Origin of the sequence: Mesorhizobium sp. ZC-5 (assembly GCF_025753855.1) — a bacterium.
Taxonomy (GTDB): domain Bacteria; phylum Pseudomonadota; class Alphaproteobacteria; order Rhizobiales; family Rhizobiaceae; genus Neomesorhizobium.
The window spans coordinates 1-57,050 of record NZ_JAOWPT010000004.1 but is presented as its reverse complement, the minus strand read 5'-3'; the positions used below and the strand labels follow the sequence as shown (position 1 = coordinate 57,050).

Annotated in this window: 55 protein-coding genes and 1 tRNA gene (1 of these 56 running past the window's edge); 37 read left to right on the top strand and 19 right to left on the bottom strand. The window is 61.7% G+C overall.

Translation table 11 applies throughout. The features are described 5' to 3' along the window. The 4 genes from OHD58_RS12485 to OHD58_RS12470 all read left to right on the top strand — a co-directional run. Window positions 1-1,067 carry the 3' portion of a sugar ABC transporter substrate-binding protein gene (locus OHD58_RS12485; RefSeq protein WP_263803674.1) on the top strand. 7 nt of this gene lie to the left of the window's left edge, so only the last 1,067 of its 1,074 coding nucleotides appear in the window; its start codon lies beyond the left edge, outside the window; the stop codon is at window positions 1,065-1,067. A gap of 84 nt (window positions 1,068-1,151) precedes the next feature. Continuing rightward, window positions 1,152-1,973 (top strand): ATP-binding cassette domain-containing protein, encoded by an 822-nt coding sequence (locus OHD58_RS12480; RefSeq protein ID WP_263803673.1) that lies wholly within the window; start codon window positions 1,152-1,154, stop codon window positions 1,971-1,973. Further along, complete coding sequence (locus OHD58_RS12475; RefSeq protein WP_263803672.1) at window positions 1,970-3,217, top strand: sugar ABC transporter permease; 1,248 nt, start codon at window positions 1,970-1,972, stop codon at window positions 3,215-3,217. Before OHD58_RS12480 ends, OHD58_RS12475 begins: the two co-directional genes overlap by 4 nt. 25 nt (window positions 3,218-3,242) lie before the next feature. After that, window positions 3,243-3,971: an SDR family oxidoreductase gene (locus tag OHD58_RS12470; protein WP_263803670.1), complete on the top strand. Its 729-nt coding sequence runs from the start codon at window positions 3,243-3,245 to the stop codon at window positions 3,969-3,971. A gap of 11 nt (window positions 3,972-3,982) precedes the next feature. Here OHD58_RS12470 and OHD58_RS12465 read toward each other — a convergent pair whose 3' ends face one another. Then, entirely contained in the window at window positions 3,983-4,528 is a 546-nt protein-coding gene (locus OHD58_RS12465; protein ID WP_263803669.1) for a nucleoside-diphosphate kinase, read from the bottom strand. A gap of 163 nt (window positions 4,529-4,691) precedes the next feature. Further along, the gene (gene rnk, locus OHD58_RS12460; protein WP_263803668.1) at window positions 4,692-5,156 is read right to left on the bottom strand and encodes a nucleoside diphosphate kinase regulator; all 465 of its coding nucleotides are present in this window, start codon (window positions 5,154-5,156) and stop codon (window positions 4,692-4,694) included. Window positions 5,157-5,644: 488 nt separating this feature from the next. Here rnk and OHD58_RS12455 point away from each other — a divergent pair, with 488 nt between their 5' ends. From OHD58_RS12455 to OHD58_RS12405, 11 genes are read left to right on the top strand one after another with little or no spacing between them, the layout of a single operon-like run. Further along, entirely contained in the window at window positions 5,645-7,381 is a 1,737-nt protein-coding gene (locus OHD58_RS12455) for a substrate-binding domain-containing protein (protein WP_263803667.1), read from the top strand. Window positions 7,382-7,413: 32 nt separating this feature from the next. After that, window positions 7,414-8,634: an ABC transporter substrate-binding protein gene (locus tag OHD58_RS12450; RefSeq protein WP_263803665.1), complete on the top strand. Its 1,221-nt coding sequence runs from the start codon at window positions 7,414-7,416 to the stop codon at window positions 8,632-8,634. 45 nt (window positions 8,635-8,679) lie between these two features. Then, window positions 8,680-9,564, top strand: a complete 885-nt coding sequence (locus tag OHD58_RS12445) for a carbohydrate ABC transporter permease (protein ID WP_263803664.1) — start codon at window positions 8,680-8,682, stop codon at window positions 9,562-9,564. Further along, the gene (locus OHD58_RS12440) at window positions 9,561-10,391 is read left to right on the top strand and encodes a carbohydrate ABC transporter permease (protein ID WP_263803663.1); all 831 of its coding nucleotides are present in this window, start codon (window positions 9,561-9,563) and stop codon (window positions 10,389-10,391) included. Before OHD58_RS12445 ends, OHD58_RS12440 begins: the two co-directional genes overlap by 4 nt. A 5-nt stretch (window positions 10,392-10,396) precedes the next feature. Next, window positions 10,397-11,182, top strand: coding sequence for an enoyl-CoA hydratase/isomerase family protein (locus tag OHD58_RS12435; protein WP_263803662.1), 786 nt, complete (start codon window positions 10,397-10,399; stop codon window positions 11,180-11,182). Between the two features lie 2 nt (window positions 11,183-11,184). Continuing rightward, window positions 11,185-11,961 (top strand): SDR family NAD(P)-dependent oxidoreductase, encoded by a 777-nt coding sequence (locus OHD58_RS12430; RefSeq protein ID WP_263803661.1) that lies wholly within the window; start codon window positions 11,185-11,187, stop codon window positions 11,959-11,961. Between the two features lies 1 nt (window position 11,962). After that, window positions 11,963-13,069 carry a hypothetical protein gene (locus OHD58_RS12425; RefSeq protein WP_263803660.1) on the top strand — a complete coding sequence of 369 codons (1,107 nt, stop codon included), beginning with the start codon at window positions 11,963-11,965 and terminating at the stop codon, window positions 13,067-13,069. A gap of 2 nt (window positions 13,070-13,071) precedes the next feature. Then, window positions 13,072-14,130 carry an ABC transporter ATP-binding protein gene (locus OHD58_RS12420; RefSeq protein WP_263803659.1) on the top strand — a complete coding sequence of 353 codons (1,059 nt, stop codon included), beginning with the start codon at window positions 13,072-13,074 and terminating at the stop codon, window positions 14,128-14,130. Continuing rightward, a complete protein-coding gene (locus OHD58_RS12415; protein WP_263803658.1) occupies window positions 14,127-14,981 on the top strand; it encodes an SMP-30/gluconolactonase/LRE family protein in 855 nt (284 codons plus the stop codon). Before OHD58_RS12420 ends, OHD58_RS12415 begins: the two co-directional genes overlap by 4 nt. Beyond that, window positions 14,978-16,117: an extracellular solute-binding protein gene (locus tag OHD58_RS12410; protein WP_263803657.1), complete on the top strand. Its 1,140-nt coding sequence runs from the start codon at window positions 14,978-14,980 to the stop codon at window positions 16,115-16,117. Before OHD58_RS12415 ends, OHD58_RS12410 begins: the two co-directional genes overlap by 4 nt. Continuing rightward, on the top strand, window positions 16,114-17,322 hold the full coding sequence (locus tag OHD58_RS12405; RefSeq protein ID WP_263803656.1) for a CaiB/BaiF CoA transferase family protein: 1,209 nt from the start codon (window positions 16,114-16,116) through the stop codon (window positions 17,320-17,322). Before OHD58_RS12410 ends, OHD58_RS12405 begins: the two co-directional genes overlap by 4 nt. On the opposite strand, the gene OHD58_RS12400 is transcribed toward OHD58_RS12405, so the two are convergent. From OHD58_RS12400 to OHD58_RS12390, 3 genes are read right to left on the bottom strand one after another with little or no spacing between them, the layout of a single operon-like run. Beyond that, a complete protein-coding gene (locus OHD58_RS12400) occupies window positions 17,319-18,251 on the bottom strand; it encodes a dihydrodipicolinate synthase family protein (RefSeq protein WP_263803655.1) in 933 nt (310 codons plus the stop codon). The two genes, OHD58_RS12405 and OHD58_RS12400, sit on opposite strands and share 4 nt — an antisense overlap. A 24-nt stretch (window positions 18,252-18,275) precedes the next feature. After that, entirely contained in the window at window positions 18,276-19,271 is a 996-nt protein-coding gene (locus OHD58_RS12395) for a Gfo/Idh/MocA family protein (RefSeq protein WP_263803654.1), read from the bottom strand. After that, the gene (locus OHD58_RS12390) at window positions 19,268-20,242 is read right to left on the bottom strand and encodes a Gfo/Idh/MocA family protein (protein ID WP_263803653.1); all 975 of its coding nucleotides are present in this window, start codon (window positions 20,240-20,242) and stop codon (window positions 19,268-19,270) included. The genes OHD58_RS12395 and OHD58_RS12390 overlap by 4 nt, the downstream gene beginning before the upstream one ends. 114 nt (window positions 20,243-20,356) lie before the next feature. Here OHD58_RS12390 and OHD58_RS12385 point away from each other — a divergent pair, with 114 nt between their 5' ends. The 7 genes from OHD58_RS12385 to OHD58_RS12355 all read left to right on the top strand — a co-directional run bounded on the left by OHD58_RS12385 (window position 20,357) and on the right by OHD58_RS12355 (window position 27,511). Next, complete coding sequence (locus tag OHD58_RS12385) at window positions 20,357-21,070, top strand: FadR/GntR family transcriptional regulator (protein ID WP_263803652.1); 714 nt, start codon at window positions 20,357-20,359, stop codon at window positions 21,068-21,070. A gap of 21 nt (window positions 21,071-21,091) precedes the next feature. Then, entirely contained in the window at window positions 21,092-22,666 is a 1,575-nt protein-coding gene (locus OHD58_RS12380) for an ABC transporter substrate-binding protein (RefSeq protein ID WP_263803651.1), read from the top strand. An 82-nt stretch (window positions 22,667-22,748) separates the two neighbouring features. Continuing rightward, window positions 22,749-23,708 carry an ABC transporter permease gene (locus OHD58_RS12375; protein ID WP_263803650.1) on the top strand — a complete coding sequence of 320 codons (960 nt, stop codon included), beginning with the start codon at window positions 22,749-22,751 and terminating at the stop codon, window positions 23,706-23,708. Then, a complete protein-coding gene (locus OHD58_RS12370; protein WP_263803649.1) occupies window positions 23,708-24,601 on the top strand; it encodes an ABC transporter permease in 894 nt (297 codons plus the stop codon). The genes OHD58_RS12375 and OHD58_RS12370 overlap by 1 nt, the downstream gene beginning before the upstream one ends. 11 nt (window positions 24,602-24,612) lie before the next feature. Next, entirely contained in the window at window positions 24,613-25,530 is a 918-nt protein-coding gene (locus tag OHD58_RS12365) for a dihydrodipicolinate synthase family protein (protein ID WP_263803648.1), read from the top strand. 2 nt (window positions 25,531-25,532) lie between these two features. Further along, window positions 25,533-26,540: an ABC transporter ATP-binding protein gene (locus tag OHD58_RS12360; protein ID WP_263803647.1), complete on the top strand. Its 1,008-nt coding sequence runs from the start codon at window positions 25,533-25,535 to the stop codon at window positions 26,538-26,540. Window positions 26,541-26,542: 2 nt separating this feature from the next. Beyond that, window positions 26,543-27,511 carry an ABC transporter ATP-binding protein gene (locus tag OHD58_RS12355; protein WP_263803646.1) on the top strand — a complete coding sequence of 323 codons (969 nt, stop codon included), beginning with the start codon at window positions 26,543-26,545 and terminating at the stop codon, window positions 27,509-27,511. Window positions 27,512-27,654: 143 nt separating this feature from the next. Here OHD58_RS12355 and ftsZ read toward each other — a convergent pair whose 3' ends face one another. After that, complete coding sequence (gene ftsZ, locus OHD58_RS12350) at window positions 27,655-28,662, bottom strand: cell division protein FtsZ (protein WP_263803645.1); 1,008 nt, start codon at window positions 28,660-28,662, stop codon at window positions 27,655-27,657. A gap of 468 nt (window positions 28,663-29,130) precedes the next feature. Between ftsZ and galE the strand changes: the two genes are divergently transcribed. After that, on the top strand, window positions 29,131-30,204 hold the full coding sequence (gene galE / locus OHD58_RS12345) for a UDP-glucose 4-epimerase GalE (protein ID WP_263803644.1): 1,074 nt from the start codon (window positions 29,131-29,133) through the stop codon (window positions 30,202-30,204). Between the two features lie 27 nt (window positions 30,205-30,231). On the opposite strand, the gene OHD58_RS12340 is transcribed toward galE, so the two are convergent. The 5 genes from OHD58_RS12340 to OHD58_RS12320 form a co-directional block, all read right to left on the bottom strand. Continuing rightward, window positions 30,232-32,406 carry a hypothetical protein gene (locus OHD58_RS12340; RefSeq protein ID WP_263803643.1) on the bottom strand — a complete coding sequence of 725 codons (2,175 nt, stop codon included), beginning with the start codon at window positions 32,404-32,406 and terminating at the stop codon, window positions 30,232-30,234. A gap of 19 nt (window positions 32,407-32,425) precedes the next feature. After that, window positions 32,426-34,918 (bottom strand): phosphotransferase, encoded by a 2,493-nt coding sequence (locus OHD58_RS12335; protein WP_263803642.1) that lies wholly within the window; start codon window positions 34,916-34,918, stop codon window positions 32,426-32,428. Further along, complete coding sequence (locus OHD58_RS12330; RefSeq protein ID WP_263803640.1) at window positions 34,915-35,754, bottom strand: glycoside hydrolase family 16 protein; 840 nt, start codon at window positions 35,752-35,754, stop codon at window positions 34,915-34,917. The genes OHD58_RS12335 and OHD58_RS12330 overlap by 4 nt, the downstream gene beginning before the upstream one ends. After that, entirely contained in the window at window positions 35,747-36,847 is a 1,101-nt protein-coding gene (locus tag OHD58_RS12325) for a GNAT family N-acetyltransferase (RefSeq protein WP_263804208.1), read from the bottom strand. Before OHD58_RS12325 ends, OHD58_RS12330 begins: the two co-directional genes overlap by 8 nt. 521 nt (window positions 36,848-37,368) lie before the next feature. Further along, window positions 37,369-37,442, bottom strand: a tRNA-Gly gene (locus OHD58_RS12320). Between the two features lie 340 nt (window positions 37,443-37,782). On the opposite strand from OHD58_RS12320, the gene OHD58_RS12315 reads away from it, so the two are divergent. Then, a complete protein-coding gene (locus OHD58_RS12315; protein WP_263803639.1) occupies window positions 37,783-37,953 on the top strand; it encodes a hypothetical protein in 171 nt (56 codons plus the stop codon). Between the two features lie 503 nt (window positions 37,954-38,456). On the opposite strand, the gene OHD58_RS12310 is transcribed toward OHD58_RS12315, so the two are convergent. From OHD58_RS12310 to OHD58_RS12280, 7 genes are all read right to left on the bottom strand, one after another. Further along, on the bottom strand, window positions 38,457-39,089 hold the full coding sequence (locus OHD58_RS12310) for a response regulator (protein WP_263803638.1): 633 nt from the start codon (window positions 39,087-39,089) through the stop codon (window positions 38,457-38,459). A gap of 8 nt (window positions 39,090-39,097) precedes the next feature. Then, complete coding sequence (locus OHD58_RS12305) at window positions 39,098-40,747, bottom strand: sensor histidine kinase (RefSeq protein WP_263803637.1); 1,650 nt, start codon at window positions 40,745-40,747, stop codon at window positions 39,098-39,100. A 390-nt stretch (window positions 40,748-41,137) separates the two neighbouring features. Next, window positions 41,138-41,659: a prepilin peptidase gene (locus OHD58_RS12300; protein ID WP_263803636.1), complete on the bottom strand. Its 522-nt coding sequence runs from the start codon at window positions 41,657-41,659 to the stop codon at window positions 41,138-41,140. Next, a complete protein-coding gene (locus OHD58_RS12295) occupies window positions 41,659-42,210 on the bottom strand; it encodes a tetratricopeptide repeat protein (RefSeq protein WP_263803635.1) in 552 nt (183 codons plus the stop codon). The genes OHD58_RS12300 and OHD58_RS12295 overlap by 1 nt, the downstream gene beginning before the upstream one ends. A 56-nt stretch (window positions 42,211-42,266) precedes the next feature. Continuing rightward, a complete protein-coding gene (locus OHD58_RS12290) occupies window positions 42,267-43,226 on the bottom strand; it encodes a type II secretion system F family protein (RefSeq protein ID WP_263803634.1) in 960 nt (319 codons plus the stop codon). A gap of 10 nt (window positions 43,227-43,236) precedes the next feature. Continuing rightward, window positions 43,237-44,208, bottom strand: a complete 972-nt coding sequence (locus OHD58_RS12285) for a type II secretion system F family protein (RefSeq protein ID WP_412177207.1) — start codon at window positions 44,206-44,208, stop codon at window positions 43,237-43,239. Then, window positions 44,205-45,608, bottom strand: a complete 1,404-nt coding sequence (locus OHD58_RS12280) for a CpaF family protein (RefSeq protein ID WP_263803632.1) — start codon at window positions 45,606-45,608, stop codon at window positions 44,205-44,207. The genes OHD58_RS12285 and OHD58_RS12280 overlap by 4 nt, the downstream gene beginning before the upstream one ends. Window positions 45,609-46,246: 638 nt before the next feature. On the opposite strand from OHD58_RS12280, the gene OHD58_RS12275 reads away from it, so the two are divergent. The 11 genes from OHD58_RS12275 to OHD58_RS12225 all read left to right on the top strand — a co-directional run bounded on the left by OHD58_RS12275 (window position 46,247) and on the right by OHD58_RS12225 (window position 55,148). Then, window positions 46,247-46,465, top strand: coding sequence for a Flp family type IVb pilin (locus tag OHD58_RS12275; RefSeq protein ID WP_263803631.1), 219 nt, complete (start codon window positions 46,247-46,249; stop codon window positions 46,463-46,465). Between the two features lie 88 nt (window positions 46,466-46,553). After that, window positions 46,554-47,642, top strand: coding sequence for a Flp pilus assembly protein CpaB (cpaB, locus tag OHD58_RS12270; protein ID WP_263803630.1), 1,089 nt, complete (start codon window positions 46,554-46,556; stop codon window positions 47,640-47,642). Window positions 47,643-47,758: 116 nt separating this feature from the next. Then, window positions 47,759-49,150, top strand: a complete 1,392-nt coding sequence (locus tag OHD58_RS12265) for a type II and III secretion system protein family protein (protein WP_263803629.1) — start codon at window positions 47,759-47,761, stop codon at window positions 49,148-49,150. Then, entirely contained in the window at window positions 49,137-49,427 is a 291-nt protein-coding gene (locus OHD58_RS12260) for a hypothetical protein (protein ID WP_263803628.1), read from the top strand. Before OHD58_RS12265 ends, OHD58_RS12260 begins: the two co-directional genes overlap by 14 nt. A 40-nt stretch (window positions 49,428-49,467) precedes the next feature. Further along, entirely contained in the window at window positions 49,468-51,009 is a 1,542-nt protein-coding gene (locus tag OHD58_RS12255) for a TadE/TadG family type IV pilus assembly protein (protein ID WP_263803627.1), read from the top strand. 4 nt (window positions 51,010-51,013) lie between these two features. Next, a complete protein-coding gene (locus tag OHD58_RS12250) occupies window positions 51,014-51,544 on the top strand; it encodes a TadE/TadG family type IV pilus assembly protein (RefSeq protein ID WP_263803626.1) in 531 nt (176 codons plus the stop codon). Window positions 51,545-51,547: 3 nt separating this feature from the next. Further along, window positions 51,548-52,174, top strand: a complete 627-nt coding sequence (locus OHD58_RS12245) for a TadE/TadG family type IV pilus assembly protein (RefSeq protein ID WP_263803625.1) — start codon at window positions 51,548-51,550, stop codon at window positions 52,172-52,174. Window positions 52,175-52,403: 229 nt separating this feature from the next. After that, on the top strand, window positions 52,404-53,564 hold the full coding sequence (locus tag OHD58_RS12240) for an AAA family ATPase (RefSeq protein ID WP_263803624.1): 1,161 nt from the start codon (window positions 52,404-52,406) through the stop codon (window positions 53,562-53,564). 64 nt (window positions 53,565-53,628) lie between these two features. Continuing rightward, window positions 53,629-54,141, top strand: coding sequence for a L,D-transpeptidase (locus OHD58_RS12235; protein ID WP_263804207.1), 513 nt, complete (start codon window positions 53,629-53,631; stop codon window positions 54,139-54,141). Then, window positions 54,063-54,710, top strand: a complete 648-nt coding sequence (locus tag OHD58_RS12230; RefSeq protein ID WP_263803623.1) for a hypothetical protein — start codon at window positions 54,063-54,065, stop codon at window positions 54,708-54,710. The genes OHD58_RS12235 and OHD58_RS12230 overlap by 79 nt, the downstream gene beginning before the upstream one ends. A 120-nt stretch (window positions 54,711-54,830) precedes the next feature. Next, complete coding sequence (locus tag OHD58_RS12225) at window positions 54,831-55,148, top strand: hypothetical protein (protein WP_263803622.1); 318 nt, start codon at window positions 54,831-54,833, stop codon at window positions 55,146-55,148. 6 nt (window positions 55,149-55,154) lie between these two features. On the opposite strand, the gene OHD58_RS12220 is transcribed toward OHD58_RS12225, so the two are convergent. Then, complete coding sequence (locus tag OHD58_RS12220; protein WP_263803620.1) at window positions 55,155-55,445, bottom strand: ArsR/SmtB family transcription factor; 291 nt, start codon at window positions 55,443-55,445, stop codon at window positions 55,155-55,157. Between the two features lie 335 nt (window positions 55,446-55,780). Between OHD58_RS12220 and OHD58_RS12215 the strand changes: the two genes are divergently transcribed. Then, window positions 55,781-56,017, top strand: coding sequence for a DUF6894 family protein (locus OHD58_RS12215; RefSeq protein ID WP_263803618.1), 237 nt, complete (start codon window positions 55,781-55,783; stop codon window positions 56,015-56,017). Window positions 56,018-56,931: 914 nt separating this feature from the next. After that, the coding region (locus tag OHD58_RS12210) for a GTP-binding protein (RefSeq protein WP_263804206.1) at window positions 56,932-57,050 on the top strand (119 nt) is incomplete at its 3' end.

Here is a 57,050-nt window from a genome sequence, read left to right as displayed (position 1 = left end):
AATTCTCGACATTTTCTTGGAAGTCGGCCGGCCTTGCCTTGCTGGCCGCCACAATGTTCGGCGGTGCCGCGCTCGCCCAGTCGGCGGACAACGCAACCGTCGCCTTCCTGATGCCGGACCAGGCTTCGACACGTTATGAGGAGCACGATGCACCGGGCTTCATCGCCGAGATGAAGAAGCTCTGCGAATCCTGCAAGGTGATCTACCAGAATGCCGATGCCGACGTGTCGCGCCAGCAGCAGCAGTTCAACTCGGCGATCTCGCAGGGCGCCAAGGTGATCGTGCTCGACCCGGTCGATTCCACTGCCGCGGCCTCGCTGGTCAAAATGGCACAGAGCCAGGGCGTCAAGGTGATCGCCTATGACCGTCCGATCCCGACCGCGCCGGCCGACTTCTACGTGTCGTTCAACAACGAAGGCATCGGCAAGGCGATCGCCGACTCCCTCGTCGAGCGCCTGAAGAAGAACAATGTCGAAGTCACCGACGGTGCAGGCGTGCTGCAGATCAACGGCTCGCCGACCGACGCGGCGGCAGGCCTCATCAAGAAGGGCATCCACGCCGGGCTCGACAACAGCGGCTACCCGATCCTTGCCGAATTCGACACGCCGGAATGGGCGCCGCCGAAGGCGCAGCAGTGGGCCAGCGGACAGATCACGCGCTTCGGCAAGAAGATCCTCGGCGTCGTGGCCGCCAACGACGGCACCGGCGGTGGCACCGTTGCGGCATTCAAGGCCGCCGGCGTCGACCCGGTTCCGCCGGTCACCGGCAATGACGCGACGATCGCCGCGCTGCAGTTGATCATCGCAGGCGACCAGTACAACACAATCTCGAAGCCGAGCGAGATCGTGGCGGCTGCGGCTGCCAATGTCGCCATCCAGCTGCTCAAGGGCGAAACCCCGAAAGCCGAGATGACCTTGTACGAGACGCCCTCGCAACTGTTCACGCCGGCGGTGGTCACCGCCGACAATCTCAAGGCGGAGATCATCGACAAGAAGATCAACACCGCCGAAGAGCTGTGCACTGGCCGCTATGAAGAGGGTTGCAAGAAGCTCGGCATCATCAACTGAAGCCGGTTGCAGTTGTCCGGCCGCTTGCTTCCCGGCGGCCGGACAGCTTTTCTGAAGGGGTGATCAAGTTCCATGGAGACCTCTATGTCAGACATCGCCGACGAACCCGCGCCGATGCGCGAGCCGGTGCTCAGCCTGCGGGGCATCTCCAAGCATTTCGGCGCTGTTTCGGCGCTTACCGACATAGATCTCGATGTTCATGCCGGTGAGGTCGTGGCGCTGGTCGGCGACAATGGCGCTGGCAAGTCCACGCTGGTGAAGATACTGGCGGGTGCGCACCAGCCGAGTTCCGGCACGATCGCCTTCCAGGGCAGGCAGGTGACGCTTCCCGACCCGAGTGCTGCTCTGCGGCTTGGCATTGCCACCGTCTTCCAGGATCTGGCGCTTTGCGAGAACCTCGACGTTGTCGCCAACATTTTTCTCGGCCGGGAATTGAGCCCCGTCCGGCTCGACGAAGTCTCCATGGAGATACGTGCCTGGACCCTGCTCAATGAGCTTTCGGCGCGGATTCCGAGTGTGCGCGAGCCGGTGGCCTCGCTTTCCGGTGGCCAGCGCCAGACCGTCGCGATCGCACGTTCGCTGCTGCTCGAGCCACAGGTGATCCTGCTCGACGAGCCGACCGCGGCGCTCGGCGTGGCGCAGACTGCTGAAGTGCTGAACCTGATCGAGCGGGTGCGTGATCGTGGGCTCGGGGTCGTGATGATCAGCCACAACATGGAGGACGTGCGCGCGGTGGCCGACCGGATCGTGGTTCTGCGCCTTGGCCGCAACAACGGCATCTTCACGCCTGACGCGTCGAACCAGGAACTGGTGAGCGCGATCACCGGTGCTTCCGACAATTCCGTTTCCCGACGCGCCGGACGCCGTTCGGCTGTGGCCGGACGCAACCCGGAGGCGCATCCATGACGGCTGGAGACAAGCAGGCGCCGCTGCTCGATCGCCGGGACGAGCGGGTCAAGCACGAAAGCGGAATCGGCGGCACGATCCGTGCCTTCTTCGATCGCGTGCGTGCCGGCGATCTCGGCTCGCTCCCGGTGGTGGTGGGGCTCGCGATCATCTGGACGGTGTTCCAGACGCTCAATCCGATCTTCCTGTCGCCCAACAACCTTGTGAACCTGCTGTTCGACTGTTCGACAGTCGGTGTCATCGCGCTCGGCATCGTCTGCATCCTGATGGTCGGCGAGATCGACCTCTCCGTCGGCTCGGTCAGCGGCTTCGCGTCGGCATTGGTCGGCGTGCTCTGGGTCAACAATGGCTGGCCGGTGGTGCCTGCCATCCTTGCGGCAATCGCGGTCGGCGGAGCGATCGGCTTCCTCTATGCGGTTCTGTTCAATCGCTTCGGCATGCCGAGCTTCGTGTCGACGCTTGCGGGATTACTCGCAGTCCTGGGCCTGCAGCTCTACATCCTCGGCTCGACCGGTTCCATCAACCTGCCTTACGGGTCGCCGGTGGTGAATTTCGGCCAGATGCTGGTGATGCCGGATTTCGTGTCCTACGGACTTGCCGCGCTGGCGGGGATCGTGACGTTCGCAGCCGGCTACCGTACGGCCAGGCGTCGTGAAGCGGCCGGCCTTTCGTCGCGCTCGCTGGGCGGGCTCCTGTTCCAGGCCGTCGTCATCACCGCGGTGCTCGAAGCCGTCGTTTTCTATCTCAACCAGGATCGCGGCGTGCCGTGGATGTTCGGCCTGTTCGTTGGCCTCGTCGTCGCCATGAATTACGCGCTAAAGCGTACCAAGTGGGGCCGTTCGATGACTGCGGTCGGCGGCAACCGCGAGGCCGCCCGGCGCGCCGGCATCAACGTCCGCTTCATCTACACAAGTGCTTTCATGTTGTGCTCGATGCTGGCGGCTGCGGGCGGCGTTCTTGCCGCTGCGCGCCTTGCCTCGGCCAGTCAGCAGGCAGGCACCGGCGACGTCAATCTCAACGCCATCGCGGCGGCCGTGATCGGCGGGACAAGCCTGTTCGGCGGGCGTGGCAGCGCCTATTCGGCGTTGCTCGGCATCATCGTCATCCAGTCGATCGCCAGCGGGCTGACCTTGCTCGATCTGTCATCGTCGCTTCGCTACATGATCACCGGCGGCGTCCTGGCGATCGCCGTCATCGTCGACTCGCTCGCCCGCCGCTCGCGCGTATCCCATGGCCGCGCCTGAGCGCGACCGACAGCAGAGGACGAAAATGAATCAGGATCTTTCAGGAAAAGTCGCGGCGGTCACCGGCGCGGCGTCGGGTATAGGGTTGGAGTGCGCCAAGGCCATGCTGGAGGCGGGTGCGCGCGTCGCCTTCGTCGATCAGGCGCAGGACAGGCTGAAGGAACTCTGTGACGGGCTTGGATCCCGGGCAATCCCCGTGGTGGTCAATCTCACCGACCCGAGAAGTGTCGCCGGGATGCTGCCGCAGATCCTGGAAAGGACAGGGCAGCTCGACATTTTCCATGCCAATGCCGGTTCCTATATCGGCGGCGAGATTGTCGACGGCGATCCTGATGCCTGGGACCGCATGCTCAACCTCAACATCAACGCCGCGTTCCGCTCGGTGCACGCCGTGCTGCCGCATATGGTCGAACGCAAGACCGGCGACATCATCATGACGAGTTCGATCGCCGGCCTGGTGCCGGTCGTCTGGGAGCCGATCTACACGGCGTCGAAATTCGCAGTGCAGGCGTTCGTCCATACAGTCCGGCGGCAGGTCGCCAAGCATGGCATCCGGGTCGGCGCCGTGGCGCCCGGTCCGGTGGTGACCGCGCTGCTCAGCGATTGGCCAAAAGCGAAGATGGACGAGGCGCTGGCCTCGGGGAGCCTGATGGAGCCGACGGAAGTGGCGGCCGCCGTGATGTTCATGCTGACGCGGCCGCGCAACGTGACCATCCGCGACCTCGTCATCCTGCCGCAGAGCGTGGACCTCTAACGTTCGCAGTTTCACGCGGCTGATGGCCCGGGGTCGTCGAAGCCGCCTTCGACAGTTGCCATGACTTTCTTCGCCGGTCTGTCCGGCAACCCATCGGAACTGTGGACGACCCGCAAAATGGGTCCGGCTGGACGCGGCTTGGTCCCATGCGCCAGCCGCAGCCGTTCCCGTCTTGCCGCCTCCGGCTGGTAGACTACGTCCTGGACGGTCAGTGTTTCAGGTTTGCCGTCGGGATTCGGGATGGTCATCGACTGGCCTTCGGCAAGACCAAGCAGGGCCAGGCCGCGCGGCGTGGTGATCGGCAACAACATGCCGACCAGGCCGCGCATATCGTCGTGGGCGACGATGCGGGTTTCGGCCGGGCCATCGTTCACCCGGTACGCTACGCGGCTGCTGAGTGTCACGACGTTTGGCGGGATGTCGTCGCCGAACATCACGAGAGCTCGTGAAACTTTGCGCTGAAGGATCGCCGACATAGCTGCGTCGCGGCCCTGATAGCGCTCTCTCATCACTTCCAGAATTGTGAAGTCCTTTGTCGTCAGTTGGCAGGCGGACATGGCGTGTCTCCAGCCGCTCCGCTCGAGGGGAGCCGGCACCAGGCATTGATCGGATGTGGAAGTTTGCCCCTGTACCGAACCCGGATGGCCGGCGCAGGGGTCAGACTCCTACGATCAGACTGCCCGCATGATGGAGGAGACGACGGACGGCGGCTCTCACGGCTTACGCGCCCGCCGGAATTGCCGAAAAGACCGGCTTGCGATCACCAGTTCCGTCGCCGTCCGGCGCGGGCTGGCTGACCGTAACCACCGACAGTTCATGGCGGTGCCCGTCGCGCGTGGTCCACAGGATCGATTGCCCGGTGGAAAGGCCGATCAGCGCGGTTCCGATCGGCGTGAGGATCGAGACCTTGCCTTCCGAAATATCGGCTATGCCGGGGAATACCAGCGTGACGGTTTTCGCCTCGCCGGTGTCGGGCTTGAATGTTACCGTCGAGCCCATCTGGATGATGTCGTTGGAGACCGATCCGTCGGCGACGATGCGCGCCCGGTCGAGTTCGGCCAGAAGTTCGTCGGCTGCATCCGGATTGCGCGCTGCGACCGCGCTCGCCAGCGCTGACAGGCGGTCATGGTCCGTCTTCGATATCCGGATGTTCGGCTTGCGCCGGGTTTTTGTGTTGTCCTGCATTTCAAAAAACTCGTGTTCCGACCGCCCGATGCCGCTGGCATCGAATGCGGTTGCCGATCTGGCGAAAAGTTGTTGGGGAGTGCGCCGGTGCCGCAGGCGATCCTGCGGAGATGTCACATGTGAGTTTACATGCTCGCCCCTCGGCCCGGGGCGCGCATGGCAGCCGAGCCGGGGGTTAGTATCCCGCGATGGGACAAACCCGGAAAAGAAAATCGCGACGGATTTTGGTTGCGCTGCTCATGGCATCATAGTTGGTGAAGCGATCCGGGAAGTCAAGGCAACCGGTCCGATCGCGCTACGGACGTATCGGGCCGCCTGATCGCGGCGAGCGTCAGCCTGGACCGATTCCCGCGTAAATCCTCCCGCCCAGTCTTCCACCACAGTTTGGCTCAATCGATCAAAATGATCATTTTAGCAATCATTGCATCGCAAGATTGATCTTCGGCGAGCTATTTGGTGTACTTTGCGCATAAAATGGCGCAGAGAAAATGATCAATTCGATCAAATCAGATCGGCAAGGCAGGATCCTGTCCTTGCTAAGCGAGAGCGAGTTGCTGTCGATCCAGGAGGTCGCGCGCCGCCTCGGCCGCGTGTCGGCGGTCACCGTGCGTCGCGACGTCGCCGAGATGGCGGAAAGGGGATTGCTTGTCCGCCGGCATGGTTCGGTATCGCGCCTCGGGGCCGGTCTGGCGGAGAGCCCGACGACCCGTCATCCGATCGAAGGACAGATCGGCGATGTCGATGCGATCGTGCTGCCGCCGATCGAAGGGCGCGGCGCTGACACGCTGCGCAGCATGGTCCGCCGCCGGCGCATTCCGTTCCTGGCGGAGTCGTCCGAGCAGGAGGGCGGCGTCTATATCGGTCCCGACAATTTCGCCGTCGGGCGCGAACTCGGCAATCGCGCCGGCCGGCTGCTCTCCGGCCAACTGAAGTCGGCGCGTGTGCTGCTGGTCTCGCTGGACCGGTTGCCGAACACGCGCAGCCGGTGCGATGGCTTCCTGAAGGGCTTCTCGGAAACCTTCAAGGGCAAGGTCGAGAGCTGGCGGGTCGACGGCCGTGGGCGGTTTCGCGATGCACTCAATGTGAGCCTCGATGCTTGCGCGGTCCATCCCGGCATCAATGTCGCCTTCGGCGTGAACGACCATTCGATCCTGGCAGCGCTCGAGGCGTCCGACAGGGCAGGGCTGTCCAGTATTTCCGGCTTCTGCGTCGGCGGCGAGGGCGGCGCGCTTTTCGAAGCCTTGAGCGTTGGGCGCAAGCTGCGTGCGTGCGCGGCGCTGTTTCCGGAAATCGTCGGCAAGATGTCGATCGACGCGCTGGCTGCCGCGCTGGATGGCGAAGAACTGCCAAAAAGCATCCGCACCCCGCATGCGATACTGACGAATGAGACGCTGGGTGAGTTTTACCAGCGGCGGACGGATGGCTGGGCGTTGCGCGACGAGGCGGCTGATCGGCTGTCGCCGCCCTCGGCTGCTGCTGTGCCCACGACCGGCAAGCGCGTCATCGGCTTCGTGCCGCACTATCCGGCGCACGACTGGTACCGCAACATGATGCGCGCCATGCGGAGCCGGGCGGACGCGCTCGGCATGGAATTGCGCGTCGCCGCCCCGCAGGCAGGCATCGCGCGCGAAATCGGCGAACTCCGGCGCTTGATCGTGCAAACCGCGGTCCGCAAGGTGAAGCCGGGCGAGACGATTGCCATCAATGCCGGCGAGATCGGCCTCATGCTGGCCAGGGAACTGGCCAGCGCGTCCGACGTCACTGTCGTCACCAACTCCCTCGAGATCATGGAATTTCTGGCCGGCAATCCGGGGGTGAAAGTCATCCTCACCAGCGGCGAATACTATCCGAAGTACCGCTGCCTCGTCGGCCCGAGCCTCGGGGCCTTGTTCGAGACTTTGCGCGTCGACCGCGTGTTTCTGTCGGTCGATGGGTTGACCGCACGGTTCGGGCCTTCCTCTGCCGACGAGAGAATGGCGCTCGCCGCGCGCCGCTTTGCCGAAGCGGGGCGCGAGATCTGCGTTCTCGCCGATCATTCGATCGTCGCCGTCGATGCCAATAATCGCATCGTGCCGCTTCGCGCCGTTGCCGAGGTAATCACCGACACCGGCTCCCTGCCAGCCGACCGCCTCGCATTGGCCGCGGCGGGCGTGGCGCTGACCATCGCCGACGAAGCGGCGGCAACGACACCCCAAACCGCGTCGGTGGAGGCCGACGCAGCCTGACCAAAAGCAAAACCATAACCGGGAGGAATAAAATGAAACTGACGACATTGCTTGCCGCTACCGCCCTGACCTCGTTGACGTTTTCAGCGACGGCGCAGGAGAAGATCACGCTCAAGTTCTGGGACAACCAGCAGACCGAATCCGGCCTCAGCCAGTTCCAGCAGGAGGCGGTGAAACGCTTCGAGGCCGAGAACCCGAACATCAAGGTCGAGGTCACGACCATTCCGTATCCGGAATACCAGCAGCGGCTGCTGACCGCCGTGCAGGGCGGCAATGCGCCCGACGTTTCGACGCTCGACCAGATCTGGGTCGGCGCTTTCGCCGCCGCCGGCGCCGTCATGCCGCTCGACGAGCAGGCCAAGGCATCCGGTCTCAGCGCCGACGCGTTCTTCAAGGGCGCATGGGAATCGGCCAACTATGACGGCAAGCTCTGGGGCATCCCCTTCAACGTCGACGTGTGGTCCTTCTCTTTCGTCAATAACGCGCTGTTCAAGGAAGCCGGCATCGATCCGGCCTCGATCGCGACGTTCGAAGGCCTGAAGGCGGCCGCCGAGAAACTTACCGACGAGTCCAAGGGCCGCTACGGCATCGGCCTGTTCGGCCACAAGGGCGAGGACACCGTCGTCGTCATGAACTCCTTCATCTTCTCGAACGGCGGCAAGGTGCTCGATGATGCCGGCAAATGCGCGCTGACCAGCAGCGAGGCCGTCGGTGCGCTGTCCTATCTGCAATCGCTCGTGCCCTACGCGCCGAAAGGCATCATGAACGCCGATTCCGGCGCCATGCGCGAGTTGTTCCTCAACGGATCGCTGGCGCTCGAGTTCTGGCCGGCGCTGGAACAGCCTACCCTACAGAAGTCCAAACTCGACTGGGACTTTGTCGTCGGCCACGCGCCGGAAGGCAAGACACCGATCGGCACTTACGGCGGCTGGAACCTGGCGATCTACGAATCCTCGCCCAACAAGGAGGCTGCCTGGAAGTTCGTCCAGTTCATGACCCGCGAGGACGTCAACGGCGCTGTCGTCGACCTCATCCCGGCAAATGTGAAGGCGGCCAAGACGTTCCTCGAAGCCAACCGCAAGGGTGCCGACCGCATCATGACACATCTGGAAAATGCAGCGCCCCGGCCGCTCTCGCCCCGCTACCTCGAAGTTTCCGACATCGAGGTGACGCTGGCGCAGGACGTCTATGGCGGCACGGATCCGAAGCAGGCTGCCGAAAAGGCCTGCGCCGCAATCGACGCGCTGAACTAGGAATGGCACTGGGTCGGCGACCCGGTGCCCCCTTCTGGACTTACAATGACACAACGCGAAACCTGGCTCGCATGGCTGTTTGCGGCACCGGCACTGCTGCTGGTTGCCGTGTTCATGTACTACCCTATGGTCGGCACGTTCATCGAAAGCCTCTATTCGACATCGTTCATCAGCCCCGTACCGAAATTGGAGGGCCTGGCGGCCTACCGTCGGATTCTCGCCGACCCGGCTTTCGCGACCATCGTATGGAATTCGCTCGTCTGGACGGTCGGGGTGGTCGTCCTGCAGAACCTCGCGGGATTCGGCGCGGCATTGCTGCTCAACCAGAAGCTGCCCGGCCAGGGCATCATGCGCTCGCTGGTGCTGTTGCCCTGGGTGCTGCCCGGTGTCGTCGCTGCCATCCTCTGGCGTTTCATGTACGACCCGCAGCTCGGCCTGATCAATTCGGTGCTGATCAGCCTCGGCCTGAGCGACCATGGCGTCGCTTGGCTTGCGGAACCGCAGACGGCGATGGCAAGCGCCATCGTCGCGGCGGTGTGGAAAGGCTTTCCGTTCTCCTGCATCGTCTATCTGGCGGCGCTGCAGACGGTTGACCAGGAGCAGGTCGAGGCGGCGACCATCGATGGCGCGGGGCCGGTGCGCAGGCTTTTCGATGTCGTGCTGCCCGGCATGCGCGACGTTATCGTCATCAACTTCATTCTGACGACGATATTGACCTTCAATTATTTCGACATGATCTGGGTGCTGACGCGCGGCGGCCCGCAGAACGCCACGCACATCTTCCCAACCCGCATCTACGAGCTTGGCTTCGGCCAGTTCCGCTTCGGCGAGGCGGCGGTCTACGGCGTCTTCTCGATCCTGGTGCTGGCGCTGATGATCACCCTCTACTTCATCGTCCAGCGCAGGGCGTTGCGGAGGAAGCCGGCATGAACCAGTCCTTCAACGCACGGCGAGCCGGATTGCTGGCGCTCAACATCGTGCTCGGGCTCGTCATCCTGGCGCCGTTCTTCTGGATGGTCTCGGTTTCCCTGAAACCGGCCGCAGAACCGTTCGCCATACCCGCGCGGCTATGGCCGCAGGATCCGACGCTGGACAATTACATCAACGCATTCCGCCCCGAGTTCCGCACCTATTTCGTCAATTCGGTGATCGTTTCGCTGCTGACGGTGGTCATCACGGTCTCGCTCGCGCTGTTTGCGGCATATGCCTTCACGCGGTCGCAGTTCAGATTGCTGACCGTCGCCATGACCCTTGTCATCGTGGCGCAGATGTTCCCCGCCAGCGCAATCATCATTCCGATCTACAAGCTGATGCGCTCGGCCGACCTGCTCAACACCTATACCTCGCTGGTGCTTGCCTACGTCACCGTCACGCTGCCCGTGGCGATCTGGATGCTGCGCGGCTTCATGGCCAATCTGCCGCTCACGCTCGAAGAGGCTGCGGCGATCGACGGGGCAGGGCCGCTGCGCACCTTCATCGAGATCATCGTGCCGCTCTGTCGCCCCGGCATCGTCGCCACCAGCGTCTTTGTCCTGATCGTCACCTGGCAGGAGTTTCTGTTCGCACTGTCCTTCACCTCAACCAAGGATATGCGAACCCTTCCGGTCGGCATGAACGATTTCATCGGGCAGTACGGCATCCGCTATGGCGAGCTGATGGCGAGTTCGGTGCTGATCTCGCTGCCCGTCATCGTCATCTTCTTCCTGCTTCAGCGGCAGTTCGTCGCCGGGCTTACAGCAGGCGCAGTGAAAGGCTAGGCCGAATGACCGACCAACCGCTTCTTCGCAATCTTGTCGAGCCGGGCATCGTCCGGCTGACCTTCAACCGGCCGGACAAGCTGAACGCGCTTTCCACGCCAGCGATTCGCGCGCTGGAGCATGAGCTCGACGCGATCGCCGTCGACCCCGCTGTGCGCGTCGTCATCCTGACCGGTGCCGGCGACAGGGCTTTCGTCGCCGGCGCCGACATTGCCGAATACCGCGGCAACCGGACGGAGGCCTTCGCGGCCTATCAGTTCGAGAGCCGGCGTGTCTTCGACAAGCTGGAGGCCTTGCCGCAACCGACCATTGCCGCGATCCGCGGTTATGCGCTGGGCGGCGGCTTCGAACTGGCGCTGTGCTGCGACTTGATCGTTTGCGCAACCTCGGCGCGCCTTGGCCTGCCGGAGGGCCAGCTCGGTCTGTCACCGGGCGGCGGCGGCACGCAGCGCCTGACCCGCGCGGTCGGCAAGATCGTCGCTTCCGACATCATGCTGGGCGCCCGCCGCATCACCGGCGAACGCGCGTTTCAGCTTGGACTGGCGGTCGAGGTGACCGCCGACGAAGCGCTGACTGAGACAGCACTCGCCCGCGCCCGCGCCATGCTGAAGATCGCGCCGCGCGCCCAGACCGAGATGAAGCGGCTGATCCGGCAGGGCTTTGATGCGCCGTTGCCGGTGGCCCAGTCCTTCGAGCAGGAGGTGCTTTTGCGGCTCTACTCGACAGAGGACGGCCAGGAAGGCATCGAAGCTTTCCTCGACAAGCGGCAACCGGAATTCAAGGGCAAGTGACAATGAACGCAGGTGAATTCGAAGGCAAGGTTGCGATCGTCACGGGAGCTGCGATGGGCATCGGCAAGGCTTGCGCCGAGGCCTTCGCCAAGGGTGGCGCATCGGTGGTTGTCGCCGATATCGACGAGACGGAAGGAGACGCGACCGTGGCGGCGATTACAGCTGCGGGCGGCAAGGTACTTTTCGTCAGGACCGACGTTTCGCTGATGGCCGACATGCAGGCGATGGCCGCTGCCGCGATCGAGAAATTCGGCGGTATCGACATTCTCGTCAACAACGCAGCGCGTGCTCTCGGCGGGCGTGTCGACCAGATCGAGGAAAGCGATTGGAACACCGTCATCAACACCAATCTGACCAGCGTCTGGCGCGGCATGAAGGTGGTGGTGCCGGAGATGATCAAACGCGGCGCGGGCGCCATCGTAAACATGTCTTCGGCTCAGGCACTTACCGGCTTCAAGGGCTGGGCGGCGTATGCGGCGGCCAAGGGCGGCATCAACGCGTTGACACAGCAGACGGCGATCGACCTCGCGCCGCTCGGGATACGGGTCAATGCGGTAGCGCCGGGCACGATCATGACGCCGCTCAACCAGCGCATCTTTGAAACGATCGACGATCCGCAGGCGCTGATCGACACCTGGAACAACGCCCACCCGATCGGCCGTTTCGGCGAGGCTCACGAGGTGGCCGACGCGGTCACTTTCCTGGCGAGCAGCAGGGCGTCGTTCATAACCGGCGAGATCCTGCGCGTCGATGGTGGTCTTGTGGTGCGGGGCGAATAAGGTGGCCGACAACATCGAAATCACCGCACGCGGCATTCGCGTAGCCGTCGACCTGACCGTCGGCATGCTGGCACGGATCGAGGTCGAGCGCGATGGGCGTATGGTTGCGCCGTTCCACAGTGCGCCATGGGCGGCCGATCCGCTGCCGGTTGCCGGAGCCGAGGATGCGCCGCATCTGGCGCGGCTGGCCGGCGACTTCTTCTGCGCGCCGTTTGCCGCTGCCGATGTGGAGCCGGCGCCGGCGCATGGCTGGACCGCCAACTCGCCTTGGGACGTGGCCAAGATCGAGCAATTCACCGGAGGCGTCACGGCTAGTCTCGTGCTTGGCCGCCAGGTCATGGGTGCGCGCGTCGTGAAGCGGCTGACACTCCGCGACGACCATCCCTTCATCTATCAAAGTCACGTGTTTGGAGGCGGTAGCGGCGACATTCCGGTTGCCAACCACGCGATGGTTAGCCTCCCACAGGTCGGTCGCCTCTCGGTTTCGCCGAAGCGATTTGCCGAGACGCCGCCGCAGCCGCTGGAAGATTCGCCCTCGCGTGGCCGTTCGATCCTTGCCTATCCGTCGCGCACTAATGCGCTTGACGCTTTTCCGATGGCCGACGGCAGCTCCGTGGATCTCGGCGTCTACCCAATCGGCGAAGATCACGAGGATTTCGTCATGCTGGTTGAGGCCGAAGCATCGAAGCTCGGCTGGTCGAGCGTGGTGCGGACCGGTGAACGCGACGTCGCGCTGATGCTCAAGGACCCGGCAATCCTGCCGATGACCATGTTGTGGTTCTCGAACGGCGGCCGCAGCTACGCGCCATGGAACGGGCGCCACCGCAATGTGCTCGGCGTCGAGGATGCCTGCGCCTATTCGGTGCTTGGCCACCGTGCCTCGATCGAGCCCAACCCCATGAATCAGGTGGGCATTCCAACTGCCATTCGTCTTGATCCGCATGGCCGCGTCGACATTCGCCACGTCATCGGCGCAGCCCCGTTGGCTGACGATGTCGATGCGGTGACCGCCATTCACGTCGAAGATCAGGCACTGGTGCTCGACACCGGCAATGGCCGTTCGCTTACACTTCCCTTCGATCCTCATTTCCTGACTGGAGGCCGCTGATCGTGGCTACCGTATCGCTCCACCATGTCGCCAAGATCTTCGGCGCCTTCAATGCCGTGCAGGATCTGTCGCTCGAAATCGCCGATTGCGAATTTCTCGTCCTGCTCGGACCTTCCGGATGCGGTAAGACGACAACGATGCGCATGATCGCGGGGCTGGAGGATCCCACCGCCGGTGACATCCTGATCGACGGCGCACGCGTCAACGACCGCCCCGCTCGCGACCGTGATCTCGCGATGGTGTTCCAGAATTACGGCCTCTACCCCCATATGACGGTGGCCCAGAACATCGGCTATCCGCTCAAGGTCCGTGGTCTGCCAAGAGCCGAGCGCGAGACGCGGGTCAAGGCGGCTGCGGCGCGCGTCGAGCTTTCGAGCCTGCTCGACCGCCGTCCGGCCGAGCTGTCGGGCGGTCAGCGCCAGCGCGTGGCGCTGGCGCGCGCCGTCGTGCGCACGCCGCGGCTGTTCCTCATGGACGAACCGCTGAGCAATCTCGACGCCAAGCTGCGCACGTCGATGCGCGCGCAGCTGAAGCATCTCCAACGCGACCTTGCCACCACCACCATCTATGTCACCCACGACCAGACCGAAGCGATGACGCTGGCGGATCGTATCGTGGTCATGAAGGACGGTCGCATCCAGCAGTCCGGCACGCCGGCCGAGATCTATGCGCGTCCGGGCAATATCTTCGTCGCGGGCTTCGTCGGTTCGCCGCCGATGAACCTGTTGGCAGGCACCGTTTCGGATGGCCGCTTCAGCCATGATGCGGGTTCCATGGTACTTGCCGGCCACAGCGGGCCTGTGGTGCTCGGCGTGCGCCCGGAGGATGTCAGCGTGGTAGGCGCGGATGAAGGCGACCTGCGCGGGCGTGTCTACTCCTCCGAATTGCTCGGCGACAGCGTCCTTCTCGGTATCACCGTCGGTAATGACCTGGTCAATGTGAAGGTCGGGCCGGAAGGCGGGCGCGCAATCGGCTCAGAGATCGCGATCCGCCTCAACCCGGCAAAACTGCATGTATTTCACCATGACACCGGTCTACGGCTGGCGGAGGCGGGGCAATGAATGCGATGCTCCCACTGTCACGCGCCAGGGTGCTCTTCGACGGCGTGTTATCGACGCCCCGCCTGCAGCATCCCGAGGGTGTTGCTGTCGGGCCAGACAGATATGTCTGGTGTGGCAGCGAGAACGGCCAGATTCTGCGCATTTCCCCCGATGGCTCGGCAATCGAGGAAGTGGCGTCGACCGGCGGCTTCGTGCTCGGCCTGGCCTTCGATGGCGACCGTTCGCTGTTTGTCTGCGACCTGAAGCACGCGGCCGTGTTCCGCCTGGATCTCGCGACGCGAAGGCTCGAACGTTTCACCAGGCCTGGCATTCGTGTCCCGAACTACCCGGTCGTCGATCGCGCCCGTGGTAGGCTCTATGTTTCCAACAGCCATGACCAGCAGGAAGCTGGGCCGGGTGTCTGGGCCTATGATCTGGAGAGCGGCGAAGGCGATGTCTGGCATGCCGGGCCATTCCTGTTTGCCAACGGCATGGCGCTTCGCGATGACGCGCTTTTCGTCTGCGAAACCTTTGCCCGCGGTGTCACGCGTATCGCCATTACCGAAGACGGCAAGGCTGGTTGGTCGGAGGTCTATGCCAGCGATCTTCCCGGCCTGCCCGACGGCATCGCCTTCGATGCCCAGGGTGCTCTGTTCGTCGGCTGCTACGAGCCGTCGCGCATATTGCGCATTCCGCCGGGCGGGGGTGTGGCACAAATCTACATCGAGGACGAGACGGCGCATCTCTTCGCGCATCCGACCAACATAGCCTTCGACGGAGCGGCGCTCTACACTGCAAATCTCGGGCGCTGGCATATCACGCGCGTCGAAACCGACACATCCGCACCGGCCTTGTACGAGGCCTCGCGATGAGCGGCTTTCATGGTCTGACCTGGGATCATCCGCGCGGCTATCGCGCACTGGAGGCGGCAGCGGAAAAGAGCGACGGCCTGCTGCGCTGGTCGCGCCAGCCGCTCGAGGGTTTCGAGAGCCACCCGATCGCCGACCTTGCCGCCCGCTTCGATCTTCTCGTGCTCGACCATCCGCATATCGGCGAGGCGGTGGCGCACGACTGCCTGCAGCCGTTGGAGGCCCATTTCGACGCCGGCGAGATCGCAGCGTGCGGCCGGGGGAGCATCGGCGCCGCACTGGCCAGCTATCGCTGGGAGGGAAGCCACTATGCGCTGCCGCTGGATATCGCCATGCAGGTCATGGCGCGCGATCCGGATACTGTGGTTGCCGCACCCGACAGCTGGGACGAGGTGATGGCTGTTTCCGAGCGGTCGCCGGTCGCCATCTCGGTCGCCGGGCCGCATGCCGTGCTGACGTTCCTGTCGCTCTGCATCTCGCTCGGAGAAGACCCGGGCGGAGAGGAGCTTATCGGCAATGCGGCCGGCTGCGAGGCGCTCGAGCGTCTGCGCCGGTTGGCCGCCAGGGCGCCGGCCGGCAGTGAAACGATGAACCCCATCGCCTTGCTCGAAGCGATCTCCCGCCGCGCCGGCATCACGCTGGTGCCGCTGGTGTTCGGTTACGTGAATTATGCGGTGGCGAGTGGCGACCGCAGCCGCGTCGCCTTCTCCAACGCCCCGCGTCTCGGTGGGCGACGAGGCAGTGTGCTCGGCGGCACTGGAATCGGCATCACCAGCGGCACGCAACCCGACAAGCCGCTACTCGACCATCTGCGCTGGCTGATGTCGGAAGGCGCCCAGCAGGGGTTCATCCCGGACCATGACGGCCAACCTTCGTCGCGCGCCGCCTGGACGAGCGGGAGCGTCAACGCCGCTTGGGGGAATTTCTATCGCGACACGCAGGAGACTGCCGAGCAGGCGTGGGTGAGGCCGCGCTTCGACGGCTACATCGCATTCCAGACGGCCGCCGCCGCGTTGATCCGCGAGGCGCTCGGCGACGCCACCCCAGCTTCCGCCATCATCGGCCGGCTGCACGATCTCTGGCAGGCGGCCAGAGCCGCAGCCCGCAGGCCCCTCCGAATCCGAAAAGGCAAAGCATGACCGACAAAGCTCTTTCCGACGTCACCATCCTCGATTTCAGCCATCTGCTGCAGGGGCCGTTCTGCACGCAACTTTTGGCCGACATGGGCGCCAACGTGATCAAGGTCGAACGGCCGGGGCAGGGCGACATGTTCCGCACGCTGACCTTCAACAATCAATGGGTGGGCGGGACCGAAAGCCCCAACTTCCTAGCCTGGAACCGGAACAAGCGGTCGCTGGCACTGGATCTCAAGGCACCGGACGCGAAGGCCATGCTCTACAAGATCGCGGAAACGGCTGACGTCGTGGTCCAGAATTTCCGTCCAGGCGTTATGGCCAAGCTGGGCTTCGGCTACGAGGATTTTCGCAGGATCAATCCGCGCATCATCTACTGCTCGGGCTCGGGCTACGGCGAGAGCGGGCCATATCTGAGCCGGCCGGGTCAGGACATGCTGCTGCAGGGACTGACCGGCATCGCTGCCGCGACCGGACGCGGCGATGGTCCGCCGGTGCCGGTGGGTTCGGGCTTTTCGGACCAGATCGGCGCGATGAACATGGTCTACGGCATCCTGACGGCCCTCTACTGGCGCGAGCGCTCCGGCAAGGGTCAGCAGGTCAAGGTCGATCTGCTCTCCGGCATGCTGGCGCATCAGGGTCAGGAGATGCTGACCGCGATGAACTTCGAGCGCGACTTCAAGCGTCCCAATTCGGGCATCGGACATCCCGGCATGGATGCGCCGTTCGGCGTCTACCCGACGTCGGACGGCTATGTGACCATCGCCATGAGCCCGTACAAGAAGCTTGTCGGCGTCCTCGGCGATGAGTCGCTGCTGGCTTATGACGACCCCAGGACGCTGTTCGAGAAGCGCGACGAGGTGTGGGCCAGGCTCGCGGCGCTGACGCGAAACTGGACCACCGCCGATCTTCTGGATGCCATGCTCGCCGTCGACATCTGGTGCGGCGAGGTGAAGACGCATCTGCAGGCCGAGCAGGACCCGCAGGTGAAGCACATGGGCATGATATCGTCCTACACCCACCCGACGGCGGGCGAAGTGAAGGTTGTTGCCCCGGCGGTCAAATTGTCGGAGACGCCGGCGGCGATCGAACGTCCCGCACCGCTGGTCGGCGAGCACACCCGCGAGATCCTGGCCGAGTACGGTTATGCCGCGCCGGCGATTGACGACGCGCTGGCAAAGGGCTTCGCCGGAGAGCCGAAGCGCGCCTAGAACCACTCCGGGAAGCTGCGCCGCGCGGCATTGGCGAGGATCGGAATCTCCTCATCCGGCACCGACGTGTAGGGCCACAGAAGGCGAGGGCCGAGCGGCGCCCAGCCGCCGGCAGCGGCCAGCGACTTGTCCAGGGCGGCGTCGCTGACGTTGTAGCGCGTCCGGAAAGGGATGACGTGATCCATCATGAACGACTGGATGCGCGTTTGCAGTTCGGTCGCCGCAGGGTCGCCGGCCTGGATCTGGCTCCACCAGGCAACGGCGCCGGTGGGGCTGAGACACGCGACGTTGGAGTAGCTGCCATGCGCGCCCTGCGCATAGCCGGAAGCCAGCGTGTGGCCAGGCACGAAGACCGACAAACCCGGCAGTTCACGCCGCATCTCGGTGAACCATTCCTCGCCGCCGCCCGGCAGTTTTGCCCCGATGATCGACGGGACAACGGCGCGGAGGGCCACGATCCCGGCGATCGTCAGCCGCCGCTTTGCGTGCGGCGGGTTGTAGAGGATCAGCGGCACGTCCGGTGCGGCTTCGGCGAGCCCCGAAGCGAAGCGCACCACCTCGTCGTCACTCGGCGGCCACCAGTCCGGCAAGGTGAATTGCAGGCCGGATGAACCAAGCTGCTGGACACGCGCCGCCCTGTCGCGGGCGACGCGCGGATTGGACTGGCTGATCCCGATCTGGAACGGAACGCCTGCGCGGCTGGCGACGGCGGCGACGAGGCCGCTCAGGCGCTCGAACTCGGTCTCGGTCTGGCAGTGGAACTCGCAGGCGGTGCCATTGGAATAGATGCCATCGACGCCCGAAGCAGCCAGGCGGCCAATCGTTTCCTCGGTGGCGTTCCAGTCAATCCGGCCGTTGCTATCGATTGCCAGCATGACGGCACCCCAGGTGCCGCGCGGTGCGTTGGCGGGCAACTCGGCGATGCTCATAGTCGATCCCGCTCAATGTGAAGGTCATTTCGCATTGGCGATGGGTTCCTCGCGGCGTGACTTGTCCGAGGCGTAAGCCGCCTCGATAATGCCGATGATCTGGCGGCCGTAGCTGCCCGTAACCGGAATTGGCTTGCCGTCGACGATGGCGTCGCGCAGCGCCGCCCATTCGCGCTTCACCGCATTGTGCATCCAGGCGGGTTCGAAGGAGTCCGGCACGTCCTGCCACTTGGCGTCGCGGCCGATCTTCGTCCCACTGTCCATGTCGATGCGCAGCGTGCCGTGTTCGCAGACGAGGTCCATCTCGAAGGTGACGCCGCCATTGCGATATCCGACGCTCTGCACCTGGCCGAGCCCCCCGTTCTTGAAGCGGAGACCGATCATGGACGTATCGTCGGCTTCCTGCTGGTGGAACTTCGCGCCGATCATGGCGCTGACCGAAGTGACGTCGTCGTCCATCAGCCATACCAGGCGGTCGAGCGCATGAATGCCTGCCGTCATCAGCATGCCGCCGCCTGTGCCGTAGCGCAGGTGCCAGCCGCGGCGGTTGTGCTCCATCCAGAGCTTAATCATCCAGCTCGACGCAATCAGTGGCCGGCCGATCGTCCCTTCCTCGATAATCTTCTTCGCGGCCATGCAGGGCTTGGAGAAGTGCATGAGGTGAGCGACCATCAGCCTGACGCCACTTTTTGCCACGGCGGCGTTGATGGCGTCACAGGCAGCAACCGTCGGCGCCATCGGCTTCTCGAGCAGGATATGCTTTCTGGCCTGCGCGGCGCCGATCGCCATTTCAGCATGGAGTGCATGCGGCGTGGCGATGACGACGGCATCGACCTGCGGATCATCGAGCAGCTTGCGCCAATCCGTGTAGGCGCTGCCGCCATATTCCTTGGTAAATGCGCCGAGGGCAGCCTGGTTCTCGCGGCATGCGGCCACCACGCGTATCCCATCGACTTCCCTGATTGCGCGTGCATGTGCTGCGCCGAAGTCGCCCGCGCCGATAATTCCTATTCCGATCATCTTCCTGCCTTCAGATATGCTGCGTCGATCATGGACATGGCCGCCGCGTAGTCGTCGATTGAGATGGCCGGCGGCGTGTTGGTGGCGAGCCGCCGAAAAGTGTCGTGCATGCATAGCCGGTAGCGCGTCGCGGGGAGTTCAACCGGAAGGTCGACCTTCGCCTTGTCATCAAGCGTCCAGCAGGTCGCCGTGTCGCCGCGGTCGATGAGCGTCGCGTTGGCACTGACGATGCGCCACTCGAAGTCGCCGCCAGGCAGCATCGAGGCAAAGGTGTATCCCGCCTCGACCGTGAATACGGCGCCGCTCTCGTCCTCGAGGATCAACAGGGCATAGTCCTCGACAGGCGAGGAGGCGTGGATGCGATTGCCGATGCTTGCCGACTTCAGCGAGAGTTTGCCGGTGGCTAGGCTCAGCGCGGCATCGACGCCATGGATGCCGAGATTGCGGAGCGCGCCACCACCGCCGATAGCCGGATCGGTGACCCACGAGACGCCGTCTTCCGCGTAGCGTTCAGGCGGGCCGTTGACGACGCGAAAATGCCCATGCGCTATTTTACCGGCACGGTTTTCGGAGCGCAGGCGCTCGAACGCGGTCACGGCCGGACCGAAGCGATTGGGCAGCGGCACGGCGACGAACGCGCGGTTTTCATGCGCTAGATATTGCATTTCCGCGAGTGGCGCGGCTGCCGGGGCGGCGGGTTTTTCCAGGATGAGGGGAATGCCTGCCTCGATGATCGAGCGGGCGCGGGCGGGCACCTGATGAGGGTGCCCCATCAGCAAAATGACGTCGGGCCGCCTGTGCAATACTTCGTCGAAGCTTTCGATTGCAACGACCGCATTGCGAAGCGCGAAGCCGCGCGCGTGCCCGGCGCTTTCGTCCCATACCCCGACGATTTCGGCGCCACACCAGCGGGCGGCATCAAGGTGCATTGCGGCATGCCAGTGGCTCGTGCCGGCGAGCAGAATCTTCATGGTGCGGGCATTTCCTCTAATAACTTGCAGGATATCCTACAAGTCGCTATACGACAAGTCGCTAACCTCGAGCGATGGTGCCAAAGACCGAGGGAGCGGAGCAGGATTTGCGAAATGCCGGTAGTGAAATCGATCGAACCGCTAAGCCGCCCGCCGTTGCTGCACGTCTCGGTGCAGGAGAGCCTGCGCAACTACATAGAGACCAACAGCCTGAAGGCCGGCGACCCGCTGCCGCCCGAGACGTTTCTTGCACAACAGCTTGGAGTCGGCCGAAATTCCGTGCGCGAAGCAATCAAGGCGCTGGAATCGATCGGCATCCTTGAGACCCGGCGCGGCATCGGGGTGTTCGTCAAGGAATTCTCCTTCAAACCGCTGCTCGATAATCTGGCTTACGGACTCCAGGACTCGCTACGCGACGTCGAGGAATTGCGCGAAATCCGCCGCGTGCTCGAAACCGGCCTGATCGCCAAGACCGTCGAAATGATCAGCGCCGAGGACATCGTTGAGCTTCGCCGGCTGACCGAAAGCATGCGCCAGCGGGCGGATCGCAACGAGAGTTTTGCTGAAGAGGACCAGCAATTTCACCAGATGCTGTTCCGCTGCCAGAACAACCACATGTTGAGCGCTCTCATCGACATCTTCTGGGTGGCTTTCAACAAGGCCTCGGACTTCACCAATCTCGACAATCCGACGCCGCTCGCCACCTGGCGCGATCATCACGAGATCGTCGAGGCAATAGCAGCCAAGGATGTCGACCGGGCACGTCACCGGCTCGACGATCACTACAGAGGAATTCAGCAAGTCATCGCCAAAAACCGCACCATCTGACACTGCCAAGGGAGGAATAGAATGCGTATCAGATCACTCGCCATCGCAGCCGCGCTGCTGATTGGCACCGGCTTGCCCACAATCGTGCAGGCACAGAGCCCGAAGACCATTGCCGGCGGCTTCGACGTCGGACCGGGCGGTCTGCCCAAGAATTTCAACCCGCTCATTTCGACCGGCGGCTTTACCTGGCTCAGCACCTACTACGAGCCGCTGCTGCTATGGAACGCCGGGCTGACCGAGCTCGAAGGCGCGCTCGCCAAGGACTACAAGGTCAGCGACGACAAGCTCACCTACACGTTCAATCTCGCCGAGGAGACTTGGCACGACGGCAAGCCCTTCACCTCCAAGGACGTAAAGTTCACTTTCGAGCTCGCCAAGAACAAGGCGTCGGGCAGTCTCTTTGCCGCCCGCCTTGGCGACATCGCCTCGGTCGAGGCGCCGGACGACCGCACTGTCATGATCAAGCTATCGAAGCCGAACGGCTCGTTCCTGTCGATCATCTCGCAGGTGCTGATCCTGCCCGAGCATGCGCTGGCGAGCATTGCGCCAGAGTCCCTCGCAAACAGCACCTGGTGGTCGACGACGCCGGTCGGCACCGGTCCGTTCAAGTTCAACAGATACGTCACCGACCAGTATGTCGAACTGGCAGCCGACGACGACTATCGGGGTGGCAAGCCGAAGGTCGACGTGCTGATCAACCGCTATTTCGAAAACCCGGCCGCTGCGGTTGCCGCGTTGCGCGCCGGCGAAATCCAGTTCACCTATGTCGAGCCGGACGATGCGGCCTCTTTCAAGACCGACGCCAATTTCTCGGTTATCGAGGGCGATTCCTACGTCGTGAACTACATCGGCCTCAACCAGAAGGTCGAGCTGTTCAAGGATCTTAAGGTGCGTCAGGCGATCATGTATGCGATCGACCGCAACGCGATCATCGAGAGCCTGTATGGAGGTGCCGCGAAGCCGGCCAATTGCGGCTATGTCGCGCCGCATCTGATTCCCGAGGGACTCGATGCCTACGCCTACGATCCGGCAAAAGCTAAAGCGCTTCTCGACGAGGCGGGGTGGGCGAACATAAACGGCGACAAGCCGATTACCTTGCTGACTTACTATGGCTCGCCGCAGGCCGCCAACGTGATGGCTGCGGTGCAGTCGATGTTGGCGCAGGTCGGCATCAACGTCGTGCCGCGTGTCGTCGATACGCCGACCTACAACGGCATCGTCTACAAGGAAGGCACGCCGGACTGGAACGAGTTTGCGATGGTCTATGCAGGCTTGCAGAATGGCCCGAATCCGGCTGGCCTCAATCCAGGCCTGAACAAGTCACAGATCCCGCCGGACGGCTTCAACACCATGCGGATCGAGTTCGACGGCCTCAGTGCCGCGTTCGACAAGGCGCTCGGCGAAACCGACGCTTCGAAGCTCGATGCCGCGTGGCAGGACGTCTGCAAGGCGATGAACGCGGAACTGCCCTGGGCAACTTTGTGGGTAGCCAACCGCTACGGCATCGCCTCCACCAGGCTGAAGGACTTCGTCTGGACACCGGCACCGGCTGGCGGGCCTTACGCCGCCCACCCCGAACGCTGGGACATCCAGTAAGCCAAAACCTGGCGGGGTCTCCCTCCCGCCGGTGGGGTCGGCTCTTTCCAGGGCCGGCCCCGCTCCCATCCACGGAAAGCCGATGCTGAATTTCATCGCCCGCCGCTGCGCCACTGGATTGCTGATGCTGGTCGCCTTGAGCGTCCTCATCTTCATCCTGCTGCGCCTCGCGCCAGGCGATCCCATCGACGCCTACATCAATCCTTCGGTGCCAATGTCGACATCCGATCTCGAAACGCTGCGGGATCGCCTCGGCCTCGACCAGCCGCTGCCGCTCCAATATCTCGCCTGGTTGCTCGCTGCCGCGACCGGCGATTTCGGATACTCCATCCAGCGCAGCGGCGTGCTAGTCCTCCCGCTGGTGATGGAGCGCATCGGACCGACCGCGTTGCTGATGGGGGCGGGGCTCGTCATCGCCATCATCGTCGGTATCGCAACGGGCATCTACAGCGCCGTCCGCCGCAATGCCTGGCCCGACATTGCAATGTCGGTGCTGTCCTTCGTCGGCATATCGAGCCCGGCATTCCTGACCGCGCTGCTTGGCCTCTATTTCTTTTCGGTATTGCTGCGCTGGGCGCCGTCCGGCGGCATGCAGACCGCGGGTGCGCCTTTCTCGGCCGCCGATGTGCTTGCACATTTGATCCTGCCTGCCTGCCTGCTGTCGATCGGACACGCGGCGCTGATCATGCGCTACATGCGCGCCTCGCTGCTCGAAGTCCTCAACCAGGATTACGTCCGCACCGCACGCGCCAAGGGCGTTCGCGAGTTCTGGGTCATCATCAAGCATGCCACCCGCAACGCGCTCCTGCCGGTCATCACGTTGATCGGCTCCACGATCGGCATCGCGGTCGGCGGCGCGATCTTCCTCGAAAGCGTCTTCAACTGGCCGGGCATGGGGCTGCTGCTGGTCAACGCCGTCGGCACGCGCGACTACCCGGTCATCATGGGTGCGACGCTGGTCATCGGCGCCTGCGTCATCCTCGTCAACATCCTGACCGATGTGGCCTACGCCTTCGTCGATCCACGCATCCAGGTGTCTTGATGACAGTGGCCGGAATCAATACCGCCGAGCCGGTGCACAAGACCAAGGGGCCGCTGCGCCGCGCCCTGGACCGTTTCTTCGAGAACCGGGCGGCGCGGGCCGGCCTGATCATCCTGGTGCCGGTACTGATCGCCGTCTCGACCTATCATCTCTGGTGGCCGTACGGCCCCAATGCGATCGACCTGAAAGCGATGAACAAGGGGCCGTCGGCGGCGCATTGGCTGGGCAGCGACGGCGTCGGCCGCGACGTGTTCGCGCGCCTCATGCAGGGCGGACGGATTTCGATGCTGGTCGCCGTCTGCTCGGTGGCGATCTCGACCGTGATCGGCTTCTTCGTCGGCGCCGCCTCGAGCTTCGGCGGCCGTGTGGTCGATGCAACCGCGATGCGTTTCGTCGATCTTGCCATGACCTTGCCGCCGGTAATCTTCCTGCTGGTGCTGGCCTCGATCGCCGGAACCGGCATCGCCCCAACGATCCTCGTCATTTCGCTGCTTTCCTGGCCTGTGCTTTCGCGCATGATCCGCGCTCGCCTGATGGAACTGCGGGAGCGCGATTTCGTCATCGCGGCGCGTGGTATGGGGGCAGGGCTGCCGCATCTCCTGTTCCGCCACGGCCTGCCCAACACCATCGATATCCTGGTCGTCTACGCGACCTTGCAGATCGCCAACGCGATCCTGCTGGAAGCCGGCCTGTCGTTCCTCGGTCTCGGCATCGCCCCGCCCGAAGCCAGTTGGGGCAACATGCTCAACCTTGCCCGTTCCACCGTCGTCCTCGAGCAATATCCCTGGCAATGGATGTTCCCGGGCGCCGCCCTTGTCCTCACGGTCCTTGCCATCAACTTCGTGGGCGACGGATTCCGGGACGCTTTCGATCCTCGCTCAGATCTCAATTGAAGGTACTCAAAATGCCCCTTTTTACCGGCGTCGTGCCGCCCGTCGTTACCCCGCTCAACGCCGATTTCACAGTCGACTCTCCATCGTTCACCAGGACGCTGGAGAACCTCATCGAAGGGGGCGTGCACGGGTTGTTCGTCCTCGGCTCGACGAGCGAGGTGGTCTTCCATGACGAGGCGGGCCGCAAGGCCATCATCGAGCATGCGGTGAAGGTCAACAACGGACGCGTGCCGATCTTCGCCGGCGTGATCGACCCGACCACCGACCGCGTCATCACCCATTCGAAGATCGCCAAGGCGGCCGGGGCGGACGCGATCGTGGTGACGGCGCCGTTCTACACCCGCACCAGCCAGCCGGAGATCATCGATCACTTCCGCTACATCAAGGATGCGGTCGACATTCCGATCATCGCCTACGATATCCCGGTATGCGTGCATGTGAAACTCGAGCGCAAGACCACGGTGACGCTCGCCAGGGACGGCGTGATCGCCGGCCTCAAGGACTCGAGCGGCGACGACGGCAATTTGCGCTATGTGCTGAAGGACATGGCCGCCGACGCCGGCTTCTTCGGCATGACCGGCTCCGAAATCATGGTCGATACCGCACTCTCCATGGGCGCGCATGGCGTCGTGCCGGGCATCGCCAACGTCGATCCGCATGGCTATGTGCGCCTGTGGAACCTCGTCCAGGCCGGTAAACACGAAGAAGCCCGCAAGGAGCAGGAGCGCCTGTTGAAGCTGTTCGAGATCGTCTGGATTTCGCTCGGCCGGACCAGCGCCGGTTCGGCTGGCGTCGGCGCATTCAAGACCGCCATGCGCAGCCTCGGCATCATCACCAACAACACGATGGCGCGGCCGCAGCGCAGCCTCAACCAGGAAGAAACGGCAAAGGTTGACGCTATCCTGCGCGACGTCGGACTGCTTCGCTGACCGTGGACGCTCCCATCCTCCAGATTTCCGGCCTGCGCGCGGTGTTCCGCATAGCGGGACGCGACATTGCCGCCGTCCAGGACGTCGATCTGACGATCGGCTCCGGCGAGACGGTGGCGCTGGTCGGAGAGTCGGGATCGGGGAAATCCGTGACCAGCCTGTCGATCATCGGGCTTTTGCCCCGCAAGATCGGCAAGATTGCCGACGGCAGTATTTCGGTGCGCCGGCGCGACGGCTCGTTGACGGAACTGACCGGGCTGGACCAGGAAAGCCTGCGCCGGGTCCGTGGCAACGACATCGGCATTGTCTTTCAGGAACCGATGACCAGCCTCAACCCGGTGTACACGATCGGCGAGCAGATCGCCGAGCCAATCCGGATACATCTGGGCAGATCGCGCCGCGAGGCGACGACCGAGGCCGTTCGCCTGCTGTCGCAGGTCGGTATTCCCGACCCGGCACGGCGGGCGGAGCAATATCCGCACGAACTATCGGGCGGCATGCGCCAGCGCGCCACCATCGCCATGGCGTTGGCCTGCAATCCGACGCTGCTGATCGCCGACGAGCCGACCACGGCACTGGACGTGACCATCCAGGCGCAGATCCTCGATCTGCTGGCGACGCTCCAAGCCGAACGCGGCATGGGAATCCTGTTCGTTACCCATAATCTGGGCGTGGTGGCGGAGATCGCCGACCGCGTCGCGGTCATGTATGCGGGGCGCATCGTCGAGACCGGCCCGGTCAGCGAGGTGTTCGCACATCCGCGGCACCCCTATACCGCCGGCTTGATGCGCTCTGTTCCGAAACTCGGCCAGGCGTCGGCGTTGCGCGCGGCCGGCACACCGCTGCCGACGATCGCGGGCAACGTCCCGTCGCTGGCGATGTTGCCGACGGGTTGCTCCTTTGCCCCGCGCTGCCCGATGGCGGTCGACGCCTGCCGCGCGGCGGTACCGCCGCTGTTTCCGGCGACACCGACCCAAAAGAGCCGCTGCATCCGCTGGCAGGAGGTCTGAGCATGGAAGCGCCGTTCCTCTCCGTCCGCAAGCTTACCAAGCACTACGCGCCCTCCGCCTTTTCGCGCGGCCCGGTGGTAAAGGCGCTGCAGGACGTCTCTTTCGACATCCCGCGTGGCCAGGTGGTCGGGCTGGTCGGCGAGTCCGGCTCCGGCAAGACGACCATCGGTCGCGCCGTGCTGCGGCTGATCGAGCCGACATCCGGCGAAATCCTGTTCGACGGTAAGGACATCGTCAAGCTCGGTGCCGGCGACCTGCGCCGCCAGCGGCGGAACATGCAGTATATTTTCCAGGATCCCTTCGCGAGCCTGTCGCCGCGCATGACGATCGGCCAGATTCTGACAGAAGGCCTCGATATTCAGCGCATCGGCACTCGTGCGGAACGCCGTGAGCGAGCCCGGAAGGCACTTGCTGCGGTTGAGCTCCCGGCCGATGCCTTTGACCGCTACGCGCACGAATTTTCCGGTGGGCAACGCCAGCGCATCGGCATCGCACGCGCACTGACGCTGGAGCCGCAGTTCATCGTCGCCGACGAGCCTGTCTCGGCCCTCGACGTTTCGATCCAGGCACAGGTCATCAATCTGCTGCGCGATCTGCAACTGCGGCTCGGCTTGACGATGCTGTTCATCTCCCATGACCTCGCCGTGGTGGAGTATATCTGCGACACGGTGATCGTGCTTTACCTCGGGCGGATCATGGAAGTCGCGCCGTCTGCCGAGCTGTACGCCCGCCCGCAGCACCCCTATACGCGGGCGCTGCTCTCGGCGATTCCGTCGCCTGATCCGTCAACCAGGCACGAGCGCCAGATCCTGAAAGGCGACATACCAAGCCCGGCCAACCCGCCGTCGGGTTGCGTGTTCCGCACGCGCTGCCCACATGCGATCGAAGCCTGCGCAAATGTCGTGCCTGAACTGCGCGAGACGTCTGGCGGGCATCTGAAGGCCTGCATCCGGGACGACATCGCGGCATGAGTATTCGGATACGCAAATCTCGATGCGCGATGATCCGAGATCGTATCCCGGAAGCTGTCAACGTTGACCGGCTTTGCAACCGGAACGCTGTAAGCCAGGCGCGGGAACCAGCGCAAAAGCGTGACTGTCGACGACGCTGCGGTTCAAGCCACGTTTCGGTGTGATTCTGCGGCCGGATACGCTTCCATCATCTGTCGTAGTCCCGTTGCGACGACCGATACTCGAAAGCTTCCTTCAAGTGCTTTGTCGAAGATGGCACCGACGATGATGTTGGCATCATCGTCAACCTCTTCACGGATGCGGGTAGCGGCTTCATCGACCTCGAACAGCGTCATGTCCATGCCACCCGATATCGAGACGAGCACGCCCTTGGCGCCGATCATGGAAGCTTCGTCGAGAAGCGGATTCGCAATTGCCGCCTCAGCTGCCTTCTTGGCGCGCCCTTCGCCAGTCGCTTCCCCGGTGCCCATCATCGCGCGCCCCATGTCGCACATAACCGATTTCACGTCGGCGAAGTCGAGATTGATCAACCCTTCCTTGACGATGAGATCGGTGACGCAACCGACGCCAGAATAGAGGACACGATCGGCCATCGAGAAGGCGTCCGCGAACGTTGTCTTGGCATCGGCGATCCTGAACAGGTTCTGGTTCGGTATGACGATCACCGTATCGGCGCTTTCGCGAAGCCGATTTATGCCTTCGTGGGCCGACTGCATCCGACGTTTCCCTTCGAAGACGAACGGCTTTGTGACGACAGCGACCGTCAGTATTCCCGCATTCCGAGCGGCCTGCGCTATGACAGGGGCCGCACCGGTTCCGGTTCCGCCGCCCATGCCGGCGGTCACGAAACACATGTGCGTTCCCGCCAGGTGATCCATGATCTCGTCGATCGATTCTTCGGCGGCGGCACGGCCAATGTCGGGGAGGGACCCGGCGCCCAAACCCTCCGTCACATGGGCACCCAGCTGGATCAGCCTTGATGCCTTCGACATGGTGAGCGCCTGGGCATCGGTATTGGCAACGATGAACTCCGCGCCCTGCAGGCCTTGCGCAATCATGTTGTTGACCGCGTTTCCACCGCCACCACCCACTCCAATGACGGCTATCTTCGGCCTCATCTCTGATATTGCTGGCTTTGTCGCGGTGTTCATTGACGTTTCTCCTGAAATGCACTCAGCGCAGTGGCCGGCAGAGTTTTTTACCTCTGATGGTCGGCGAGGACTCCACCGGAGCTAGCGTCCGAATCAGGCCACAGGGGTCATGCCGCAGGGAAGCAGAGGGTGGACTCGCCCGCAAGTCTGTAGGCGGAATGGATGTCTTCGATCCTTCCAACCTACGCGCCGAGCACTCCGCCCATAGGTGTCTCGCTTACGCTTCATCTGTCCGTCCTTCGATCGAGGCCGGAATCTAACTCCTGGTGGAGGAAAAACTCAGTGGCAGGTCAGCATTTAATCTGAGTGCAAATATTTGTAGTTTGAGTAGAAAAATTTTATTTTGAATAAAAAATCACTTGCGTCCAGAGTATCTTGCAAATGTATCGGATTTCGCGTTTGCTTGTAGGAGCTTTCGCGAGGGGAGAAAGATTATGTCGTCGCTACAGAAGCAGGCGGTGTAACAACATGACCGTTCTTGTGACGGGTGGTGCCGGTTATATCGGCAGCCATATGGTATGGGAATTGCTGGATGCCGGCGAGGATGTCGTTGTGCTCGACCGGCTGTCGACGGGCTTCGAATGGGCGGTCGCGCCCGAGGCGAAGCTGGTCGTCGGCGATGTCGGCGACATCGGGCTGGTCTCCTCGATCATCCGCAAGCACAAGGTCGATGCAGTCATCCACTTCGCCGGCTCGATCGTGGTGCCGGAATCGGTCGCCGACCCGCTCGGCTACTACGAGAACAACACGTCGAAGACCCGCTCGCTGCTCGAAGCGGTGGTGCGGGAAAACGTGCCGCATTTCATCTTCTCCTCGACCGCTGCCGTCTATGGTGGCGCCGGACTGGAGCCGGTGCGCGAAGACGCTCCGCTGAAGCCGGAATCGCCCTACGGCGTGTCCAAGCTGATGACGGAGTGGATGCTGCGCGACACCGCCGCCGCACATGGCCTGCGTTATACGGCGCTGCGCTATTTCAACGTTTCCGGCGCCGATCCGCGCGGCCGCACCGGCCAGTCGACGCCCGGCGCCACCCATCTCATCAAGGTCGCCTGCGAAACCGCGACCGGCAAGCGGCCGTGGATGCAGGTCTACGGCACCGACTATCCGACGCCGGACGGCACCTGCATTCGCGACTATATCCATGTCAGCGATCTTGTCGCGGCGCATCGGCTGGCGCTGGCGCGGCTGCGCGCCGGCGGCGACAGCCTGACTGCCAATTGCGGCTACAGCCACGGCTATTCGGTGCTGGAGGTGATTGACAGCGTGCGCCGCGTGCATGGCGCGGATTTCGATGTCCGCATTGCCGCCCGCCGTCCCGGCGACGCGCCGGCGGTGATCGCCAACTCGGAGCTTGCCCGCCAAGAGCTTGGCTGGAGACCGATTTACGACGACCTTGACCGCATCGTCGCCGACGCGCTCAATTGGGAAAAATATCTCCAGCACACCGCCTCTGACAGTCCTGAGCGGCGTCGGCGAAAGAGGCGTTTGTCACTCGAAGCAACGCGTCCTCGCAAGAAAAACTTCCAGCCCAACGCTGTGTGATCGGACTACGGTTTGATCGCCTCAGGTTCAGTTCAACCCGCGGGAAGGCGGCTGGCGGAAGAGCTTGAACACCTTGGCATTCGGGGATGACTTGGCGAGGGTAAATCTCGGGGAGGCCAACAAGGTCTTTACAATGCGGTCGACCGCTCCGGGGGGTAATATCCCTTGGGCTTCCAGATAAGCTTTCTGGCTGCTGGTGATAAAGAAATAGGCCTCCGTCCGCGTCTCGTCGCTCAACCAGCGGGCGAGGATTTTCTCTGGATCGGCAACAATGCGCGCCTTGACCTCGTCGCTCTCTTCGGAGAGAGGAACATAGGTGAAATTCTCGTAATTGAGGAACTGCGACGGATAGCTTCGAGCGCCTTCAATCAGAAGAGAGCCGGCCGGCGCAGTTGAATAGAGCCAATACGCGGTCGCCACTTCATCTGGTGCAAAACGATACTCGCGGTCTTTCCCGTTGTTTGCGAACAGGAACCCGATCGCCCCGACGAACCCGAGGATCGCGAACAGGCCTCCGCAGTAAGCGGACGTCCCATGCTTAGGCGACGGGAAAAAACAGTTCGCCGCAAAAAAGGCGAGAAACGGCATTGCAAACAGATAGACGCGGAAGACGGCTTCGCCGCCATAGGCGAGAGCGAGCAACGGGAACGGCGCCAATGTTAAAACGATCGCCGGGATATCCCGGAAACCGATTGCGAGCCTTCTCAGCCCGCCGAAAACCGCCAACAATGCGACTGTGCCAGATAAGGCGCGGCCAACCCACACAACCAGCACCCGCTCGGGACTGACAACGGCTGTGTCAGCAAACTTTTGGCTCGCTTCGGAAATCGCGCCTAGCGTTTCCAACTCGCCGGCCAGTTGCGTCGCCACGAAAGGGGCTGCGAAATATAGAAGCCAGGAAAGCTCGGCAACCACTGCGAACACCAGATAACCGATGCTCAGGCGGCCGATCATGACGAGGGCCGCCGCGGATAAAATCACCACGAACGGGGTGAGCTGATGCGTGACGACAATCGCTATAATCAGCAACAGTGCCAGAATTGAAAGCAGGCTTCGCTGCAGCGGGCTGTAGGGGCGAACCTGCATTTCCGTTGAACGCCCGCCGAGGCCGAGGGTCCGCACTTGCAGGGTGATGCGATGTATCAACCCGGTTGCGGGAACCTCGCGCCGCAGAGGTCCAAGGAACAACACAAGCAGCAGTATGTGCAGCAGGAAAGCGACAGCCTGCGGCGAGAAGTAGTCCTGGCCGACCCAGTTGCCGATGAAGAATATCCACATGGCGGCCATGACGAGGCGCCTGTCGTCGGTCAGGCGCCTGAAGAGGAGGGTGAGCGCCCACAGAAGCCCCAGATTGATAAACACCGGGGTGAACCGCACGATATAGGAGAGATCCAGCGAACCTAGGCCGAACAGGTTTCCGATCCAGGCGGCCACGAAAAAGAAGCCAGGCCAGTTGTGATAGGCCGGAAGAAAAGCGGCAACCGGGTCGACTGTGCCGTGACGTTGGATGTAGTCGACGATGCCGAGATGCTTCCACGCCCATGAGTATCGCAGCGTTCCATAAGCGATCGCCGGTGTCCCGTGCAGGACGAAAACCAGCGCACCCAAATGCAGAAGGGGGAGCAGCCCTTGGGCACCTTGCCTCAGCGAAAGCACGAATCCGATGGAGAGTAGCGCCAGACAGCCGAAAAAGGCTGGGGGAAGGATCGAAATCAACCCGAGATCAGTAAGACCGTCGGGGTCGAGCGTCGACAGCACGAGCCACCACAACACGATCGCAAAAGACAGACAGAACAGCGAAACGTCGTTTACATGGACCAAGTAACGAGCGGCCGGCGTTTGCTCGCGTGGCCTTGCGATAGGCCATGATATCTCCGCGCCCGACACAACTGCCGGAGCCGGGATGCCGGGAACAGCGATACTGCTGTCCACATCAGGATCAGCGCGCCCCGTGTTGTCGATCCGGGAGCCCCGGATCTCCTTGCTGACTGCTTGGCTAGGGTTCGGCTTACGTCTCTTTTTGACTGCAATTGGCTTGCTGGTGTCATGCGCTGCCCGTGGCGTGCTGTTTACGCCGATCGTCTTGGAGCATTCGGAGAATTTTCGTTTCCTGTCTTTTGGGGCCGCGTTTGGCAGATCGGATTCACTGACGGCCGATTTTCCTTCGGCCTTGCCTGCTTCGAGGAAAGGACCCGACGCCATCACGAAACTCCCCCGCAGGTCATTGGATTACCTTCGGATGCAGAAACAGTTGCAGTACTCGATCGACGTTGACAGCGACCCAAAGCCTCTTCCGCGCAAATTGAGAAGTCTTGCCAAGGTTGGACGAAACATGCTGGAGCCATGCCAGTCCGCAGATGGCCCTGATTGCAGCCTCATCGTGCATCGGGCCGTAGGCCGTCTCCCATCCATATTCGGCAACGTGTAGCCATTTCATCTCCTCGTCCGTGTAACGGGGCCGCAACAGGATGCCGCGGACGACGTGACCGAGATCGTCGCCGCTGTGCAGGGCGCGTGCCGTCAACAACAGGTAGATGAGATCGAGACCTGGCGGCGCATCCTCCGTGGCGGATTCCCAGTCGACGATGGCTGTCACGTCCGCCGCGTAGGTTCTGGCGGCTGGTTTGACGCAATTCTTGCGGGGTGCAAACAGAATGTTGCCCGGACAGAAATCTCCATGACCTCGCCCCAGATGTATGGACCGGCCACTCCAGAACAGGGCCTGCTCCCTACGGAAGGCCTCTATTGCTTCCCTTCGCTCGGGTGGGTTCAAAACCATATTCACTGCCGACAGTAAGCTCTCTGAGGGACGACTTATCCAACGATCGATCCAGGTTTCATCGATAGTTGTCGCTTGAGCGGACCGGTGGTGAATTTCGGTAATAATGCTAGCTGCGGACGCCATCGATTCAGTGCGCTCGCCGGGGATTTGCAGGATTTTTCGCCCGTCATGTCCCGGTAGCGCCCGCTCTACGAGCCCCGCGAAGTCGGGGCCCTTTTCCACTGCCAGGAGTTCAGGCAGCAGGACGTCGAGACTATGCAGGCGCCCGTCCGCCTTCAGGCCCTCAATTTGCTCGAGGTGTCTCATGATGGCGTTCACGCCTTCACGGCTGGTCGATATCTTGCATACCGCGCGCGGCTTTTTGACCTCGCCGCGAACACCATTGCTGCCGGACCCTTCGGAACGTTCGCCGACCAGGATGGTGCGAACATCGCCTTCCCTGCGGAATTCAACGAGCGGCAGCCATCGTTCGGCACCGGCAACGCCTGTCCGGGAAAGCAGCGGGGGGAGCGGCGGCAAATCCTGAGATGCAACAATGCTCGGTCCAAGAGCCGCCCTCAAGCGCGCGAGTGCTGACCCCACACGCAAGATGCTTTCAAGAATTATGTCCTTTCCAAAGCGGGACATCGCATAAGCAATGATGCCGGCCGCCACCAACGAATGCGCGGCAAGCCATGCGATCCCCATGCCGATCGTGCCATAGGCCCAAAGAAGTGGAGCGCCTGCGCCAAGCACGATCGTCATGGTGAAGAGTTGGGCAAGCGCAACCACGAATGTTTCACCCTGGGCGCGCGCTATGGCGAGGGCGATCGTGACAAAGCCCCACGGCAGACACGACAAGGCAAGGATACGTAGCAGCGTGGTTGCGCTGTCCGAATAAGCGGGGCCGAACAAACCCATCATCAGCGGCGCGCCGGCGATCAACAATGCCACGGCAAGCGTCAGGAGCAGCATAGTATGCACGAATGAATCAGCCATCAGGCTTTTCAACCGCAGCCGGTCAAAGCCGGCTTCGGCAAGCAGGGAGACGCCCATAGACCGGCCTATGAGATAAAGGCTGTAGGCGATCTCCCAGGCAATATAGTATCCGGCCAGCATTTCCGCCCCGCGGAAATGAAGGACCAGCAGCGGGGCGACCCCAATGGCGGTCATGGACGCTATCGTGCCGAGATAGTCCCAACCGTAGAATCTGGCTACGGCCTTCCAACCCAGATCAACCGAACTTGCCGACGCCACAATGTGGCACTGGATGAAACGTGTGAAAACAAACCAATTGACGAATGCGAGCAGTAAGGGCAGCGGCAAAGTCCAGGCCGCATAGAGGCCCGATCCCATCAGCGATGAGCCGGCGAAGATCACAAGCAGAGCAATCTTGGATACCGCGAAAATTGCATTCTCGATGGGTACGAAGGTGGATCGCCTGAGGCCCGCAAGCACGCTGTCTTGCAACGCAAAGAGCGTCCAGGCCACCGTGGCTACAACGAAGCCGCCTGCCGTCCAGGGTTGGCCGCCCAGGAATTCGAGCTCATCGACAAGACGCGTGATGACGAACAGAGATCCGGCCGATATCAACAATGCTGCGATCGCCGCTGCCGAATATGCAAACAGGATCAGTCGCACTGAACGATCGCCGGCAGTCGGCAGGAAACGGTTGAGGAGATTGCCGAGATTGAGTTGCGATATATTTCCGAGCGTCAACATCGTCGAAATCAGCGCCGCGCCGACGCCGACCTGTTCGGCCGAATAGAGGCGTGCGGCAAGTATCCAATAGACAAGGCCAAGCGCAGAAGTCAGGCCTGCGCTCGCGAGCAGCGCATAGCCATTGCGGATCAAGGGCACGTCCATGGTGCTGGAAATGAACGCCGACAGCGACTTGAGAACCGCACTGCCTGGATAGGGCGCGCCTATGCGATTGCTGGTCAGAGCGCTCATCCTTCAACCCGTTGCCAGACCCGGACATAGTCGATCAGGTATTCTGCCGGAAATTTGGTGGTCTCGTCTGGAGGGCCAGGCCAATCCCCGCCGACAGCCAGATTGATCAGCAGATACATCTCCTCGTCGGGAACCAGGCTCTTGTCGCTGAACCGCCATTTCTCGACACCATCGAGATACCAGACGATCAGCCCTGGCTCCCAGCTGAGCCCGTAGAGGTGCCAGTCTGCCGTAAGGTCGGCTGTCTTTACTGTTTCACCGGGACTTTGAGGTTCGCCCTTATCGGTGAGATAGTGGAAATGCATGCGCAACTGATCGGGTGTGTGCCCGAGGACCTCCATCACGTCTATCTCGGGCCGCGATTCCCGGCTCTCTGGCAGCAGCCATATAGCCGACCACAGACCCTGTCCGATCGGCGCTTTCGCCCGTATTTCGAAATGGCCGTATAAAAACCGGGCGCGAGACGGATTGGGGAGTTCATCGTAGTCCCGGCCCGTCGTTACCATGCCGGAGGTATAGTTGAAGATTGCATTTTTGTGGCCGCGCACCTTTTGCGGGCGGGCCTCAAGCCGAAGCAGCCCGCCGGCAACGGAGACGTTCTCGGGCCGGTACCACTGCAGTTCATTGTTGCCGAGGTTCGTGCAGCCGTTCTTGTTCCACCAGTAGCAGGTGGTCCATTTTTTGAGATTGAGGCGGTTGCCATTGAATTGGTCATTGAAAACCAAGGCCCATCGTCCTTCGCCGCCGTGCGGGCCGCTGGGGGCTTCTTCTGCGATCGAACTGGAACTCACCAGGGAGATCACTAACGCAAGGCTGCCGAAAGTGGATTTACCCATCCCGGAACCCTATCAGACGCTTGACGAGACGCCGCGCTGCACCGTCTATGGCGGACACCGGCAAGCGCTCGCGAAAATACTCGGCATAAGGCACAGCCACGGCTCCGAACCGCGACTTGAATTGCGCAAGCGAGGCCGAATTTCCTGTCTCGCCAAGGTGATAGTGGGTGCATCCACGGTCACAGGCGTCCTTGATTGCCATCGAATGGAGCAGATAGTTGGCGTAGGTGGGGCCAGCGAGATTCTCATCCATTGCGCCGCGCGTATAGTGTGCTTGACGGCCCATCAGAACCACGATGGCCGCGATTGGCACCCCACCAAGTCGGGCAACCGAGACACGGAAGTTCGATCCCATGGCCGTGGCCATGCCGATGAATTTCGAACGCGGATCACGTCGAAGGCCTCGCCAGCGGGCAAGCGCCGACGGCTCGCGTTGAATGTGTGCCCATCGTTCGAAAGACTTCTGAAGCAGCAAGTGAAATTCGTCGACGAGCCGTTCGTCCTGTCCAGTCTCGACTTCCACGCCCGCTCTTTGCGCCCGCCTGATCCGGGTACGCGTGTCGGCACGAAAGCAGGATTTCCAGATCGCCTCGTATCCCGTCGATAGATCGAGCACATGCGCCAGTCGCGGACGTGAGATCCAGCCGGTTGGTACGGCTTCCGCCCAGAGGGTTGCTGCAAGTGGGTTGGGCCGAAGCTGAATACGCATGAAAAAGCGGTTTGCGAGGTCGCGAAGTATGGCGTTCAAGTGGGCTGCATCGAGCGCGACGTCCGCAATTGGCCCGCCGAAACCCCAGGCGTTCGGTGGCGACGCTGCGGAAGCATACTGACCGAATATCGACCCGCTGCAAAAGAGAGGCAGAATTGCGCGGCGTCCGCCCGAGAACTCATAGCACAGCGTTTGGTCACTATATCGTCCTGACGCCGTGACGGCGGCACCCCATTCTGGCGATTGACTGGGAAGCGCATTGCGGTCGGTTGCGTAGATGGCTCCCCACACACCGGGTAAGGGTGTGGTTGCGCTGCCCATTAGCGCGACTTCCGGAATCCCGGAAATCTTGAAAGCCGCTCCATGAAAAGCAGATATTCCCATCTTACCCAACCACTCGTCCCGAGTGGATACCCGCATATAGTTTCGAATCAAAATTCGTGCTTTGCAAGTAGTCGGATGAATAACTATCCCGTGTGATACCCGATCTTCGGAGAAAATTTGATGGCAAAGTAATGTAGCCCGCTGCTCAGCTAGCTGGAGTGCATTCTCGCAGCACATTGCGTCCAGAACATCACGAAGGCTTGCGCGGTAGAGTTTATGATCTAATCAGAAGCCTAAAGACAAAGACAGGAAAAGCCTTGTGTCGCTTTAGCTGCGAGGATGAAGCATCAGAGAATGGGATTCCGTGCGTCGAAGCTTTGGCCCAGACAATTGCCACACCGAATTATCGTGTCATGAAACTGGCAAAGGAACCTTCTTCAGTTGAGCTTGGCCAGGCAACGCTCTCGGGCGCAACTCGTGCCAGGCGTCAAAGACATTCTTCCCCTCGGCGATAGTTTTGTAGCGCCGGTGCCTGATATCACCGGAAGTGATCATGCAGATTGGCTTGGGATCTAAGCTGCTGGAGCGGACAGCGGGAATCGAACCCGCACTAAGAGCTTGGAAGGCTCCTGTGATACCTTTTCACCATGCCCGCAGCGCTTCCATCGGTAATAAACTGGGCTAGATCGGTCAAGTCGTGATCGTACGTTGTCGGCCCCGCGTGGCTCCTTCGAACGTTATCCTGGCTGTCGGTCGGGTAGAAGGAGAGCGCATTACAGCGTCCAAGCTGAATATGCGGGTTCGATTCCCGCTACCCGCTACCCGCTCCAACATCGACCTCTTCGAGCACTGGATGCTTCCATCGGCCTTCGCGATGCGATGTTCGATTCCTCGGAACGTTGCAATTAGACTAATTTAGACTAGCGGGCGCGCGATACGGCGCTCGGAGCCTTTATCGTCGCCTGTCCTCTCGTGAGGGCAAGGCAAAAATTGCGGTGCTGTTCTACAACACCCTCAGGCACGGCGTGACCTGTAGGGATCCGGGTGCCGACCACTATGAGGAACAATATCGCATCGGTGTCCTCGCCAATCTGAGGCGGCGCGCAAAATCGCTGGGCTTCGTTTTGCAGGCTGTTCCCTGCGACGTCGAGTTTGCTGTTTCTTAGGAAGCCGCGCGGTACCTTGCCAGGGAACCCGAGTGAAGTACCGCTTCATGAACGAGCAACGTTACGACTACGCGATCACTTTGATGTGCCGGGTCTTACGTGTTGCCCAAGCAGGGTTCCTAAGCATGGCTCCACGCGTCAGCGACCACGCCAGAGAAAGATGCCTGGCTACTCGATCTCATCCGCGCTTCCTACAGAGCAAGCCACGGAGTTTACGACGCACGTCGCATATTCGGCGATCTTCGGGAAGCCGGCGAGACCTGTGGCCTTGCTCCGATCGCTTTGTGCTCCATGGGCTATCGTGATCCAGAACGCCGCAACACGAACTCGGTGACGCGGGCAGACAAAAGGTGGCCGCGCCGATCGATCGTAGGGTGGGGGATCGATAGCGCGACCATAAAGCCTTGGAGGCTGGCTCCAAGACGCCCTTTTGTACAAGCGATAGGGCTCGCTGCCTATTTAACTGCGGTCATAGCAAGGGTCGGTTGATCAGTCGGGCCGCGCTATAGCTGCCCTGAGGCCAACTTGATCAATTCGCTCCTCGATGAAATGCGCAACTTTCGAAAGATATTGCTCATATGCACCTTGGCCGTTCCAACGGTGATGTCGAGATCGAATGAGATCTGCTTGGTCGTTGTTCCGTCCAGCGCAAGTCTGACGATATCCAGTTCACGCGCTGTTAGTTCAGCCGAAAGTTGCCGCCATTCCTGGCGACGCTGGGATTCGCGATTTATTGCAGGCCCAAGCACGTTCTCTGGAAGCCATGTTCCGCCGGCGGCAACGGTCTTGAGGCAATCCAGGAGCACTTCAATTCCGACATCCTTGATTATCACCGCTGCCGCGCCAGCCTCTATCGTGTCGTAAAGTTCTGCGTCGGACGCCGCAGCCGTCAACAGCACTATCCTCGTCGCCAGGGACTCGCTCATCACGGCCGCGATCACCTGACGACCGGTCATGCGTGGCATATTGAGATCCACAACCGCGATATCCGGGCGCTTTTCGCGGATGGCGTCGAGGGCTTCAACGCCGTCCGTGCTGGTTGCCACAACGGTAAACCCGGGGTTCGCAGAGATGAGGCCGGCCAACCCCTGCAAAACCACGGGGTGATCGTCGGCAATGACAACTGTGGTAGGCATATGTTTCCTCAGGCTGCCGGCAGCGCGACCACCAGTGTCCCGCCATCGGCGCCGACAGTGAGATTGCACCCGCCTCCTAAGGCGCGAACACGTTGCCTCAGGGAAAAGGGCGCGATTTGGTCGCTTGATGCGGGATTGTCAGTCGCCGCCGCACCATTGTCGCGGACTTCGATCCACAGCCCCGCATCCGACTCGATCGTTACATCAATGTGGGTTGCCTTCCCATGCCGAATTGCGTTTGCCACAGCTTCGGCGAGGATCAGCCGGACCTGCGGCAAGCGAACAGCGGTGACCGTTGCGCGCTCGGGGTGAAATTGGCCTGTGATGTGACATCGCCAGAGATTGGCCAGTTCGTCCAAGACAGGCTGGATGGCTTCAGGCAACGCTAATGTCGAACTGGTGGGCCGGGGATTGGTTTCGACAACAAATTCGCGGATCCGCCGTTGTTGTGCAGCAAGCATGTTAGCCGCATGATCGATCGCCTTTTTCGCCTCAGATGTGGCAGCGGCCGACATTCCAGCCAGCTGCAGGCGGGCTGCGGTGAGCTCCTGCAGGATGCTGTCGTGCATGTCGCGTCCGAGGCGAGTGCGTTCCTTCGCAGCAGCAGCTTTTTCAAGATCGCCGCGCAGCCCGAAATGCTCCAGTTCCATGCCGATCCGCCCAGCGATAATTTCGGTCCATGAGAGCAACTCGACGCTGAGTGTATGCGGGTCGACGATAAACACGCGTCCACGAAAATGCGCGGCTTCGAATGGAGCACTTGAGAAGCTGCGGATTTGAAGGAAATTGAAGACCCCCGGTGCGACAAGAGGCGCCTGGACATCGCGGGTTCCTTCCGCCGTGAGAGCGTGATTGCCGGCCGGACTGGTGCCCATGAAGGCAAGTTCGGTCAACGCATCACTCACCAATCTGGTTTCGATCCCGCCATGCCTCCTGCCAGTCTCGCCATCGCGACTGTTGAAATGCGAGACGCGCCAGCCCGGATTGGAAATATCCTCCCACACCACAATGACGTGTTCCAGCCGCAGCACCAGCGCGGCATGGCGCAACAGTGCCGTCAGCGATATCTCCCCTTCGACCCCTGCCTCAACGGGCGGCCAGGCTACAAGCTTGGCGAGGCGGTCACGGTTTCGCTGACGATAAACGCTGACATAGACAAATAGCAGTGCTCCAATTAGCAGATAGCCGCCGCCAACAGTCATGGCATTCGTGTCGAAACGGCTCCAGATCGCAAAATCCTGGCCACTGGCGCGGAGCCATACGACAGCCAGCGCGGCCGTCGTCGCCAGAGCACCTGTGGCGCTCCAAAAAAGGGCGCCGGACACGGCCAGGAATGCAAAGAAAACGGTGATCGGGTTCATTGCGCCGCCGGTCAGGATGATCAGGGTGGCGCATCCCGCGAAGTCGAAAACATGGAACAGCAACCGTGCGGTTCCATCGAGTACCTTGACGTACGCTACCGCGACAATGATTGCGGCTCCCACCAAATAGCCGGCAAGAACTACAAGCGTTAAGGTTCCATCGCGAGCTGGTGATACTGGATCGAGGTAGAAGCCCGCGAAAGCGAATGCCGCAAGCACGAGGCGGGCATTGGCGATGACGCGTCCCTGATCCGACGGGAATAATTTCTCGGTAATCGCCCACTTTATCGGTCTCATCGGCGCCCGTCATTTCGGCTCGATCGACACAAAGAATTTGGGTCACTCATGGGCGCACGTTCGGCGATGCCAGGGACCATAGCCACCTCCAGCGCAAGTATATCATAATTGCAAGCAATCCACCTCCGAAACAAGGCGTCACCGTACTTCAATCTTTGGACAATATATAGATAAGCGCGTCGAATACAGATCAGCACCTGACAGGGAGGTCGTACAAGACGGCATGCCCCCCGCAACCATCTGGCGCCGAAGACTGGACTTCCAGATCTATCCAGTCATCCAGCGCGAACCGCTTGGAGGAGCTAGGAATCAAATGCGCATGGAGACCGATCCCAGAAAGCAGCTTCATTGGTTTTGAATGGGATGGGGGTTAGGCGCGAGCGAGGGCGGCTATCGAAGGGCCGCGAATGCGCGCAACGCCTCGACCCCGATGAGCGCGGCCGCTACCGGCACGCCGTAAGGGATGATGCCTTTCCGCTCGAAGTGCTGGAGATATTGCCGGAAGGCTGGGGCGGGCAGCAATAGGGGATTTTTCACGACAAAGGCGGAAAGCGCCGTGAAAACCAGCAGCAGCAGCGTGAAAGGCAGCATGTCCTCCGCGCCGGCGACCAACGGCGCCGCGGCCATCAGCTTGACGTCGCCGGCGCCGACCTTGCGCATCAGCCAGAACGGCAGCAGCAGCGCGAACAAGACCAGCGCGATAGCCAGCGACATGTAGACGTTCCACCAGACATCGCTCTGGAGCTGATCCAGGCGCCACAGCGCCCTCAGAACCAGCCCCACGACGCCAAGGGCTGCGAGCGCCAGCACGTCGCGGTTGCCGATCTTCTGCGTCTTGAAATCGACAATTGCTATGCGGACGAGGAGGGCGAAGACAATTGCCTGCACCAGGATTTGCGCGGCTGACAGCATTAGGTTCGCTCGATGGCGTTCGCGCTGGTCGACAACAGTTCGAGGTTGTTGCGGATGGTCGGGTCATTGGGCGCCAGTTCATAGGCCTTCAGAAAGCTTTTCCGAGCCTCGGGCAGCTTGCCGCGCAACAGATACGAGTATCCGACATTGTTGTAGTAGGCAGGCGACTTTCCGACTAGCGGGTAGGCCTTGCGATAGGCGTAGTCCGCGAGGTCGAAGCGGCGGATACGGTCGCAGGATGCGCCGAGACCCAGCCACGCCTCGCCGTCGTTGGGGGCAAGCTGCACCGCCTTGTAGAACAGCGCGCCGGCATTGCCGTAGTTCTCTTGCCGGAACTGGTTCTTGGCCTCGGCAATCGCGAGGTCGGAAGCGTAGTATTCCGTATCTGAAATCGTTTTCAGGCCCTGGAACGTGTCGCCGAAAGAGGTGAACTCGACATTGGCCGGTTCGTTGGTGCGCACCACGCCGTCATCCAGGGCCGTCGACTGGCAGCCTGTCGAAAGTGCCGCCAGCAGAACCCCCGCGGCAGCCAGAAAACGTGAACGTCCCATCGATCCCCAATTCCGGAGAGCCCGGCCCTCGCTTTACTATATAAGGGGATTGCTAATTAAAAGAAAATGCCCCTCATTCGAATAATCACAGGCAGCATCACGATCATCATGACGACCGGAAAGATACAAAGCCCGAGCGGGATCATCATCTTGACCGGCAGCGCATTGGCCCTTTCCTCGGCCCGAAGAATACGCTGCGTGCGCATTTCGTCGCTGTAGACGCGCAACGCTTCGGTCAGGCTGGTGCCAAGTTCCTCGGACTGGCGGAAGAGCACGGCCAGCGAGCGGGCCTCGTCGATGACGATGCGGTCGGAAAGGTCGTGCAATGCGTCGCGCAGAGGTTTGCCGGCCCGCATCTGCAGGACCATGATCGAGAGCTGGATTCCGAGCGACTTATGCGTACCGGCGAGTTCGCCGCTGACCCGCTCGACGGCGGCTTCGAGGCTCATGCCGGCGTCGGCGCAGGTGATCATCATGTCCATGAAGTCGGGAAAGCCGCGGCGATATTTCTGCTTCTCGGCATTTTCGAAGCGGTCGAGCATGATACTGGGGATGACGATGCAGCCGAGCCCGAACAAGAAGGCACCGCCGAAGGCGATGAAGCTGGGCAGTTGCGGCGGCAAGATGGATGAAAGAAGCGTGAAGGCGCCAAGGAAACCCGCCAGGACGAAGGCGACGCGGGAAAGATTATATATCAGCGGGGCGCTTTTTTGATAGAAACCGGCGCGGAACAGCTTGGCTTCGAGAGCGTTCGGCTCGCCGCGTTCCTTTTCCGCGGCGCGGAAATAGGCGTCGACCGGGCGCTGCGCGGCGGCGCGGACGATGCTTGTCTGCGCCTCAAGCGAACGGCGGCTGCCAGCGCCTTCCGCGACGAGGGTTTCGGCGATGCGGCGGCGCGTCTGCATCGCCGGTATGATCAGCAGGACGCCGAGAAGGAAGATCGATACAGCGGCGACGAAAACCGCGACCGAGATCAGCAGGCCGGAATTCTGGAGGCTGGTGAAGAGGTTGCCCATGCCCGCGCCGTCAGAATTCGAAATTGACCATGCGATACATAATGTAATCGCCGATCAGCGCCAAACCGCCGAAAATTGTGAAAACCGGCAAGATCAAGGGATCACCCCACACACTTCCGTAGTAGCTCGGCGCTATCACAAGCAACAAGCCGAACATCACCAGCGGGAAACACGAAAGCAAAATGCCCGACCAGCGACCTTCTGCCGACAGGGCGCGGATCTTCATCTTGAGTTTCTGACGCTCGCGTAGCGTTTTGGCGAGGTTGGAGAGGATTTCGGTGAGGTTGCCGCCGGTCCTGGCCTGGATCGCCAGCGAGACAGACAGAAGATGCAGGCCTTCGAAGCCGACGCGCTCCGACAGTTTTCGCACCGCCTGTTCGAGGCTCAGCCCAAAGGTGATTTCGTCCGACACGATGCCGAATTCCGTGCCAAGCGGATCGGCGATCTCGCGCGCCACGAGGGCGATGGCGACGCTGGTGGGATGCCCGGCTCGAAGCGAGCGCACGATCATATCCAGCGCGTCGGGAAGCTGGGCGGCAAAACGTGTGATCCGCTTGTTGCGGGCGCGCCGCAAAACCAAGATGGGCAGAATGAACCCCACAAGAACGAAAAGACCAAAAGCGAGCAGAGTGGGGATGCCGACAAACAACCTCATCACCAAACCGACCACCGCTCCGGCTGCAACGAACATCCAAGCGAAGGCAATCGGACTGCCGGTGATACCGGATTGTGTGTAGAGGCGGTTCAGCCAGATGACGTTAAAGGCGAAATCGCCCCTGGCGTCGAGGCCGCGCTCGCGAAGCAGTCCCTGCAACGTTTCTTCGGCCTGGCCCTCGTTGGCCAAGCGCTTCAACCGGCGATTTATTGCGCCTGCTTTCGCGCGGCGCCCGGCGTAGGTGACGTAGAACGCCTCGATGGCGAGAATCGCGGATGCCGCCGCCAGAACGTAGATGAGGTAGAGAAGCGTCTGCCCGCTCATCACAGCGCCGTTTGCGGATTGAACGCATCCTTGGCGAAATGCAGGCCGAGCGTCGCCGCTTCGCCGGCAAAGCGCGGCCGCATGCCGGTCGCCCGGAACTCGCCGATAATGGTGCCATCGGCGGTGACGTCGCGGCGAACGAACTGGTAGATCTCCTGCATCTGGATCACCGTGCCTTCCATGCCGGTAACCTCGGAGATGGAGACGACGCGGCGCCCGCCATCGGACAGGCGCTGCGTCTGGACGATAATGTCGATCGCCGAAGCGATCTGGGAGCGAATCGATTCGGCCGTCATCGGCATGCCGGCCATGCCGATCATCTGCTCGAGACGGGAAATCGCATCGCGCGGCGTGTTGGCGTGGATCGATGTCATCGAGCCCTCATGGCCCGTATTCATCGCCTGCAACATGTCGAATGCTTCCTCGCCGCGCACCTCGCCGACGATAATGCGGTCCGGGCGCATACGGAGCGCGTTCTTGACCAGTTCACGCTGGCGAACCTCACCACGGCCCTCGACGTTGGGCGGGCGGGTTTCCAGGCGGCCGACATGCGGCTGCTGCAACTGCAACTCCGCCGCATCCTCGATGGTGATTAAGCGCTCTCTGAAGGAAATGTAGTTCGACAGCGCGTTGAGCAGTGTCGTCTTGCCGCTGCCCGTGCCGCCGGACACAAGAATGGATTTGCGCGACTGCACGGCGATCCGCAGCAGATCCACCATCGGCTGGCGGATCGAGCCCATCTCCATCAACCGTTCGAGGGAGTACGGTTTCTTGGAGAATTTCCGGATCGACACCAACGGGCCGTCGACCGAGATCGGCCGGACGGCAATGTTGACGCGCGAGCCGTCGGAAAGGCGCGCATCGACCATCGGGGCGGATTCGTCCACCCGACGTCCGATCGCCGAAACGATCTTGTTGACGATGCGCAGGAGATGCGCTTCGTCGCGAAAGCGGATGCCGGTTTCCTCGATGACGCCGCGGCGCTCGATGAACACGCGCTCGTGCGTGTTGATGAGAATGTCGTTGACAGTGTCGTCCTTGAGCAGCGGCTCGATCGGGCCGAGGCCGAGCATCTCGTCCGCTGTGTCCGAGGTGAGCTGGTCGAGTTCCCGCGCGTTGAGCGGCACGTTGCGGGCGCGTACGAAATCGCGCACGATCGGGCGAATATCGGAAAGGATGTCGTCCTTGGAGGCGCTTTCCAGCGTCGCCAGGTTGAAGCGGTCTATCAGATGCCGATGGAGATCGACCTTGAGCGGGAGAAGGTCATCGGCTGCCTTCTGACTTTCGGCCAGCGCCGACTTTGCCTGGACATCGGCGGGCGCGGCCGGCTTGAAGCCGGGCGATCCCGCCAAGACAGGCTCGATACGGACTGTCGCCGTTCCCTTTGTAAAACGCCCAAGCATTATCCCCACCTACTTTAGCCCAAGACTAAACTAAATCCTAACCATAGCCAGGTGCAAGCGGAGATAGACTCTCACCGGCAAACTCTGATGCTGATGGTTAAAAGCATCCGGCCGCCAGCTTGTGACTTATGCTAGCCGATTCCAGGGCAGACCGAGATGACTGCATCCGGGACAGCCGCGATGACTGTGGCCGGCGCTCCGCGGGAGCTGCAAGGATTCCGCTGCAGAAACGTCCACAGGAGATTGCAATGCGGCAAAGCGCATAACAGGGTATGCTTTTCGCTGCTGAATAAAGCGTGGGATTTCAATAGAAAATTATACTTTGTTATGGTCAAAAGTTGCTTCTGTCGTTCAAGATATAGCGGGATATGCGTAATCCTGGAGGGAGCGCGTCTGGTGTAGATAAACGTGAACGATTGGTTAATTTCCCTGATTACTGAGCCAGAATCAATTACTTAAAGTAGTTTTGCCAGTCGCTTATATGAGCATTTCCGTAAAATAAAAGCTTAACCGACCGTTAATCCGTTTGACTCCGATTTCGAACGGTACATAGGATCGAAGCTGACGGGGGATGCTGGGTGTGGGGTACATTCCTTGCTCGTCTCGTCGGGTTCTAACCTCTCAAGGGAGAAATTGGCATGAAGAAACTCATGACGATGGCCCGGCAGTTTCGCGACGACGAAAACGGCGCTGCCATGGTCGAATATTCAATTCTGATCGGCATCATTGCCGCAGCCTCGATCCTCGTGATCCTAGGCATCGGATTGTGGGTCACGGATTCGTTTACGTCGCTTTGCGACGCGCTTGATGCACGCGGCGATATCGCAGCTTGCGCGGCTGTTGCCGCCGGCGGCTGATGACGGCTTAGGCCCGGGCTTCGGCCCGGGCCTATATTCCTTTAAGCTAATATATACGATCGCGGGTGCATAGTCGGGGGCGACGGAAATGCGTGCGAACACAATCATCATGGTCGGCCTCGCCGTGGTTTTCGGCGTGGTGGCGGTCGTGCTGGCCAACATGTGGCTGGCAAACCAGCGCAGCGCGATAGCCTCGAACGCGGCCGAAGGTCCGCGCGAAAGCATCGTCGTTGCCGCGGTGGCGCTGAAATTCGGCGACGTGCTTACCACCGACAAATTGCGTGAAATCGCCTGGCCGGCAGGCGCACTTCCAGCCGGCGCCTTCAAGACATCCAAGGAATTGCTCGACGCCGCCGGCGGCAGCCGCCAGGCGCTGCAGGCGATCGGCGCCAACGAGCCGGTTCTGGCTGCCAAGATAACGGGTCCGGGCCAGCGCGCCACGCTTTCGGCGGTGCTCGCCGAGGGCATGCGCGCGGTTTCAATCCGCGTCAACGACGTGTTGGGCGTTGCCGGTTTCGTATTCCCGGGCGACCGCGTCGACGTGCTTTTGACCCGCACTGTGCGCGATACCGACAACAACGAGCAATCCTATGTCGACGTGCTGTTGCAGAGCGTGAAGGTGCTCGCCGTCGACCAGGTTGCCGACGAAAGCAAGGAAAACCCGACCGTCGTGAAGGCGGTGACCGTCGAGGTGGACACCAAAGACGCCCAGAAGCTGACGCTTGCGGCGGGTTCGGGCCAGTTGTCGCTGGCGCTGCGCCAGGCCGCCTCAAGCGAAGGCGAGATGACGCAGCGCATCACGCTGGCCGACCTGACCGGCGATACGTCGGCCGAAGGCGCGAAACGCAAGGCCGAAATGGAGAGGCTCGCCGCGCTCGAAGCCGAACGCAAGGCGGCCGCGGAGCGCGACGCCAAGCTTGAGGCCGAGCGGCAGGCCGCGCTTGCCGAAGAGCGCAAGCGCGCCGACCAGCAATTCACCGGCATCCGCAAGGATATCGCGACGCTGGGCGCGCAGTTCGGCGACACCCTCAAGTCGCTGCAGAAGGAGCCGTCCGCTCCGGTGATCCAGGTGAAGGAAGTCGTCAAGGTCGTGGCGCCGGAACCGCCGGCGCTGACCTCCGTCCGCGTTTTCAGGGGCATGGAAAAAGAGGTCTACGAGGTGCCGCGGGCGCGTTGACGCGGCTTGGGACTGGGTAGCGCTCGAAGCCGCCGCCGGCGGATCGAGCAAAAAGGGGTGGGCGTCCGGTGGGTTTGGTCTTTCAGTTGATTTGTCGCCTGGGGTTGGGTTTTTTGGTGATCTGCCTTGCGGCAGCCGCCACTCAGGCCGCCGACCGGCGTATCGATGTCGGCAGCGTCAAGGTGCATCGGGTCTTCATACCGCTGTCGCAGTCGCTGACCATCGATTTCAACGCCAATCTGGGCGACATGGTGATCGCCGACAACAAGATCGCCGACGCGCAGCCGATGACGGACCGCACCATCTACATCATCGGCAAGGGCGTCGGCACGACGTCGATCAACCTGTTTTCGCAGGACAAGCGCTCGCTGGGTGTGATCGAGGTCGAAGTCGGTGTGGACATCAACGACATGGCGACCGCCATCAAGCAGGTGGCGCCCAAGTCGCGCATCGTCGTCGGCTCGGTCAACGGCAAGGTGAGGCTCGCCGGCAGCGTCAAGGACGGCGCCACGCTGGCCAAGATCCTCGAAGTGGCGCAGCAATACGGGCCCGACGCGGTGATCAATTCGGTTGACGTCGAGGACAGCCAGCAGGTCAATTTGGAAGTGCGGGTGCTGGAAGCCAAGCGCAACACCGGCCGCGACCTCGGCGTTTCCATCCAGGCTCAAAAAGACGGGAAATTCAAGGGCGCTACTGGTCTAGCGACCGTGGACAAAGAGGGCGTAGTCCTCGGGACGGGTGGCCTCCTAAGCGGCCTGCTGTCCAACTCCAGTCCTTTTGCAGCGCTGATCGCCCGCGTCATCGACAGCGACGTCAAGGTCGACCTCATCATCGAGGCGCTCGAAGCGAAGGGCGTGGTGCGCACGCTGGCCGAGCCGAACCTGACCACGCTGTCGGGAGAACCGGCCAGCTTCAACGCCGGCGGCGAGGTGCCGGTGCGGCGCGAAGACGAGGATGGCGAAGTCGTCATCGAATACAAGCAGTTCGGCGTGAACCTGGTGTTCACGCCGGTGGTGCTGGCCGACAACAAGATCAACATCAGGCTGGCGCCCGAGGTGAGCGACCTGACCGGCTTCACCGTCGCCGGTGATCCGATCTTCAGCAACCGCAAGCTGTCGACCGTGGTCGAGCTGCGCGATGGCCAGAGCTTCGCGCTGGCGGGATTGATCTCCAGCAAGAACACCAAGCTGCAGAACCAGGTGCCGTGGCTCGGCCAGGTGCCGGTGGTCGGCGCGCTGTTCCGCAATTCGAGCACGCAGAAGGAAGACACCGAATTGGTGGTGATCGTGACGCCGCGGCTGGTGCGGCCGGCAGGCCCCGGCGAACCGCCGGCGACGCCGATGGACAAGACGCGGCCGGCCAACGACCCGGAGCTTTTCCTGCTCGGCCAGCTCGAAGTCACCAAGGACATGGTGCGCCGCTATGAACTGGGAGAGGGCGTGGTCGGCCCTTACGGCCACATGCTCGACGTCGCACCGAAGGACAAGATGATCTATGTCAAGAGATAGGCTGCCGCTTCTCGCCGCGATGATGGTCTTGTGCATGCTTTCGGGCTGCGCGGACTACCTCAACCGCTACGATTCCATCACCCTGGCCACCGGTGACGCGCAGCGCCACAATCTCATGCTGCACACCGTCAATCCGTTCAATCCGGTCTCGCAGAACACCAAAATCGAGAGCGACGGGGCGCGCGCCGCGGAAGTGGTCCGGAGATACCGGGTTCCGGCGGCGCAGTCCGACCAGACGCAGCAGAATATCACCGTCAACGTGGGGGCACAGAACTAGGACTCGCTTGGGGGAGCGATAAGTCCGGGGGTAAATGGGCATGGGCTTGATAATCGCGAAACTCCGTAAATTCGGCTCGGACGAGAACGGCCTCGCCATGATTCTCGTTTCGATCATGCTTCCGGTTCTCATCGGCTTCGCACTGCTCGTCATCGACGGCAGCCGCGTCAACAACCTGCACAACGACCTGCAGAAAGCGGCGGACGCGTTCGCGCTGGCCGGCGCGGCCGAGCTGGACGGAACCGTCGGCTCGTGGGCGCGCGCCGAGCGGGCCATGGCGACGCTGATCGACAACCGGTCGAATTTTTCCACCACGGGGCCAACCACGCTTACAGCCGGTCAGCCGGGTGGGGCCGCGAATTGCAACAGCGCCGGCAACATCTCCTGGTGCTTCCTCAAGAACCTGCCCGCGAGCGACGCAACGGCGGTCGCCGCCGCCAACCGGGCGAATGGTGTCGACACTGCTGCAGGACAACGCGAGACCCGCTTCATCGAGGTCACCGTCACGCCGGCCACCTTCAACTCGATCTTCCCGGCCTCCTTCCTGACAGGCAACGCGGCCAGCAACACGATGACTGTCGGCGCGCGGGCGGTTGCCGGCTTTCGGTCGGGCGTCTGCGACTACACGCCGGTGTTCATCTGCAACCCTTACGAAGACACTTCAGTTACAGGCGGGGTCACGCTGGAGCAGGCGGCGCAGTCGCGGGAATACCGCCGCCGCCAGATCCTGATGCGGATGAACGGCTTCTACATGCCGGGCAACTTCGCCTTCCTCGAAGCTCCCACAGGCAACGGCGCGCAGGCTTTAGAGGAGATGATGGCGAGCACCAAGCCGCTCGCCTGCTACTCGCAAGAGGGCGTCGACACCGAACCTGGCCAGATGTCCGGGCCGGTGAAGAATGGGCTCAATGCGCGGTTCGGGCTGGAGAAGACCTACAGAACCAGCGATCCACAGGCGACGAATGTGCGCATGGGCCTGAAGTCGGTCAACTGTAACAACGGGAACGCCACCTGGGAAACGGACCCGGCTCAAGGCGTCGGTCTCAATCGCGACTCCTGTCACATCTCCGGCACCTGCACGATGATGGGCGGTCGCATGGGTGCGGGCGACTGGGACTTCAATGACACGACCAACGGCTATTGGCCCGTCAACCATAGGCCAGGAGGCGTGCCGCGGACGATCTCGTCGCCGCCCTGGGGAGCAGATAAGCCGACGCGTTACGAGGTCTACCGCTACGAACTCGATCCCAACGGCGACGGCAACACTAGCGATTCAATTGTCGGAGACGCCGCGCCGAGCGGTGAGACCGGGTTGCCGATCTGCGAAGGCTCGGGCCTCGCGGTTCCCGACCGCCGTATCCTCTACGGGGCGATCATCGACTGCCAGGCAATCGAGGCGTCAGGCCTGAAATTCACCGGCAAATTGACGGACGTTCCCGTGCGAGCCTTCGGCAGCTTCTTCATCACCGAACCCATCAAGGTCGACAAGGATATCTTCGTCGAACTCGTCGACATCACCGGCCGTGGCGGCCGAGGCACGCTTGACAACTTCCTGCGCGACGAAGCGCAACTCTACCGGTGATGCGATGCGGCGGCGTCTTTCAATCTTTTCCCAACGGTTCCGGCGCGACGAGCACGGCTCGGCACTCGTCGAGATGACGCTGATCGCACCCCTGATGATCGCGCTTTCGGCCGGCGTCTTCGAATTCGGCAATCTGATCCACCAGAAGCTGTTGATCGAGGCAGGACTGCGCGACGGCGCGCGCTACGCTTCCCGGTGCAACAGCCAGATGTACTCGGACTACGGCTTCGCCGCGATCGACTGCGCCGCCAATGCCGAGAACATCGCGCTCTACGGTAACATCGCCGACACAGGGACGGTGCGCGTGCCGGGGCTGACGGCGGACAACATCACGATCGACATCGCCAACCTGGTCGACTGCGAGAATGCGGTCGACGGCGCGGGCGTGACGCAGTATCGCTCCGTGACACCGCTGGTCTGCATCGTACGCGCCTCAAGCACGTTCGACTATCCGGGTGTCGGCCTGCTGGACTTGCTCGGCATCGGTCCCATCACGCTGAACGGCGTGCATGAGGAACGGATCATTAGGTTCTGAGCGATGCTGGGGCGCTTCCACAAAGACGAGTCCGGCGCGGTGATGGTCGAGGTGTCCATCAGCATCGTGTTGTTGCTGGTGCTGACCTTGGGCTTTGTCGATTTCGGTCATGCCTTCTATCAATGGAACGCAGCATCAAAAGCGGTCCAGATGGGTGCGCGATTGGCATCCATTTCGGACCCGATCGCCACCGCTCTTCCAACTGCCGGACCGGTAAATACTCCTGGCGCGCCGATGCAGGCAGGCGCGTTTGGTCCCTTCGAGTGTACCGTTTCGGGTTGCACCAACGGCGGCGGGTTCAGCGCAAATGCATTTAGCCGCGTCTTTCGTGGCGATACGGCTGTGACGAACGATGATGCCTGTCCCCCGCGCAATGCCGGTCAGCGGCCTGGCATGTGCCATTTTTTCCCAAACCTGCGTCGAGAGGAGTTGGTCGTCACATATTCTGCATCCGGCTTGGGCTACCAGACGCGGCAGGGCGGCCCTGTTCCGACAATCAGCGTCCGGCTGGACGATGTGCCTTTCCGCTTCTTCTTCCTGAGTGGTCTGCTGGGCTTTGACGACATCACTATGCCGTCGATGATAAGCACGATCACCGGCGAAGACCTGAGCAGCAGTGGCCCGACATGAAGAACCCGTCGATCCTGCATCCAGAAAGGAGGTTATGCCTATCGGCCCCCAGGCGCGGTTTGGCTGCGGCGTTCGGCGGCATGCAGAATTGTGTCAAGGCGAGTGTGAAAGCCAATGAAAGGCGAAGACCTCGCCGATGGAGCCTAAATGGACACCATCGCTATTCCCCGCAATGCACCAGTCAGCGTCCGGGTGACGCGGTGAGATCTTGGTAACGGAGCGTATCGGCATGAATGCCATCAACTCAAAAATCCTGCCGACCCGGCGCAAGCGAATTGCGCTGTTTTCGAGCGATCCCAATCTGCGCCGCGATATCGCGACACGGCTCGACTCGCTGGCGATCTATGACGTGCAGCCGGAGGAGTCTGCGGCATTCCTGGAGGGGCCTAAGGCCGACGCTCTGCCGAGCATCGTCATTCTCGATGTCGGGGACGGCACCTTGCTGGAGAACGCCAGGCTTATCCAGGCGCGGGGCGAATGGGCCAAAGTTCCCCTGATCGCGCTATCTGGGGAACTGTCGCAGGACCGCATCCGTACGCTGGTTCGCCTGAACGCGGCCGATTGGCTGCGCAAGCCGTTCGACAACAAGGAACTGATTAACGCGGTCAGTTTCCATGACAGCGGCAGCGAAGCCACGAAAAGCCGCGTCCTTACCTTCGTCAGCGCCAGCGGAGGGGCAGGGGCGACAACGATGGCGCTGTCGGCGGCGGAATATCTCGCCAAAAAATCGACCAACGCCGCATCGGCGACCTGCCTTGTCGACCTCGACTTCCAGCACGCCAACTGCAGCTCATATCTCAATCTCTACAACGAGTTCGACCTTGCCAGCGTGATCAGCCAGCCGGACAGGCTGGACGTCGAACTGATGGATATCATCAAGCTGATGCGCAGTCCTGGTTTTACCCTCTATTCTTTCGAGCGGCCGCAATTGCCGTTCGAGCCCAAGGGCCAGGACTTCGTGTTCAAGCTGCTCGACTTGGCCGCCTACCGGTTCGACAACGTGGTGATCGACCTGCCGAACCGCGAAACGCCGTGGCTCAATACTGTTCTTTCGACAAGCGATGAAATTTTCCTAGTTTTCGAGCTCAACGTGGTCTCGCTGCGGCATGCCAAACAAACCTATTCCCGCATACGCGAACTGCGCGGCAGCGGGGCGAGCGTCACCCTCGTGGCCAACAAGCAGAAGCGGAAGTGGTTCGGCAACTACTTCTCGCGCAGCGAACTTCAGAAGATTTTCAAGATCCCGCACATCAAGATCGTCAGCCTGGACGCGCCGCTTCTTACCGATGCGGTGAACAGGGCCTTGCTGCCGGCGGAGGTGCATGCGCGCGCCCGATTCAACAAGGACCTGAAAGCGATGTTTCGTGAGCGGCTGGATGCCAAGGCGTGATAACCGGCGAAGCCTGAAGGGATACCCCATCGTTGCGGTTGCGGCGGTGTTGGCTGCTTTGGCCATGCCGGCAGATGTGGCCGAGGCCGCGCAGAAAAGGAAGCGGATACCGCTTCCGCCGATGGGGCCAAGTCTGCGCAGCACCGTCACCTTCGCCACGGTTGAAAAACCCGGCACCATCGTCATCCGCAAGGACGAACGCCTGCTCTATTATGTCGCCGGTGACGGCCAGGCCGTGCGATACAAAATCAGCGTCGGACGGGAGGGCTTCTCCTGGATAGGTGTTGCCAAGGTCGGGGCCAAGCAGGAGTGGCCGCACTGGAGGCCGCCATCCGAGATGCGTACCCGCCAACCTGACCTGCCGGAATTCGTACCCGCCGGTCCTTACAATCCATTGGGCGCGCGGGCGCTGTATCTATTCATGAACGGCCGCGACACGCTGTTTCGCATCCACGGCACAAACGATCCAGGCGGAGTCGGTTTCGACGGGACATCGGGATGCTTCCGTTTGACGAACACGGACGTCATCGACCTGTACGAACGGGTATCGCTGGGGAGCAAGGTGATCGTGCAATGACAACAATCCGTGATCCCCAAGCACCCACCGTGAAGGGTGAATTTCGAAAAGTCGACAACGCAACGGCAGGGCGCAGGCTTTCAGTGTTGATCGCCGCATCCGCTGTCGTTCTCAGCGCCATCAATCTGACGGCCTCGGTCTATCTCTGGCGCTCGACCCATGAGCTGAGGGCGATAGACGCGCGTTTGCAAGACATTGCCGGGCTGGAAAAGCGGCTCAAAAGCAGCCTGGACGTGATCAATTCTGGGATCCAGGCGCGGCTCGACAATCTCGATCGCGACATGCACAACAAGATCACCTCGGTCGAGGACGAGGTCGGCAAGATGCAGCAGGTGCTGGTTGTGCCGCATAGCAAAGTGGCGAGCCAACCCGAGTCGCTTCCCTTGATCTCCGAGCCGTGGAGCCCCGAGACGGAGGAACCGACCATAGCCGAAGCGGCAAGCGAGCCCATCCTGCCCGCATCGGAGCCGGTGCGGCGCAAGCAGACGCCGCCAGTCAGCAAGGTCGAATCGGCCTATCAAAGGACCGAGTCCCCGGATGGGAAGGTTTATTACCGCCGCGTCCGCTGAGCGCCGATGCCGGATTTACCTGAAGCAGTTCCGTTTTCCTTGAATCAACGAACTGCTCTGTCTCCTTGTCTTGCCTCAATTCCGGAGGCAAAACCGCGGCACACTTTTACTGGAGTTGCCATGAGCGCGTTGCTGCTTGGAATGGCAATCACAGGCCCGACGGACGCCGGCGCTTCCATGGTGTGCTACCACGTCGTCAACGTCGACCTCTGGGACGTCCTGTACATCCGCAGCAAAAGAAGTCACCTGTCGAAACCCGTCGGCGCGATCGCCGCGGACCACAGCGGCGTCATCCGTGCAACCGGCGCTTGCCAGCCGCAGCATGCCAACCCGCGTCGCCAATGGTGTCCGGTAGACTATTTTCCCTTGCCGGCGGTCAAATTGAGCGGGTTCGTGAAAGCGCATTTCATCGAACGCCATGCTTGCCCTCCGACCTGAGGCAGCTCAGCGTCTGTTGATCAGATCCTCAAGCGTGCCGAGCAGCAGGCGCACGTCTTCAGATTTGCAGGAATAATAGATCGTCTGGCGGTCGCGCCGTGTCTCAACCAAATTCTTGCTGCGCAATTTCGCAAGGTGCTGAGACAGCGCCGACTGGCTGAGCGAGACCTTCTTTGCGATAGCACCCACAGACATTTCTTCTTCGATCAGATGTTTGACAATCGTCAGCCGCTTGCCATTGGCAAGCAGGGATAGGAGGGACGCCTCCTCTTTTGCACGGTCACCCGGTTTCTGCATTTTCCCCGCAACCCGGCCATCTCTAGCGGCGCTTCACCCACTTCCACGCCGCAAAGGCCGGATTTCGCCCGATTCATACCCAACTCAATTTAGCAAGTTTGATCCCCACGGCAAGGCGGCAGCGGAGGTTTTTACGCTAGGGAAGGAACTAATTTCAGCACAACAAACGTATGCAATTCCTAAATTAACGGCCCACTCATATGGCGGCCTATATCCCCGGTTATATTGCGAAAGAACGGGGTGCATGCCTAAACCTTACCTGTCGGGACAGAATTGCGAAATGATGTATGCGCAATCCGCTTTGACAAGGTGTTGACTGAAAATTGGGCGATCAAATGCAGCGCTTCTTCTTCGACTTGATGGAAGACGATAATTCCGTTTCCGACGAAAACGGAATCATGATGCCCGAGTTGGACGAGGCCGAACTCGAAGCGGCCGGCGCGATCGCGCGAATGCTGGCCGACCGGGTTCCACGAGCCAATCATCATGAAATGGCTGTCGTCATAAGGGATGCCGGCCACACGCCGCTCGCTCGCGTGTCGCTCACACTGGTGCGCGAACGAATGAGCTAACGGTCGCGCGCAAACATCGCACGAATGCGCCTGCCTCGCCTTCATAACCGTTTCCACGTTGTCGGTGGTGTAGGCCCTATCACAAACGGTGAAGTCAATGGACGACCAGCTGAAGCAGCGAGTCGGAATTTAAAGCGGAGCACAACTCGAATAGGTGCAGGCCTCACTCCTTGAAATGGGAAACGTGGCCATTTTGAGCAAGGCGACGGCGACACTGTCGTGCGGACCGTCTTGAAAGCGACGCTCGACACTGTAGACCACTGCCTCTGCGTTGGTCATGGCATGATCGTTTCCCGCTTGCCAGCCCAATCGATACTTGACCAGTTCATCTCTCATCGGATCGGATGTCGCGAAGAAATCCGTCGAGACTGGGCCTCCAGCGCATCGGGCGGTCGTTGTTTCGCCAGGCGTCGCCCGAAGAAAATTTCCGCAACGCATTCGCAATGGACGCCAACGCCGCAAACCGAGGCGGATGTGCCTCGCTGGCGACCAGCAGGGCACCGCCGACTGAACCCGACATCGCTAGGTCGTCAAGCGCGATGGGCCACGTGTCAGGCACGAACGCAGCTTCGTAGATACGGTCGATCAAATGATACATGCGCTTCCCGGTTCGGTCATCACCGTACATCCAGGGTAGCTTCGATGAAAACCAACGTTGATGAAAATATGAACTCCGCAATCATGCGGACTTCTCCGTCGAGTGGGGGGTCTTCGCGCTCAAGATCGCGGCGACAGGTGGTATTTCATTTCGTCTTGCGCATTCCTATATCTGCGCTACATCCCAAACCGGATCATGGGTTCAGATCGGCTGAGCTTGGCGCCCAGCCACAAGACACTTGTGTTTTTCGGCTGCAGTCGCTAATCGCCCCGCATCCGACTGAACTGAAGGTCCAGGCCGTCCAAGGAAAGAGACTATGGCAAAAGGTAAATTCGAGCGTAATAAGCCTCATGTGAACATTGGCACGATTGGTCACGTTGACCATGGCAAGACGTCTTTGACGGCTGCGATCACGAAGTATTTTGGCGAGTACAA

Bases quoted from the DNA above. Each gene is read 5' to 3' on its own strand.
- OHD58_RS12480 (WP_263803673.1), top strand. From the start codon at position 1,152: ATGTCAGACATCGCCGACGAACCCGCGCCGATGCGCGAGCCGGTGCTC.
- OHD58_RS12475 (WP_263803672.1), top strand. From the start codon at position 1,970: ATGACGGCTGGAGACAAGCAGGCGCCGCTGCTCGATCGCCGGGACGAG.
- OHD58_RS12470 (WP_263803670.1), top strand. From the start codon at position 3,243: ATGAATCAGGATCTTTCAGGAAAAGTCGCGGCGGTCACCGGCGCGGCG.
- OHD58_RS12465 (WP_263803669.1), bottom strand. From the start codon at position 4,528: ATGTCCGCCTGCCAACTGACGACAAAGGACTTCACAATTCTGGAAGTG.
- rnk (WP_263803668.1), bottom strand. From the start codon at position 5,156: ATGCAGGACAACACAAAAACCCGGCGCAAGCCGAACATCCGGATATCG.
- OHD58_RS12455 (WP_263803667.1), top strand. From the start codon at position 5,645: ATGATCAATTCGATCAAATCAGATCGGCAAGGCAGGATCCTGTCCTTG.
- OHD58_RS12450 (WP_263803665.1), top strand. From the start codon at position 7,414: ATGAAACTGACGACATTGCTTGCCGCTACCGCCCTGACCTCGTTGACG.
- OHD58_RS12445 (WP_263803664.1), top strand. From the start codon at position 8,680: ATGACACAACGCGAAACCTGGCTCGCATGGCTGTTTGCGGCACCGGCA.
- OHD58_RS12440 (WP_263803663.1), top strand. From the start codon at position 9,561: ATGAACCAGTCCTTCAACGCACGGCGAGCCGGATTGCTGGCGCTCAAC.
- OHD58_RS12435 (WP_263803662.1), top strand. From the start codon at position 10,397: ATGACCGACCAACCGCTTCTTCGCAATCTTGTCGAGCCGGGCATCGTC.
- OHD58_RS12430 (WP_263803661.1), top strand. From the start codon at position 11,185: ATGAACGCAGGTGAATTCGAAGGCAAGGTTGCGATCGTCACGGGAGCT.
- OHD58_RS12415 (WP_263803658.1), top strand. From the start codon at position 14,127: ATGAATGCGATGCTCCCACTGTCACGCGCCAGGGTGCTCTTCGACGGC.
- OHD58_RS12410 (WP_263803657.1), top strand. From the start codon at position 14,978: ATGAGCGGCTTTCATGGTCTGACCTGGGATCATCCGCGCGGCTATCGC.
- OHD58_RS12405 (WP_263803656.1), top strand. From the start codon at position 16,114: ATGACCGACAAAGCTCTTTCCGACGTCACCATCCTCGATTTCAGCCAT.
- OHD58_RS12400 (WP_263803655.1), bottom strand. From the start codon at position 18,251: ATGAGCATCGCCGAGTTGCCCGCCAACGCACCGCGCGGCACCTGGGGT.
- OHD58_RS12395 (WP_263803654.1), bottom strand. From the start codon at position 19,271: ATGATCGGAATAGGAATTATCGGCGCGGGCGACTTCGGCGCAGCACAT.
- OHD58_RS12390 (WP_263803653.1), bottom strand. From the start codon at position 20,242: ATGAAGATTCTGCTCGCCGGCACGAGCCACTGGCATGCCGCAATGCAC.
- OHD58_RS12385 (WP_263803652.1), top strand. From the start codon at position 20,357: ATGCCGGTAGTGAAATCGATCGAACCGCTAAGCCGCCCGCCGTTGCTG.
- OHD58_RS12380 (WP_263803651.1), top strand. From the start codon at position 21,092: ATGCGTATCAGATCACTCGCCATCGCAGCCGCGCTGCTGATTGGCACC.
- OHD58_RS12375 (WP_263803650.1), top strand. From the start codon at position 22,749: ATGCTGAATTTCATCGCCCGCCGCTGCGCCACTGGATTGCTGATGCTG.
- OHD58_RS12370 (WP_263803649.1), top strand. From the start codon at position 23,708: ATGACAGTGGCCGGAATCAATACCGCCGAGCCGGTGCACAAGACCAAG.
- OHD58_RS12365 (WP_263803648.1), top strand. From the start codon at position 24,613: ATGCCCCTTTTTACCGGCGTCGTGCCGCCCGTCGTTACCCCGCTCAAC.
- OHD58_RS12355 (WP_263803646.1), top strand. From the start codon at position 26,543: ATGGAAGCGCCGTTCCTCTCCGTCCGCAAGCTTACCAAGCACTACGCG.
- ftsZ (WP_263803645.1), bottom strand. From the start codon at position 28,662: ATGAACACCGCGACAAAGCCAGCAATATCAGAGATGAGGCCGAAGATA.
- galE (WP_263803644.1), top strand. From the start codon at position 29,131: ATGACCGTTCTTGTGACGGGTGGTGCCGGTTATATCGGCAGCCATATG.
- OHD58_RS12340 (WP_263803643.1), bottom strand. From the start codon at position 32,406: ATGGCGTCGGGTCCTTTCCTCGAAGCAGGCAAGGCCGAAGGAAAATCG.
- OHD58_RS12335 (WP_263803642.1), bottom strand. From the start codon at position 34,918: ATGAGCGCTCTGACCAGCAATCGCATAGGCGCGCCCTATCCAGGCAGT.
- OHD58_RS12330 (WP_263803640.1), bottom strand. From the start codon at position 35,754: ATGGGTAAATCCACTTTCGGCAGCCTTGCGTTAGTGATCTCCCTGGTG.
- OHD58_RS12325 (WP_263804208.1), bottom strand. From the start codon at position 36,847: ATGGGAATATCTGCTTTTCATGGAGCGGCTTTCAAGATTTCCGGGATT.
- OHD58_RS12310 (WP_263803638.1), bottom strand. From the start codon at position 39,089: ATGCCTACCACAGTTGTCATTGCCGACGATCACCCCGTGGTTTTGCAG.
- OHD58_RS12305 (WP_263803637.1), bottom strand. From the start codon at position 40,747: ATGAGACCGATAAAGTGGGCGATTACCGAGAAATTATTCCCGTCGGAT.
- OHD58_RS12300 (WP_263803636.1), bottom strand. From the start codon at position 41,659: ATGCTGTCAGCCGCGCAAATCCTGGTGCAGGCAATTGTCTTCGCCCTC.
- OHD58_RS12295 (WP_263803635.1), bottom strand. From the start codon at position 42,210: ATGGGACGTTCACGTTTTCTGGCTGCCGCGGGGGTTCTGCTGGCGGCA.
- OHD58_RS12290 (WP_263803634.1), bottom strand. From the start codon at position 43,226: ATGGGCAACCTCTTCACCAGCCTCCAGAATTCCGGCCTGCTGATCTCG.
- OHD58_RS12280 (WP_263803632.1), bottom strand. From the start codon at position 45,608: ATGCTTGGGCGTTTTACAAAGGGAACGGCGACAGTCCGTATCGAGCCT.
- OHD58_RS12275 (WP_263803631.1), top strand. From the start codon at position 46,247: ATGAAGAAACTCATGACGATGGCCCGGCAGTTTCGCGACGACGAAAAC.
- cpaB (WP_263803630.1), top strand. From the start codon at position 46,554: ATGCGTGCGAACACAATCATCATGGTCGGCCTCGCCGTGGTTTTCGGC.
- OHD58_RS12260 (WP_263803628.1), top strand. From the start codon at position 49,137: ATGTCAAGAGATAGGCTGCCGCTTCTCGCCGCGATGATGGTCTTGTGC.
- OHD58_RS12255 (WP_263803627.1), top strand. From the start codon at position 49,468: ATGGGCTTGATAATCGCGAAACTCCGTAAATTCGGCTCGGACGAGAAC.
- OHD58_RS12250 (WP_263803626.1), top strand. From the start codon at position 51,014: ATGCGGCGGCGTCTTTCAATCTTTTCCCAACGGTTCCGGCGCGACGAG.
- OHD58_RS12245 (WP_263803625.1), top strand. From the start codon at position 51,548: ATGCTGGGGCGCTTCCACAAAGACGAGTCCGGCGCGGTGATGGTCGAG.
- OHD58_RS12240 (WP_263803624.1), top strand. From the start codon at position 52,404: ATGAATGCCATCAACTCAAAAATCCTGCCGACCCGGCGCAAGCGAATT.
- OHD58_RS12235 (WP_263804207.1), top strand. From the start codon at position 53,629: ATGCCGGCAGATGTGGCCGAGGCCGCGCAGAAAAGGAAGCGGATACCG.
- OHD58_RS12230 (WP_263803623.1), top strand. From the start codon at position 54,063: ATGCTTCCGTTTGACGAACACGGACGTCATCGACCTGTACGAACGGGT.
- OHD58_RS12225 (WP_263803622.1), top strand. From the start codon at position 54,831: ATGAGCGCGTTGCTGCTTGGAATGGCAATCACAGGCCCGACGGACGCC.
- OHD58_RS12220 (WP_263803620.1), bottom strand. From the start codon at position 55,445: ATGCAGAAACCGGGTGACCGTGCAAAAGAGGAGGCGTCCCTCCTATCC.
- OHD58_RS12215 (WP_263803618.1), top strand. From the start codon at position 55,781: ATGCAGCGCTTCTTCTTCGACTTGATGGAAGACGATAATTCCGTTTCC.